The 40,523-nt window shown below is 45.2% G+C and carries 37 protein-coding genes and 1 pseudogene; 18 read left to right on the top strand and 20 right to left on the bottom strand.

Annotated features, from left to right (window positions below; all coding sequences use genetic code 11):
- Window positions 1-273 precede the first annotated feature (273 nt).
- Together AAC854_RS09070 and AAC854_RS09065 are read left to right on the top strand one after the other, a co-directional pair.
- The gene (locus AAC854_RS09070) at window positions 274-489 is read left to right on the top strand and encodes a hypothetical protein (protein WP_340616806.1); all 216 of its coding nucleotides are present in this window, start codon (window positions 274-276) and stop codon (window positions 487-489) included.
- 216 nt (window positions 490-705) lie between these two features.
- Complete coding sequence (locus tag AAC854_RS09065; protein ID WP_340616805.1) at window positions 706-1,512, top strand: inositol monophosphatase family protein; 807 nt, start codon at window positions 706-708, stop codon at window positions 1,510-1,512.
- Between the two features lie 157 nt (window positions 1,513-1,669).
- Here the strand turns inward: AAC854_RS09065 and AAC854_RS09060 are convergent, their stop codons facing one another.
- Window positions 1,670-2,407, bottom strand: coding sequence for a class I SAM-dependent DNA methyltransferase (locus AAC854_RS09060; RefSeq protein ID WP_340616804.1), 738 nt, complete (start codon window positions 2,405-2,407; stop codon window positions 1,670-1,672).
- 258 nt (window positions 2,408-2,665) lie between these two features.
- Complete coding sequence (gene ybfF, locus AAC854_RS09055; RefSeq protein ID WP_340616803.1) at window positions 2,666-3,445, bottom strand: esterase; 780 nt, start codon at window positions 3,443-3,445, stop codon at window positions 2,666-2,668.
- Window positions 3,446-3,704: 259 nt separating this feature from the next.
- Here ybfF and seqA point away from each other — a divergent pair, with 259 nt between their 5' ends.
- Window positions 3,705-4,238 carry a replication initiation negative regulator SeqA gene (seqA, locus tag AAC854_RS09050; RefSeq protein WP_340616802.1) on the top strand — a complete coding sequence of 178 codons (534 nt, stop codon included), beginning with the start codon at window positions 3,705-3,707 and terminating at the stop codon, window positions 4,236-4,238.
- Window positions 4,239-4,337: 99 nt separating this feature from the next.
- Window positions 4,338-5,978 (top strand): phosphoglucomutase (alpha-D-glucose-1,6-bisphosphate-dependent), encoded by a 1,641-nt coding sequence (pgm, locus tag AAC854_RS09045; RefSeq protein WP_340616801.1) that lies wholly within the window; start codon window positions 4,338-4,340, stop codon window positions 5,976-5,978.
- 93 nt (window positions 5,979-6,071) lie between these two features.
- Here the strand turns inward: pgm and AAC854_RS09040 are convergent, their stop codons facing one another.
- On the bottom strand, window positions 6,072-6,500 hold the full coding sequence (locus AAC854_RS09040) for an EamA family transporter (RefSeq protein WP_340616800.1): 429 nt from the start codon (window positions 6,498-6,500) through the stop codon (window positions 6,072-6,074).
- A gap of 293 nt (window positions 6,501-6,793) precedes the next feature.
- On the opposite strand from AAC854_RS09040, the gene pulA reads away from it, so the two are divergent.
- Genes pulA through AAC854_RS09025 form a run of 3 tightly spaced genes read left to right on the top strand, consistent with a single transcriptional unit; the run spans window position 6,794 to window position 10,645 of the window.
- Window positions 6,794-9,616, top strand: a complete 2,823-nt coding sequence (pulA, locus tag AAC854_RS09035; RefSeq protein WP_422824069.1) for a pullulanase-type alpha-1,6-glucosidase — start codon at window positions 6,794-6,796, stop codon at window positions 9,614-9,616.
- Window positions 9,617-9,639: 23 nt separating this feature from the next.
- Window positions 9,640-10,029 (top strand): methionine adenosyltransferase, encoded by a 390-nt coding sequence (locus AAC854_RS09030; RefSeq protein ID WP_340616799.1) that lies wholly within the window; start codon window positions 9,640-9,642, stop codon window positions 10,027-10,029.
- Window positions 10,030-10,036: 7 nt separating this feature from the next.
- Window positions 10,037-10,645 carry a histidine phosphatase family protein gene (locus AAC854_RS09025; protein ID WP_340616798.1) on the top strand — a complete coding sequence of 203 codons (609 nt, stop codon included), beginning with the start codon at window positions 10,037-10,039 and terminating at the stop codon, window positions 10,643-10,645.
- A gap of 162 nt (window positions 10,646-10,807) precedes the next feature.
- Here AAC854_RS09025 and AAC854_RS09020 read toward each other — a convergent pair.
- The 9 genes and pseudogenes from AAC854_RS09020 to kdpF form a co-directional block, all read right to left on the bottom strand.
- Window positions 10,808-10,960 (bottom strand): annotated as a pseudogene (locus AAC854_RS09020) (transposase domain-containing protein); the annotation flags it as partial.
- Window positions 10,942-11,094 carry an IS66 family insertion sequence element accessory protein TnpB gene (tnpB, locus tag AAC854_RS09015; RefSeq protein WP_340616797.1) on the bottom strand — a complete coding sequence of 51 codons (153 nt, stop codon included), beginning with the start codon at window positions 11,092-11,094 and terminating at the stop codon, window positions 10,942-10,944. The gene tnpB and the pseudogene AAC854_RS09020, both read right to left, overlap by 19 nt.
- The gene (gene tnpA / locus AAC854_RS09010; protein ID WP_340616796.1) at window positions 11,070-11,441 is read right to left on the bottom strand and encodes an IS66 family insertion sequence element accessory protein TnpA; all 372 of its coding nucleotides are present in this window, start codon (window positions 11,439-11,441) and stop codon (window positions 11,070-11,072) included. The genes tnpB and tnpA overlap by 25 nt, the downstream gene beginning before the upstream one ends.
- 257 nt (window positions 11,442-11,698) lie before the next feature.
- A complete protein-coding gene (kdpE, locus tag AAC854_RS09005; RefSeq protein ID WP_340616809.1) occupies window positions 11,699-12,382 on the bottom strand; it encodes a two-component system response regulator KdpE in 684 nt (227 codons plus the stop codon).
- Between the two features lie 50 nt (window positions 12,383-12,432).
- The gene (gene kdpD / locus AAC854_RS09000) at window positions 12,433-15,162 is read right to left on the bottom strand and encodes a two-component system sensor histidine kinase KdpD (protein ID WP_340616795.1); all 2,730 of its coding nucleotides are present in this window, start codon (window positions 15,160-15,162) and stop codon (window positions 12,433-12,435) included.
- 3 nt (window positions 15,163-15,165) lie between these two features.
- Window positions 15,166-15,777, bottom strand: coding sequence for a potassium-transporting ATPase subunit KdpC (gene kdpC, locus AAC854_RS08995; RefSeq protein ID WP_340616794.1), 612 nt, complete (start codon window positions 15,775-15,777; stop codon window positions 15,166-15,168).
- 10 nt (window positions 15,778-15,787) lie between these two features.
- Window positions 15,788-17,890 carry a potassium-transporting ATPase subunit KdpB gene (gene kdpB, locus AAC854_RS08990; protein WP_340616793.1) on the bottom strand — a complete coding sequence of 701 codons (2,103 nt, stop codon included), beginning with the start codon at window positions 17,888-17,890 and terminating at the stop codon, window positions 15,788-15,790.
- A gap of 15 nt (window positions 17,891-17,905) precedes the next feature.
- Window positions 17,906-19,603 (bottom strand): potassium-transporting ATPase subunit KdpA, encoded by a 1,698-nt coding sequence (gene kdpA, locus AAC854_RS08985; protein ID WP_340616792.1) that lies wholly within the window; start codon window positions 19,601-19,603, stop codon window positions 17,906-17,908.
- Window positions 19,604-19,693 carry a K(+)-transporting ATPase subunit F gene (gene kdpF, locus AAC854_RS24250; protein ID WP_422824068.1) on the bottom strand — a complete coding sequence of 30 codons (90 nt, stop codon included), beginning with the start codon at window positions 19,691-19,693 and terminating at the stop codon, window positions 19,604-19,606.
- A gap of 352 nt (window positions 19,694-20,045) precedes the next feature.
- On the opposite strand from kdpF, the gene AAC854_RS08980 reads away from it, so the two are divergent.
- Together AAC854_RS08980 and AAC854_RS08975 are read left to right on the top strand one after the other, a co-directional pair.
- Window positions 20,046-20,273 (top strand): YbfA family protein, encoded by a 228-nt coding sequence (locus AAC854_RS08980; protein WP_187652998.1) that lies wholly within the window; start codon window positions 20,046-20,048, stop codon window positions 20,271-20,273.
- Between the two features lie 280 nt (window positions 20,274-20,553).
- Window positions 20,554-21,297: a type 2 GTP cyclohydrolase I gene (locus AAC854_RS08975; protein WP_340616791.1), complete on the top strand. Its 744-nt coding sequence runs from the start codon at window positions 20,554-20,556 to the stop codon at window positions 21,295-21,297.
- A 70-nt stretch (window positions 21,298-21,367) separates the two neighbouring features.
- On the opposite strand, the gene AAC854_RS08970 is transcribed toward AAC854_RS08975, so the two are convergent.
- Entirely contained in the window at window positions 21,368-22,489 is a 1,122-nt protein-coding gene (locus tag AAC854_RS08970; RefSeq protein WP_340616790.1) for an MFS transporter, read from the bottom strand.
- Window positions 22,490-22,609: 120 nt separating this feature from the next.
- Between AAC854_RS08970 and AAC854_RS08965 the strand changes: the two genes are divergently transcribed.
- A complete protein-coding gene (locus tag AAC854_RS08965; protein WP_340616789.1) occupies window positions 22,610-23,392 on the top strand; it encodes an AraC family transcriptional regulator in 783 nt (260 codons plus the stop codon).
- Between the two features lie 168 nt (window positions 23,393-23,560).
- On the opposite strand, the gene AAC854_RS08960 is transcribed toward AAC854_RS08965, so the two are convergent.
- From AAC854_RS08960 to AAC854_RS08930, 7 genes are all read right to left on the bottom strand, one after another.
- Window positions 23,561-24,706, bottom strand: a complete 1,146-nt coding sequence (locus tag AAC854_RS08960; protein ID WP_422824067.1) for an acyl-CoA dehydrogenase family protein — start codon at window positions 24,704-24,706, stop codon at window positions 23,561-23,563.
- Window positions 24,690-26,291, bottom strand: coding sequence for an amino acid adenylation domain-containing protein (locus AAC854_RS08955; RefSeq protein WP_340616788.1), 1,602 nt, complete (start codon window positions 26,289-26,291; stop codon window positions 24,690-24,692). Before AAC854_RS08955 ends, AAC854_RS08960 begins: the two co-directional genes overlap by 17 nt.
- Window positions 26,288-26,536 (bottom strand): acyl carrier protein, encoded by a 249-nt coding sequence (locus AAC854_RS08950; RefSeq protein WP_340616787.1) that lies wholly within the window; start codon window positions 26,534-26,536, stop codon window positions 26,288-26,290. The genes AAC854_RS08955 and AAC854_RS08950 overlap by 4 nt, the downstream gene beginning before the upstream one ends.
- Before the next feature lie 34 nt (window positions 26,537-26,570).
- On the bottom strand, window positions 26,571-27,695 hold the full coding sequence (locus AAC854_RS08945) for a 3-oxoacyl-ACP synthase III family protein (RefSeq protein ID WP_340616786.1): 1,125 nt from the start codon (window positions 27,693-27,695) through the stop codon (window positions 26,571-26,573).
- Window positions 27,696-27,909: 214 nt separating this feature from the next.
- Window positions 27,910-28,041 carry an LD-carboxypeptidase gene (locus AAC854_RS08940; RefSeq protein ID WP_340616785.1) on the bottom strand — a complete coding sequence of 44 codons (132 nt, stop codon included), beginning with the start codon at window positions 28,039-28,041 and terminating at the stop codon, window positions 27,910-27,912.
- Window positions 28,016-28,228 (bottom strand): LD-carboxypeptidase, encoded by a 213-nt coding sequence (locus AAC854_RS24245; protein ID WP_422824066.1) that lies wholly within the window; start codon window positions 28,226-28,228, stop codon window positions 28,016-28,018. The genes AAC854_RS08940 and AAC854_RS24245 overlap by 26 nt, the downstream gene beginning before the upstream one ends.
- A 262-nt stretch (window positions 28,229-28,490) precedes the next feature.
- Window positions 28,491-29,774 (bottom strand): citrate synthase, encoded by a 1,284-nt coding sequence (locus AAC854_RS08930; RefSeq protein WP_340616784.1) that lies wholly within the window; start codon window positions 29,772-29,774, stop codon window positions 28,491-28,493.
- A 624-nt stretch (window positions 29,775-30,398) separates the two neighbouring features.
- On the opposite strand from AAC854_RS08930, the gene sdhC reads away from it, so the two are divergent.
- The 8 genes from sdhC (at window position 30,399) to sucD (ending at window position 40,356) form a co-directional block, all read left to right on the top strand.
- Window positions 30,399-30,788, top strand: coding sequence for a succinate dehydrogenase cytochrome b556 subunit (gene sdhC / locus AAC854_RS08925; RefSeq protein WP_047963206.1), 390 nt, complete (start codon window positions 30,399-30,401; stop codon window positions 30,786-30,788).
- The gene (gene sdhD, locus AAC854_RS08920) at window positions 30,782-31,129 is read left to right on the top strand and encodes a succinate dehydrogenase membrane anchor subunit (protein WP_340616783.1); all 348 of its coding nucleotides are present in this window, start codon (window positions 30,782-30,784) and stop codon (window positions 31,127-31,129) included. Before sdhC ends, sdhD begins: the two co-directional genes overlap by 7 nt.
- Complete coding sequence (gene sdhA, locus AAC854_RS08915) at window positions 31,130-32,896, top strand: succinate dehydrogenase flavoprotein subunit (RefSeq protein ID WP_340616782.1); 1,767 nt, start codon at window positions 31,130-31,132, stop codon at window positions 32,894-32,896.
- Window positions 32,897-32,934: 38 nt separating this feature from the next.
- The gene (locus AAC854_RS08910; protein ID WP_340616781.1) at window positions 32,935-33,651 is read left to right on the top strand and encodes a succinate dehydrogenase iron-sulfur subunit; all 717 of its coding nucleotides are present in this window, start codon (window positions 32,935-32,937) and stop codon (window positions 33,649-33,651) included.
- A 331-nt stretch (window positions 33,652-33,982) separates the two neighbouring features.
- Complete coding sequence (gene sucA / locus AAC854_RS08905; RefSeq protein WP_340616780.1) at window positions 33,983-36,790, top strand: 2-oxoglutarate dehydrogenase E1 component; 2,808 nt, start codon at window positions 33,983-33,985, stop codon at window positions 36,788-36,790.
- Between the two features lie 13 nt (window positions 36,791-36,803).
- On the top strand, window positions 36,804-38,021 hold the full coding sequence (odhB, locus tag AAC854_RS08900) for a 2-oxoglutarate dehydrogenase complex dihydrolipoyllysine-residue succinyltransferase (protein WP_340616779.1): 1,218 nt from the start codon (window positions 36,804-36,806) through the stop codon (window positions 38,019-38,021).
- Window positions 38,022-38,320: 299 nt separating this feature from the next.
- Window positions 38,321-39,487 carry an ADP-forming succinate--CoA ligase subunit beta gene (gene sucC, locus AAC854_RS08895; RefSeq protein ID WP_047963200.1) on the top strand — a complete coding sequence of 389 codons (1,167 nt, stop codon included), beginning with the start codon at window positions 38,321-38,323 and terminating at the stop codon, window positions 39,485-39,487.
- A complete protein-coding gene (sucD, locus tag AAC854_RS08890) occupies window positions 39,487-40,356 on the top strand; it encodes a succinate--CoA ligase subunit alpha (protein WP_099114578.1) in 870 nt (289 codons plus the stop codon). Before sucC ends, sucD begins: the two co-directional genes overlap by 1 nt.
- Window positions 40,357-40,523 lie beyond the last annotated feature (167 nt).

Here is a 40,523-nt window from a genome sequence, read left to right as displayed (position 1 = left end):
ATTGCGGTGCACCCAGCCAAAGAAATAAGCTTAAAAAAGCGAGTTGGTGTGATGATTATCGGGCAAGAGTTTTCTTTGGGTGAAAATTAATCAGAGTATGCTCGCGCCCTGGGTTTTCCTCAACCTGGAGGTTCTGGAAACTTTAAAGCGCATAAGGATAACGTTATAGAGGGAGCAATTGCAGATGGATTAATTAAAATAAAAGACTATAACAGAGAATATATAGAAAAATCCCCAAGTTGCGTTGTTGCTCTTTATACGACTGATGATGATGTGAGTTATTTTGATTATCATTGGTATAAATTTGTCCAAGCAGGTAGAGAAGATAAACCTTGGGACCGAATTTGGGCACATAAACCCGGTAATTCTAAGGTAAGAGAAACAGACAATAAAGGAAAAATTATATATGATCCTTGTTATTCTGACCGTGGAGTGTATAAGAATTTTTGCGGTTATTTTTTAGTTAACCGGGATGTGGTAATAAAATAATAATGTTGAATAAGTTTAATATATTAAATCGAATGCAATATTTATAATTAAGGAAGCTCTGGGTAAGCGGCAGTAATGATGACAGCTTTCTCAGTAAAAATACATTATTAACCACTCTGGAATATTATTCTGGAGTGGTTATCTATTTTATATTTTTTTATCATTTTTCCATGTTAGAGTATAACCATTGAAAATGATACAAGGAGTTATAAACAGATGTTGAAGATAGCCCTTGAAGCAGTAGCCGCAATAAGAAAAAAAACGCAGGATGCTTTTGACGGAGCAGGGAAATTTGATTATAAACCTGATCGTTCTGTTATTACCCAGACTGATTTGATGTTAGAAACAGAGCTTCGTGACATATTCACCAGACGCAGTCCGGGCGTACCTATTTTGGGAGAAGAGTTTGGTCTGGAAGGTGCAGAAAAATTTGAATCAGGTTGGGTAATTGATCCTATTGATGGTACAAGAGCGTTTTTATATGGTATTCCATTATTCAGTACATTGATTGCTTTTGTTGAACAAGGTGAGCCTGTAGTTGGTGTGATGAGCTTCCCGGCAATTTCAACAGTAGTTTATGCTGCAAAAGGTGAAGGTTGTTGGATGAGCGTTGAAGGCAAGCCACTGCGTCAACTCAAAATTGCAGAGAACTCACCGGAAAGGGTGGAACAGGCGGTAATGTCTGCCTCAGGAATACACAGCACAAGCTATAATCTTGCCGATGGCACAATCGCTTATAATTTGGATTCATTGGTAAAAGCAGCGCGTGATTTTACTTTTGTCAATGATTGTTACCAACATGCAATGGTCGCCGCCGGGCGTCTGCATTGTGCCATTGATACTTTGATGAAACCGTGGGATAGCGCTGCTATCTTACCTTGTATTAAAGAGGCAGGCGGGGATTTTTGTTCGCTGGACGGCCGTCGGGAAAAAGTAATGTTTGGTGGTAGTTTGGTGTCGGCATGTACACCAAAATTGCTTGATAGCGTAGTAGAGAGAATGAATTCTTTTATTATGGATTAAATGTTTTAATAGCCTATTCTATTAGGCTATTTTATTTCATTCTCTAATATAAATAACCGGCGGATTTGACTAATAAGTGAAATGAACATGTATGATTTTATTTTACATCCGAAAATGGATATAAAGATAATCCCCCGAAATCCGGGGGATTATCTTATTAAAACTGACAAACAAGTGCAGTATCAAGGCAGTTCTGTTGAAAATTATCCCAAAAACCCGGAGGGTAATTATCAATATCGCTTTGCAACAGCATGGGTTTGTGCCATTCAAAGTGTTTGAGGCCTGCTTTCTTAATCGCTTCTTGGTATTGTTCACGGCTCCATCGATGCATTGTAAAAGGAGTGGGAGGTGTAGTCAGAAATTCAGCTTTTACGAGGGTTGTGTCTTTCACTGGTTCTTCACTAAGCACTTTTATACAGTAATTTTCATAATTCCCTTTCTCTAACCGATAATCAGGTTCAAATGTATAAGCAACTAATTTACCGGAAGGATTAAGTTGGTCGGCAATGACACGAAACATGGATTCAAGGGCTTCGAGGGATTCTGCATGGCAGAATAACCAGGCAGCATTGATGATGTCAAATTTGCCAAATGATTCCATTTTGCTGACATCTCTTAAATGAAATTCGATATCGTCACCGTATTGTTGCGATTTACTTTTTGCAATTCCTATCATGGTTTTTGATATATCAATGCCAATAACTTTTGAAGCGCCTCGTTTTTTGTATTCCCGGCTAAATAGACCATAGCCACATGCTAAATCTAATACTGATTTTCCTTTTATATCTCCGGCCAGATTAAAGATGGTTCGGATTTCCACCTCTATATGGGGAGCTGCATCCGAAAAACTTTCGTAAAGATGTGCGATAGGGTCATATAAGGCGTTATCTTTCATATTGTTTACCCTTAATTAAAGTTAAGGTGTTTTACTTATCTATGGGTTATATTATTTAGTATTGATGTAATAAATACTGAATGGTTTTTCTTATTATATATTAGAGGCTCGGTGATGAGTTAGATATAATTATTTTTATATTGCTTCTTTCTTTTGGATAGGTGTGATAAATAAAGATGGACTTATTTTTAAAAGGAATTCATATGTTATATATGTTTTGTTTTTTATCAACTCACTGAATGTGAGTTGATAATACCATTATTTTGTTCCCAGAAAACGATGAATCGCTCTGAGCACTGCTTCAGGTTTTTCTGCATGCACCCAATGTCCACAACCTGCAACAACCCATGCTGTCGCTTGTGGATATTGGCTAATAATATCTTCCCGGTATTCTTCGGTAATGTAATCAGAATTTCCTCCACGAATAAATAATGCTGGCTGTGACCACACAGGAATACGTTCCCAACCGATAATTTTTTCGTACTCCTGTTGCAGGATAGGCAGGTTGAATTTCCATTCCCCTTGACGGAACGATTTCAGCAGAAACTGAATAACACCATCTTCCCGGATATCCTGACGCATAATGTCTGTCGCTGTTTGCCGGGTTTGTGCACCTGCAGCCGTGACTTTGTTCAGTGCCGCGAAAATACTGTCGTGGCGGCGGACGGGGTAAGCAACGGGAGCGATATCGATCACTACAATTTTCTCAATACGTTCTGGTGCAACTGCTGTCATGGTCATGGCGATTTTTCCACCCATGGAATGCCCGATAATCGTGGCCTTTGGCACATTCAGTTCATCAAGGAGTGCCAGAACATCTTGTGCCATATTGCGGTAATCCATGTTTTCCATTCGTGGTGAAATACCGTGATTACGCACATCAATTTGAATCACCGGATAATGTTGCTGTAAATCACGCCCCAATACGCCAAGGTTGCTTAAATCACCAAAAAGTCCATGAATCAAGACAATGGGTGTGGATGATTGCGGATTTTCCGGTGTGTGAAAATGATAATTTAATTGACTATTTGACTTCATGATTTGCCTGAATTTAATGTCATTTATACAATGTTTAATATTGAGATGTTTAATATCATGACACGCAAGCCGTGACAAACTCAATGGGGTGAAAGAGTTGTAACTGATTGATTTATTTTAAAGGAGAGTCGCTTTCTTAAAGATTAGTAATTTTAAAAAGAATCACTTTAAGTTATTGAAAGTTTAATTGTTTTGTTTTGAGGCATTATATCTTATAATCTCAGGATAATTTTTTCATTAAGAACAGTACTGGATAGAAATGAAAACGATAGAAGTTGATGAAGACCTTTACCGCTTTATTGCAAGCCAAACTCTGCATATCGGTGAAAGTGCATCTGATATTTTACGGCGCATATTGAAATTGGACGCCGGGCAGCCAGTACAAATTACACCGCCTGCCAACGATCCTATCTCTGTTGATAAAACTCCTGTTGCCCGTTCTCGTGATGCTGTTCGCGTTATTCGCGAATTACTGCTTTCCGATGAGTACGCTGAAAAGAAAAAATCCGTTGAGCGCTTTATGTTGATCCTGTCCACGCTGTATAGCTTGAACAGTGAAAGTTTTTCTAAAACAACGGAAGCAATGCACGGCCGTACCCGCACCTATTTTGCGGGTGATGAGCACACACTTTTGGCCAGCGGCAAGCAGACTAAGCCACGTCATATCCCCGGTACCCCTTTCTGGGTGATCACAAATACTAACACTGACCGTAAACGTAGCATGATCGAACATGTCATGCAGGATATGAAGTTTCCGGCAAATTTGATTGAAAAAGTGTGTGGCACTATTTAGTTTAGCCCTTTAGTTCAGCCCTGTTAGCTGCACTAAAGCACTTAACTTATTTATACTGCACTGGAAGGTAAGCCAGTGCAGCCTCCCAGGAGAAAGAACGTGGCAATTCACCCAAGAGCGGGACAACCCGCCCAGCAACATGATTTAATTAATGTTGCCCAGCTCACATCACAGTATTACACCTTACAACCCCATCCCGAAAATCCAGCACATAAAGTCAAGTTTGGTACTTCCGGTCATCGCGGCAGTTCTGGACGCAACAGTTTTAATGAAGCTCATATTCTGGCTATTTCTCAGGCGATTGCAGAAGTTCGTTCGCAGCAGGGAATTACAGGGCCATGCTATGTGGGTAAAGATACTCATGCGCTTTCAGAAGCGGCGTTTATTTCCGTATTGGAAGTGTTAACGGCAAATGGCGTGGATGTGATTGTGCAGGAGAATAACGGTTTTACCCCGACGCCTGCGATTTCCCATGCCATTTTATGTTACAACCGTCAGGGAAAAAATCTGGCTGACGGCATTGTGATCACGCCATCTCATAATCCGCCGGAAGACGGTGGGATTAAATATAATCCCACCAATGGTGGGCCAGCCGATAGCGATTTGACTGCCATCATTGAACGGCGAGCCAACGAATTACTGGCGAATGATCTTAACGGGATAAAACGGTTGCCTTATGAACAGGCATTGAAGAGTGAGTATCTTCATCCACAGGATTTGGTTGACCCTTATGTTATAGCGCTGGGTGAAGTTGTGGATATGGCCGCAATTCAGAAAGCCGGCCTGAAAATCGGTATTGATCCATTAGGCGGCTCTGGCATTGCTTACTGGCAGCGCATTGGAGAATACTACAATCTCGATCTGACGTTGGTTAATGACAAGATCGATCAGACATTCCGCTTTATGACACTGGATCATGACGGAGTGGTCCGCATGGATTGCTCATCTCGCTGGGCAATGGCAGGGTTGTTGGAGCTGCGTGGTAAGTTTGATCTGGCTTTTGCCAATGATCCTGATTATGACCGTCACGGGATCATCACACCGGCTGGTTTGATGAATCCTAACCATTATCTGGCGACGGCAGTAGATTATTTATTCCGCCATCGTCCACAATGGCCTGAAAATGTCGCCGTGGGTAAGACACTGGTTTCCAGCGCCATGATTGATCGTGTTGTCGCTGATTTGGGGCGTGAATTAGTCGAAGTTCCTGTCGGCTTTAAATGGTTTGTCGATGGCTTGCATAAAGGTGAACTGGGCTTTGGCGGAGAAGAAAGTGCGGGGGCTTCTTTCCTGCGTTTTGATGGTACACCGTGGTCAACGGATAAAGACGGCATCATTCTGTGTCTGCTGGCTGCTGAAATGACCGCAGTGACCGGAGAAAATCCACAGCAGCGTTATGACAAACTGGCGGCTCAATTCGGTACACCAAGCTATAGCCGTATTCAGGCCGCTGCTACCCATCAGCAAAAAGCGTTGTTATCCAAATTATCGCCGGAAATGGTTAAAGCCGATATGCTGGCTGGCGATCCGATCACTGCCCGCCTGACGACGGCATCGGGTAATGGTGCTTCCATTGGGGGGCTGAAAGTAATGAGCGATAACGGTTGGTTTGCTGCCCGTCCTTCTGGCACGGAAGAAGCCTACAAAATCTATTGTGAAAGTTTCCTTGGTGCGGAACATCGCGAAAGAATTGAGCAAGAAGCGCTGGAAATCGTCAATCAAGTATTTGCTGCGGGTTAAGCGATCTCTTTTTTTGACTCGAATAATGAAAGCCGTGGCGTTTGCTGCGGCTTTTTCATTTTTATGGGTGTTATTGATGGCGGCTATGGCGCTTTATCCCAAAGCAACCATCAAAGCACCTAGGGTAATCAAGGCAACGCCTGCGGCAGCAACCAGAGAAACCTTTTCACCGAATAGGATCACCGCCAAAATTACGGCAAATACCACACTTAGCTTATCGATCGGCGTCACTTGGGAAACGTTGCCATGTTTGATAGCCAGAAAATAGAATAACCACGAGAGAGCACCGGCAACTCCACTTAATAGAATGAACAGCAGCGCCTTACGATTGGTCAGAATTTCACTGATAAGATTTAACTTTCCTTGTACTACGACAACACCAACGAGAAACAATGCCATGATAACGGCGCGTACGGCAGTTGCTGTGTTGGCATCCAGATTTTGCAATCCGATTTTACCGAAAATAGCCACCAGTGCTGCTGTCAGCGCTGAGAGTAAGGCATAAATCAGCCATGTACTCATATTCAATTAGTCCTGTGTGGGTAAACAACAAATAAATAGTTCATCCTTTATTCTCCTCCCATCTTTATTGATAAAAGGATGAGGCGGGAATGTCTAATACAATATTTAATCATTATTTTCGTCTTTATTAAAAATAAAATGATCGATGTTATCTTCCCATATAAAAATATTTAACTATGAAATTGAATTGTTGGAGAAAGATTTATCTTATTTTATTCAGCGGGTTATTTATTTTATTGCTCGCAAATTGCACTCAATATAAAAATTATTTATTCAAAGTTCAGGAGGAGCCAGTGACACATAGTTTGAATCAGATATCAAGTGAACAAATCTACCTGCGTCGTGCAGGAGCCTCTGGTTCTGAATCCAAAATTTCTCAGGCTTCTGCACATTGGGTTGATAGGCAGACGCTATTATGGTCAGGTGGTGACGGCGGAGCCATTTTTCGTCTGTATTACAATAAAAACAAAAAAATAGAGGCCAATAAACAAGGTACTTTGACCGATCATTATTTAACTCTGAAACCGACAATCCTGAGTCAGGAGACAAAGAAAAAGTTCCCTCATTTGGCGAAGTGGGCGGCATTCCGTTTACCTGAGCATACAGATATTGATCAACTACTGGCTGGAGATTTGTTGGCCGTGGCGGCCAATGAGCAAGGTTTGCTGATATCGGCAACTCAAGTGCAAACTGCTGGTGTGCTGGATGACCGTTTTGCCGATGTTGCTGATAAACTGGAATATGGTGCGAAGATAAACGATGAAGGCGTGATTTTCAGGTTGTGGGCACCGACCGCACAAGAAGTTGGGTTGGTTATCTATGATAAAAATAAACACGTTATCGCTAAACATGCCATGCGGCGTGACGCAGAGAGTGGTTCTTGGTCATGGCAGGGAAATAAGTGTTTAATCGGGGCTTATTACCGCTATGCTTTGAAGGTATTTCATCCCTATTCTCGCAATATTGAACGTTATGAAGTGACCGATCCCTATTCTCACAGTCTATCCACCAATTCGGAATATAGTCAGGTTGTCAATCTGAGTGACGAATCTTTAAAACCTCAAAATTGGGATAACCTGTTAGCCCCGCATCCGCAAAATACCCCAACGGATATTGCGCGCATGGCTATCTATGAAGCCCATATCCGCGATCTTTCTGTTTCAGATAGGACAATACCAGAAGGTTGGCGTGGTAAGTATTTGGCACTGACTGACAATAACAGTGATATGTTCAAACACCTTAAGGCCCTAAGTCGGGCAGGAATGACGCATATAGAGCTGTTGCCTGTGTTTGATATCTCTTCTGTGAATGAATTTAGCCATCAGGTCGCCGATCTTGATCAGCCTTTTAGTCACCTGTGCCAAATCAACTCAGAGGTGAAAAATAGCCGTTTTGCTGCTTATTGCCATGATTCACTGACCAGCTCATTGACTGTGCGGGAGGTTTTGCAGCAATTGCAACGTAACGACAGTATTAATAATCCGCAAGTGCAGGAATTAAATACTCTGGTGGCAAAAACGGATTCTTATAACTGGGGTTATGATCCGTTTCATTACACAGTACCTGAAGGCTCTTATGCGACTAACCCTGAAGGTTCAGATCGTATAAAAGAATTCCGTACTATGGTACAGGCCATTAAACAGCAATTGGGCATGAATGTAATCATGGATGTTGTTTACAACCATACCGATGGCGCTGGCCCGACAGCCAGAACGTCGGTATTGGATAAGATTGTGCCCTGGTATTACCACCGGTTGGATGAAATAACCGGCCACATTGAAAATAATACGTGTTGTTACGATACGGCACCGGAACGTCGTATGTTTGCCAAGCTTATTGAAGATTCTCTAGTGACTTGGGTTAAAGAATATAAGATAGATGCGTTTCGATTCGATTTAATGGGTTATCACCCCAAAGCACAAATTTTATCGGCCTTGGCAAAAGTCCGCGCTATTAATCCGTCGATCTACTTTTTCGGTGAGGGATGGAATTCCGGACAGGACGATCGGTTTGAAACCGCTTCACAGATGAATCTGAAGGGGACTGGCATTGGTACGTTCTCTGACAGGCTAAGGGATGCTGTGCGTGGCGGCGGACCGTTTGATTTTGCCGACAGTATCCGCATTAATCAGGGAGTGGGTAATGGCGTCGGAACATTACCCAATGAAATTGCGCGATTAGACGCAAATGAAATTCGCCATTTGTGGGATTTGGTGCGTATTGGTATGGCTGGCAATTTGGCTGACTTTGTCATGATTGATAAAGAGGGTGCAGTGAAAGCCGGTCGGGAAATTGATTATAAAGGTGTCGCTGCGGGTTATGCCTCAGATCCTGTTGAAGTGCTGAATTATGTCTCTAAGCACGATAATCAAACGTTGTGGGATATCATTAGTTATAAAGCTGCACCGCAGGCGGATCTTATGACAAGGGTTCGTATGCAGGCAGTTTCTCTTGCCACAATATTTCTTGGGCAAGGGTTGGCTTTTGATCAGCAAGGATCGGAGTTATTACGCTCAAAATCGTTTACCCGTGATTCTTATAATGCAGGTGATTGGTTTAATCGTGTGAGCTATGACTACAAGGATAATAATTATGATGTGGGAATGCCGGAACGTAGCAATGATGGTAACAATTACCCACTGATTAATCGCGTTAAAAATCGGGCAAAAAAACCAAGCCAACGTGAATTATTACAGATGAACGCTTTTTATCAGGAGTTATTGCGGTTACGTCAATTTTCACCTTTGATGACGCTGGGTGATGGTGCTGCCGTTAAGCAACGAGTCGATTTTGTAAATGTTGGCCCACGTCAGCAAATAGGATTATTGGTAATGACCATTGATGATGGCAATACGACATCTCATGATTGTGATTGGCGATTTGATGGTTTAGTGGTGGTGATTAATGCTGCTCCGTGGTCTATCACGGTTAAGGATCTGAACGTTGGCGGGTTGAGATTAAATGATATTCAACGTGAATTGGGCAAGGATTCTCTGGCTGCGGGGATACAAATAACGGAAAAGGGTGAAGTTACCATGCCGGCCTGGTCAGCAGCAGTCCTGGTTTTACCTCAGGAAGGAATGCGTGGTACAGGGCTGCCTGTCCGCCGAAAGTAGTAAACACACGGTGAACTCACCTTGTGTTTACGTTACAATTAGGCTCTGCTGCAGATACAGGTGATGTAGGAGTTGTCGGGCGCGGGAATCGCCTAAATGGCCTGATAACACCGATGCGCCCGATGAGCATTGAAGCACCTTGTGGGAAAAATCCGATAGACCACACTGGGAAGATTTATGGCTACTTCTGTCATAAGTTGGCGAACCAGATCTATCAAGAGTTTGGCTCACCTTGTCAAGTTCATATCCAAACCTATAAAGGTAGTCCACTAAAGAAGCCAGATGATGTTCTTGTAATTATGGATTCTATTCCTGTTGACAACAATGCTGTCAAGAAATTGATCGAGACTGAGCTTTCTAACATTAGCAACTACATTAATGATTTTGTGACCACGAATGTAACTATGTGTTGAGGTGAACATGAAGAAAATATACTTAATTACGCACGGTGAAGCTACCCATGGTGTGAATAAACGTGTTGGAGGCTGGTTTGACTCTAGCCTCACTGAAAAAGGGCTTGAACAGGCACGACTGGTAAAGAAAAAACTGGTGGATTCAGGTGCTATCGATGATGTCACAAAAGTCTATTCTTCGGACTTAAAACGTTGCCAGCAGACATCAAATGAGATTTTTTCAGGAACACAGCTACCTATAGTGTTTGATTCGCGATTGCGTGAAATGTCATTTGGGAAACATGAAGGAATGGATCAGGATGAACACAATAAACTCATTGTTCCAGCATCTCCGACAGGAGACCGAGAAAACCATAGGATATGTGAAGGGGCTGAGTCAAGGGGCGAGCTTTTTACCCGTGTAGAAAGCTTTATCCAAGATGTTTACGAAAAAAGCGATTCGTCGATTGCTGTAGTAACTCATGGCTTCTCTGCTTCCTTTGTTATTGCCGCATTCCAGAAACTCAAGCTTGACAGTAGTGGGTATGTTTCATACCGATTTGAGCAAGGAAAATACACAGTTCTCGTTGAGGATTATTTATTTAAGAATAGAACGTTGGCTTATCTCAATGTGTAACGAAACAATTAAAACATACCTTGTAGTTGGTGCAAACGAAGGGATTGGTCGGGCTGTTGCTGATTTAATAGTCAGTAAGTGTAACGGCTCGCGTTTATAAGTAAACACACGGTGAACTCACCTTGAAAAACACGGCAAGTTTTTGTTGGGGGTTTGAGGATGTTATTGGAAGGTATTACCCCTGTACGGCAACAGCTCTTGCAGTCGGTTGTTCGGCCACGACGGTAATCGCGTCAACACATCGCGTAACCACACGAACGGATCGAGCTGATTGGCTTTTGCCGTCTCCAGCAGGCTCAGGATATCCGCCAGACGCCGTGCCGATCCCACTGTAGCACCTTAATGCGTGAACGGGCCTTGTTGCAGAAGACTACGGCGGTATCGGCCTCCGGGGTCAGGGTCAAATGCCCGGCAACGAGATGGGTCAGGGTATCGATGCCCTGTCGCATATCCACCGGATCACGAGCCAGCCAAATCGTTTTGGGCATGAACATAAGTTGAGCTCCGCCATGATGGCGGCCAGTTGATCGGGCTGGCAGGTAATGGAGCAGCGTGCCAGATTCAGCGTCACGGCAGCCGTTGTGGGGGAAGATGCAGGCGTGACAATGGCCGGAATAAACGGAGCGGTTTCCGGTTTATCCGTGAGGGGACGTGCTACGTTGATAATCCAACGAGCGAGTGTTTTAGGGCTGAGCTGATGCTGATGGGCGTACTGTTTACGGGTCAGCCCGCTGGCCTGCCAGTTGGAGACATGTTGCAGCTGCTGTTCGCGTGAAGTGTAACGTAATGTTGGCATAGGAAACCTCGTTTCGAATAGAACCGGGTTCCAATCCTGACGAAACGGAAAGTCTTCAACAAGGTGAGTTCACCGTGTGTTTACCGAAAGTAGTGTGCCGCTATTTTGTTCTTATGGACTTATGAATCTCATGCCCTTGGATTTTATCTTGGGGCATGATTTTTACGGTATGCGGCTTTATATGAATAGCCGAAACCGGGCAGTTAAAGGTAGATTGTTTAAATAGATTGTTTGGGTAGGTTATTGAAACAGATTGTTTAAGGCATAAACCGATAACCTATCCCTGTTTCTGTCAGTAAGTGCTTGGGGCGGGCGGGATCTGCTTCTAATTTTTGTCGCAGGTGTCCCATGTAAATTCTCAGATAATGGTTGTGTTCGACGAAATTTGGCCCCCAAACATGATTAAGTAAATGGCGTTGAGTCAGCACCTTGCCACTGTTAGTGAGCAGTTCGGTCAGTAAGCGGTACTCAATGGGGGTCAGGTGTAGCTCATCCTGCCCTTTTAACACCCGACGATTTACCAGATCCACTTGGATATCTGAAAAATGAATCACAGGGTCGAGTTGGTTGGCTTTAGATGAGCGGCGCAGGGCAACGCGAACTCTGGCGATCAATTCATTGATGCCAAAAGGTTTACTTAGGTAATCGTCCGCACCACAATCCAGAGCCATGACTTTATCTTGTTCACTGTCACGGGCAGAAAGCACAATAATTGGGATATCGCTCCATTGGCGTATATCTTCGATCAAGTCAATGCCATTGCCGTCAGGCAATCCCAAATCAAGGATCAATAAGTCGGGTTTGCGGGTGGCGGTTTCAATTAAACCTCGTTTCAATGTATCGCATTCAAAAACCTGCCAGTTCTCTCCTTCCAATGCTAATCGGACAAAACGCCGGATCTCTTTTTCATCTTCGACGATTAGGATAGTACTGTTTTTAATAGTACGAACATGCGTTGTACTGACAGTAGCTGTATTCAGATTAGTTGTACTCACATTTCCTCAAGGGCGTCTTCAATTTCAGGTGGATCTTCTAACGGTAGAATAAAGTGAAAACTGGCTCCACCTTTTTTATTGTTATTTGCCCATATCTTTCCTCCGTGAATATCAATAATAGACTGGCAGATGGCTAAACCCAATCCGACACCCGGTATGGCAGATTCTTTGCTGGCGCGTGAGAATTTATCAAAAATAAGTTGTTCCTGTTCGGGGGGAATTCCTGTCCCTGCATCCCAGACTTCGAGATGTACCTGTCTTTGGTCTATTTTTTGTTCAATGGTGGCCTTTATACCAAGAGGGGTATGTTCATCGGTATATTTTATGGCATTTTCCAGCAGGTTGATAAAAACGCGTTCCAACAAAGCGGCATCACAATGCAGAAGTAAATTGGCAGGCAGAGAAAGTTCTACGGTATAACGATTAAGGGTATATTCCAGTGAACGCAAAGCGCTGCCGACAATTTCTTCCAGCGAATACCATTCGAGATTGAGCTGAATTCCGCCTGATTGGATGCGCGCCATATCCAGCAGATTATTAACCAATCGTGAGGTGCTGAGAATTTGCTGGCGGATTTGGTTAACTTGTTGGGTGTGCACTGAATTTTCAGCGGATAAATCCAGCATGAGGATTTCTGTTTGCCCAAATAACACAGTTAACGGAGTACGTAAATCGTGAGACAAGGCGGCTAACAATGAGTTGCGGAGTTGTTCCCGCTCGGTTTCCAATTTGGCAGATTCAGCGCTGCGGGTAAGGTGTAAGCGCTCCAGTGCATTGGCGATAATTCCCGTGAAGGTTTGTAATAACCGTTGTTGTTCCGGGACGAGCAGTTGACGCAGGTTAGAGGATTCAATGGCAAGAATGGCAAATACCTGTGAAGGTGTGGCAATAGGCAATAATTGGTAAGGTACTCCCGGTAATGTATCAGTACCCGCACCGGCAGGTTGTTTTTTATTGAAGCACCATTTGGCAACCGCTTCGTCAATTTGCATCTGACCACCGTCATTGGATTTTACCTGATATAAATTATGGTTGCTGTCTGGCAGTAACAGCCCTGTTTTTGCCTGAAAACTATTGGATAAAAAGTGATAGCTGATACGGGCAATATCTTCTTCATTCATAGCCTTGCTCAGTTCACGGGTAATCTCGTATAGATGCCGTGTGCGCTGCTCACGATAACGGGCAACTCTGGCCTGATAGCGTATACCCGCAGTCAGGTTTCCCACGACAGCCCCGACAATCAGCATTACAGTAAATGTAAGCAGGTATTGCATGTCCGTAACCGCCAGTGACCAGTGCGGTTGGACAAAAAAAATGTCGAAACTAATGACGTTGACAAAAGCAGCAAAAACTGACGGCCAACGACCATAAAAAAGGGCGATGATGACAACACCGAGCAGGTAGAGTGTCACCAGATTGGCTTTATCAAGGGTAAATAAGAAAGTGCGGGAAAATAGAGTAATGAGGGCGCAGAGCACGATAGCCATCATGAAGCCCTGAATCGGGACCCGCCATTTTTCATTGAATGATCGGTTATCTTTTTGTTCTTTATCCCAGCGTTTTTTGTCTTCCAAAGCAACGATAATCAAATCAAGGTCAGGGCCTAGTTTTCCCAGTCTTTCCGAAAAATCGGGACGCCATTTATAGCCAAAGAGTGTAGGGTCAAAGAGTGTCGGGTGCGAGTCGTAATAGCGGCCAATAAGGATTTTGCCCAGATTATGCTCTCTTGCGTAGCGCAGGATCGCTTTTTCTTCGTGAGAATCGGAAAGGGTTGCGGTTTCAGCGCCCAGATCTTGGGCGAGTTTCAGGGCCTTCAAAATGGTACGCCGTTTGCTTTCTGGCAGCCGGTGTAATCTGGGGGTTTCAACGTAAACGGCATGCCAGACACAATCTAGCTTTGCTGCTAAACGAGCCGCTTTCCGAACTAATTTTTCATTGCCGTCGTTGTAGCCAATGCACAACAACAAATTATCCCGTGTATGCCATACAGGAGCTTTTCCCCGGGTATCCCGAATAGCACGCATTTGATCATCAACGCGATCTGCTGTACGACGTAGCGCCAGTTCACGCAGAGCAATCAGGTTCTCTTTACGAAAGAAATGTTCAATGGCCCGTTCGGCCTGATCTGAAAGATAAACTTTGCCGTCTTTGAGGCGTTGGCGCAGATCATCAGGGGGAAGATCAACCAGAACAACATCATCGGCCTGATCAAAGATATGATCGGGTATGGTTTCCCGAACACGAATACCCGTAATACCACCGACAATATCGTTCAGGCTTTCCAAATGTTGCACGTTGATGGTGGTCAGAACATCAATGCCAGCTTCCAGTAATTCTTCAACATCCTGCCAGCGCTTGGGATGCCGGCAACCCTGAGGATTACTGAATGCCAATTCATCCATCAGAATAATGGCAGGATGGCGGGCGAGCGCGGCATCAATATCAAATGCGGCAACCCTTCGCTTGTGGTGGTGGAAGTATTTTGATGATAATCGGGGTAATCCTTTCAGCAGGGCGGCGGTTTCTTGCCGCTCATGGGTTTCAACAACGCCGATAATAACATCCAGACCTTGAGCCAGCAGGCGTTGGGCTTCTTGTAGCATGGCATAGGTTTTGCCGACACCGGCACAAGCCCCGAAAAATATTTTGAGTTTGCCGCGAGATTTTTCATTTGCCAATGCCAGTAAATCATCTGGATCAGGACGTTGAGGTTCATTTTGAGCCATCGCTTATTTACCTCTTGTATTCAGGTCGCCTGTTTTCAGGTTGCTTGTATTCAGGTTATCCAGTGCCAGATTCAGTTCCAGTACATTGACTACGGGTTCACCCATATATCCCAGTAGGGGGTGTTTAATATTTTTCTGAATTAATTCATCAATCACCTGTAGCGGTAAATGGCGGGCTGTCGCCACGCGTTTTGCCTGAAAATCGGCTGCCGCAGGAGAGATATGGGGATCAAGCCCACTGCCGGAAGCTGTCACTAAATCGACAGGAATCGAAAGGTTTTCGGGGTAATTAAATAGGCGTGCTTTAATGGTGTTTTCGTGAATTTTACTGATCAACACCGGATTAGTCACAGAGAGGTTGCTGCCTCCGGATGAGAGTGTGTTATACGGTTTTTCTGCCGTCATGGAAGGACGTCCATGAAAATAGACGGGTTTCGTAAAGTTCTGGCCGATTAATTCAGAACCAACCAATATGCCATTTTGCTTGATCAACGAACCTTGAGCCTGATGGGGAAATAGGACATCTGATATCCCTGTCACCAGAAGTGGGTAGGCAATTCCGGTAATTAGGGTAAGAAATGTCAGCAAAACAATTGAAGAGCGTAACCAAATCATTTTCATCACCTTATTTAAAAACTAATGCAGTGAGTAACATGTCAATGATCTTGATGCCGGCAAAGGGGACAAGCAAACCGCCAAGGCCATAAATCCATAGATTTCGGCGTAAGAGTGACAGTGCGTTCATTGGCCGGTAATTGACGCCTTTTAAGGCTAATGGAAGCAAAAATATAATGATTATCGCATTGAAAATGACAGCAGACAGCACCGCAGATTCTGGCGAGTGAAGGTGCATGATGTTCAGGGCATTAAGCTGTGGATAGGTGACGGCAAAAGCAGCAGGAATGATAGCGAAATATTTGGCGATATCATTGGCAATGCTGAACGTTGTCAGGGAGCCGCGAGTCATCAGCATCTGTTTGCCGATATGCACAACTTCAATCAGCTTGGTGGGATTGGAATCCAGATCCACCATATTGCCTGCCTCTTTTGCCGCCTGTGTTCCCGAATTCATCGCAACCGCAACATCCGCTTGTGCCAGTGCCGGTGCATCATTTGTACCATCACCTGTCATGGCGACCAGACGTCCTTCAGACTGATATTGGCGAATCAAGGCCAATTTTGCTTCGGGAGTGGCCTCTGCCAGAAAATCATCAACGCCTGCTTCCGCTGCAATGGCTGCGGCAGTCAGATGGTTATCCCCCGTAATCATTACGGTCTTGATCCCCATTTTGCGCATTTCACTGAAACGCTCTTTGATCCCGCCTTTAACAATATCTTTTAAGGCAACGATGCCCAAGACTTGTTGATTCTCAGCAACAACGAGAGGTGTTTCTCCTTTGTGGGCAACTTGCTGTACCAATTGATCAATCGCATGAGGAAAATGGCTGTGGTTGGCTTCAATGTAGCGACGGATAGCATCGACTGCACCTTTGCGTATCATGCGATCTCCAATGTTGACGCCGCTCATACGTGTCATGGCAGAGAAAGGAACAAATGTGGCATTTAACGTCCGAAGATCGCGTTCACGCATATTGAAACGTTGCTTTGCCAGAATCACGATGCTACGTCCTTCCGGTGTCTCATCCGCAAGGGAAGAAAGTTGGGCGGCATCGGCCAATTGCTGTTCCGTTACGCCGGGTGCAGGTAAAAATTGAGATGCCTGACGATTACCTAATGTAATCGTGCCTGTTTTATCCAATAGCAGAACATCTACATCACCTGCCGCTTCAATGGCCCGCCCACTTGTGGCAATGACATTGGCTTCTAACATACGGCTCATTCCGGCAACACCAATGGCTGAAAGTAATCCGCCAATGGTGGTGGGGATCAGACAAACCAGTAGTGCCACTAATACGGTAAGGGAGATAGGAGTACCCGATTGATTAACATGCACACTGAACAAAGAAAAAGGCAGAAGACTAATACAAACCAGCAGGAAAATAATGGTTAATGCAGTGAGTAAAATAGTAAGGGCAATTTCATTGGGTGTTTTGCGTCGTTTGGCCCCTTCAACCATTGAGATCATTCTGTCCAGAAAAGTCTCCCCCGGGTTGACGGTACATTCAATGATTAACCAATCTGATAAAACCCGCGTGCCACCAGTAACAGAAGAGAAATCTCCTCCTGATTCGCGAATGACCGGAGCTGATTCTCCTGTAATGGCACTTTCATCAACAGAAGCACCTCCTTCAAGGACTTCGCCATCACAGGGAATAATTTCCCCCGCCTCTACCAGCACTATGTCTCCTTTGCGCAACGTGTCAGAAATGACTTTTTCCTTTGTGGCTTCACGGCTGGGTGATGCCAGTTTTGTTGCCCAACTGGTTCTTTTTACACCTTTTAAGCTGGATGCCTGAGCTTTGCTACGCCCTTCAGCCAGTGCCTCCGCAAAGTTGGCAAATAGCACGGTAAACCATAACCAGAGTGCAATCGCACCAGTAAACAGTAAGTCATTGTTGAATAGCAAGTGACTGGTAAATATCGCGTTCCCGGCCAATTTCCCTACTAATAGGCTGAACCATAAGGCAGTGGTCAGGCAACTTCCCAGATAAACAACGAACATGACGGGATTATGCCATTGATGGGCTGGATGGCATTTTTTGAACGAATCAATGAAGGCATGGCGAATTAAAGTGGGTTCAAATAAGACTTGTTGTTTGTTTTTCATGAGTTACCTCACACTTTACTGCCAAAGTTGTAAATGTTCTGCGACAGGGCCAAGAGCCAGAGCAGGAATAAACGTGAGCGCGCCGAACAGCAGAATAACCAGAATTAATAACCCGATGAAGAGAGAACCGTGGGTTGGTAGGGTCCCGCTGCTGATAGGTTGGCGTTTTTTGCGGATCATGGAACCCGCGATAGCCAGAACAGGCAGAATGACACCAAAGCGCCCCAGAAACATGACTGTTCCCAACAGCAGGTTATAAAAGATGTTGTTAGCATGCAGGCCGGCGAAGGCACTGCCATTGTTATTGGCTGCGGATGAGAGCGCATAAAGTATTTCAGTAAAGCCGTGAGCGCCGGGGTTTGCAATCCCGCTGCGTCCAGCGTCGGTTGAAATTGCCAGAGTCGTTCCCAACAAAACAAGGGAAGGGGTGACTAAAATCGCTAATGCGACCATTTTCATATCGTAAACATCGATTTTTTTACCTAAGTATTCTGGTGCGCGGCCAATCATCAAGCCTGCGATAAATACCGCGAGCAGAACAAACAGTAGCATGCCATAAAGGCCGGAACCTACGCCGCCGAATATCACTTCGCCGATTTGCATCAACCAAAGTGGAACCATTCCGCCCAGCGCGGTGAAGGAATCATGCATTGAATTGATGGCACCACAGGAAGCCGCTGTGGTAACAACACTATAAATAGCAGAAGCCAGAATACCAAAACGGGTTTCTTTTCCTTCCATATTAAAATGGTTACTGATGTTGGGCTGTATAAGGTGGGGATTACCTGCAACTTCGGCATACATTACAACGCTCACGGCAACAATAAATACAATGCTCATTGCCCAGAGTAAGGCGTATCCTTGACGGTTATCTCCGACGACCAGACCAAATGTGAAACACAGGGCACAGGGGATCAAAAAAATAGCCAGAATTTGTACAAAATTACTCAGCGCGGTTGGGTTTTCAAATGGATGGGCTGAGTTTGCGCCAAAAAAACCGCCGCCATTCGTTCCCAAAAGTTTTATCGCTTCCTGAGATGCAACAGGTCCCATAGGGAGTAACTGTTGCTGGCCTTCAAGGGGATGGATGAGCACATAGGAGGAAAAGTTTTGAATAACCCCCTGACTGACAAAGAATAAGGCAATGATAATAGCGAGTGGAAGCAAGAGGTATAAAGTGATACGCGTTATATCGATCCATGCATTTCCCAATGTGTGAATACCTTGGCGGGAAAATGCCCGTATTAAGGTGAAAGCTATGGAAATCCCTGTCGCTGCCGAGAGGAAGTTTTGCACAGTTAAGCCAGCCATTTGGCTCAGATAGCTGAGAGTATTTTCTCCACTATAAGCCTGCCAATTGGTATTGGTGATAAAACTGATCGCTGTATTAAGTGCCAAATCCCATTTCAGGCCAGCGAGATGTTGTGGATTTAGTGGAAGATATTCCTGATTTATCAGTAGGATAAATAATAAAAGTAATCCGGTGATATTGAATGTGAGAATGGTGAGGGCGTATTGCCACCAGTTCATTTCTTTAATGTCGCTACCGGGCTTTTGCAGGCCACAGCAGCGCCACAGGCCCGTTTCTGTTTTCGTAAGCCAGTGGGGTAATGTTCCTTCGACTAGACTGGCAATAAGATTGCCGAGAGGTTTGCCCAATAAAAATAGAGTGAGCAAAAAACTGGCAATTAATAGAAAAGCGGATGCTGCCATTTAGAAATCCTCCGCATTTAACAACGCATAAATCAGGTAGCCCAATAATAGAATTACCAGAAAAATTCCAATAATGAGGAATATATCCATGGTATATCTCCTTATCTATTTCTTTAATAATTAGCCAGTTACAGCATATAAATGACTACATAAAGAAGTTGTTAAAAGAGATCCTGAAAGTATAAAAAAAGTATAAATGACAAATGGAATAAGTTGATAAGACGTTATTAAAGCAAGTGTAGCAAACTCTGATTGGTTAATTTTTTGTTTTCAATTTGTTGGTTTTATTTCTGTTTAGGTATAAATTTTGTAATTAAATTACGCCATCAGAGAAAAAAAGTGATTTATAGCACTAAAAAAGTGGTCGGATGAGTGGTAAATTTTCATTTCATCAGGTAAGATTTTATACATCTTACAGATTCAGCCCATGAGGAAGGTTCCAATGTCTATTTATCGTGAATACTCTTGTTATCGTGAATATTCTTGGCATCAGGTTCTCTTGCGGCGTATTGGCGCTGTATCATTGGGCGTCATTGCGCTTCCTGTCATGCTGTTTCGCCGTGATCGTGCCCGTTTTTATAGCTATTTGCATAAAGTATGGATAAAAACCAGCGATAAGCCAGTATGGTTGGAATGTTCAGAAATGGCCGCAGGTAACCGAAATCGCTAAGATGGCATTATGACGGAGCTTAAGCACATTTTTCCGTCTCTCATATTTCCATTCTTGGTGTTTTTGCCTTTGAATATAATATCTTAAATATGTATTTTGACACCTTGCCAGTTTATTCTGGTGAGGTGTTTTGTTTTAATACGCTATTAAGACGAGCATCAATATATACCGAATTGCCGTTTGAAAGGTAAAAGTGGCAGGTAATTTGGCGAGTGAATTGACTTAATTCATGGCAGGTATGTATTTTATGGTGAAAAGACTGAATAAAAGGGGGAATGTGATGAACAATGTTGAATTGGAATATGTGCTCAATACGGAATTAAACATCCGTGAATTTCAAGACTATGCCCCCAATGGATTACAGGTGGAAGGACGCCCTCATGTTCGGCGGGTAGTTACAGGCGTGACAGCCTGTCAGGCATTGTTGGACGAAGCTGTTCGTTTGGAAGCAGATGCTGTTATCGTTCATCATGGATATTTTTGGAAGAATGAGTCTCCCGTTATCCGTGGCATGAAACGTCGTCGTTTGCAAACGTTGCTCTGCAATGACATCAACCTGTATGGCTATCATCTCCCGCTTGATGCTCACCCTGCGTTGGGTAATAACGTGCAGTTGGCACGTAAGATGGGAGTGAAAATCATCGGCAATATCGATTCCTTACTTCCTCATGGCGCTTTTGATCAACCCATTACACCCGCAGAATTGACTGAACGTCTCGAAAAAGGGCTGGAGCGCGAGGTATTGCATTGTGGAGATAATGCGCAAGCAGAAATCCGCACATTGGCATGGTGCACTGGCGGCGGTCAGGGCTTTATTGAACAGGCAGCCGAGTTTGGTGTTGATGCTTTTGTAACAGGTGAAGTATCAGAAAAAACAATCCATGTTGCCCGTGAGATGGGGCTGCATTTCTTTGCTGCCGGACATCATGCAACAGAGCGGTATGGTATCAAAGCACTCGGTGAGTGGCTGGCAAACCATCATGGACTGGATGTGACTTTTATTGATATTCCAAATCCAGCATGATGCCTTGCGCTACATTAACATGGCCTCCAATTCCCTGAATGAGGATTGGAGGCATTTTTAAATTAATGCGTTATCGGGAAGGACACGCTAAAAGAATTGTCACTATCCCACAACAAATCAGTGTACTCCCCAATGCTTGGCTCCAGCCTGCTACGGCTAAACCAAGGCCGAGCAGAAAATAATAAAACAGCCCCAGTAAAGCACCCGCCGTACCCAACCGATCTGTGTAGTTGTTTAATGCAGAAGCCAGAATATTCGGGATGGCAAGCCCATAAGCGATAACTATTCCCAACATAGGCAAAATAAATAACCAGCTATTTTCGAGCAGATATACGCTAATTCCACTTAATAAAGTAATCCATGAGGCAAGGGTAATTAATTTGGCTGATCTCCACAGCTTTTTTAAGAGAAATTTATTTAATAGCGAACCGAACCCGACACCGAAAGCCAGCAACAGACCGGTGTAACCAAATATTTCTTGTGATAATCCAAATTGTTCGAAGCGGAATGGCGCTAATTGGTAATAGCTGAACAGGCAAATATTGAAAAATGCGATCAGAAACGCATTTCTCCAAATCGCAATATCTTTGAGCATCATGATTGCAGTGCCGGATAAAGCGACTTTTGTCACTTTGGCGGGAAGCGTTTCTGGCAATTGAAGAAATGCCCAACAGGTTAAAATAGTGGCCAGAATAGCAAGTCCGGCAAATACCGCTTTATAACCAGCAAGATAGTTCAATGTTGAACCGCTAATCATGCCAATAGCGGGGCTGGCTGCCAAGGCAATTCCCATGATGGAAAAAACACGGGCCAGTTCTTCGCCACGGTAAGTATCCCGCATGATGGTTTGTGTACCGACAGAACCAACCGCTGCGCCGAAAGCGGATAACATTCTGGCAACGAGTAATAGCCAGAATTGTTGAGTCAGCAATGCTAACAGGGACGCGAAACCATAAAGTAATAAGCCAGCAATAATAATCGGGCGCCTGCCAATCACATCACACATACGTCCCCATACCACGACGCCGAGCGCAAAAGCAAAAAAGTAGAGTGATAGAGTCTGGGCCGCCTGTTCTGAACTGACAGAAAATCCATTGGCAATATTGGTTAATGCAGGGCTATAGATAGTTTCTATGATCTGCGGAAACATCATCAATGCGATGGCGAGCCAAAGTGATGGTTTGGTTTGCATGATTGTTTCTTCTAATTAAGTGAGTAATAGCCTGAAAGGTTATCATTCCGGTAAATGTCTATTTATGATAATAAAGACAGTTTGTTTATATAATCGGACTTTGGATCTGTAGGAGTTAGCATGGCGTGGCTGCGACAAAGTGATTATTTTGATCCGGATGGTTTAAATGAAAATTTGAATGTGCCTGTGATAGGGATTGCGGCAGAGATGGGACAACACGATTCTGGCTTTCACCAGCATGATATGGGGCAGTTGTTGTTTACCCGACAAGGTTGTATCAAGATCACACTGGCACATCAGATCTCTATTTTACCGCCAACCAGGGTGGCCTGGATCCCGCCTAAGACACAGCATCGGGCAGAAATGCGGGGTTCGGTAGGGTATCGTTCTATTTATCTCAGGACTTCTGAAACAGAATTAATTTCAACACACAGTGAAGTATTGGAAGCTACACCGTTATTACAGGCGATTTTGGAACGGATCGCGATATCTTCTTTTGATTCAGTCTGGCATCAGGGTAAGGGGGCAAATTTGTTGGCGGTATTTTTTGATGAAATTCGTGAAGCCCGCAGGGAACCCACTTTGTTACCTTTACCTTTTGATCGGCGTTTAGCGCGTTTATCACTTGAACAATTGCCACCTCCATTACACATTCTTACGGCTTATATTGGTGCCAGTGAGAAAACGATTACTCGGATTTTTTATCGTGAAACAGGAATGAATTACCAACAATGGCGGCAACAATGGCGGTTGGTAAAGGCAATAGAGTTACTGGCGCAGGACAAAACTTTGTCCTATGTTGCACAGGAACTCGGTTTTGCCAATGATAGTGCGTTTGTGACGTTTTTCCGCAAAACGATGGGAAAACCGCCAAGAGAGTATATGGCGGGTTCAGGGAGATGAACAACTTTCGCTGTGTGCTCGGCTTTTTGCGGGAAGTGATATATGGATTAATTGCCCATATGTTCCAACTGAAAAAGCCGAGCTGAATTTATGTGATTCTGGTTTTGCTATTTTCAAACAAAAAAACTGAACTTATTTACTTACTATATTATCTTGTGCTGTACCAATTCATAATCCGAGCTCACCGGCAATGATATTACGTTGAATATCGGATGTACCCGAATAAATGACTGATGCGATGGAATTGCGTAGTTCTCTCTCCGTAGGACTCTCGGCTAGATAGCCTTGTGCTCCGTAGATCCGCAGTGCATCCAGCGAAAATTTCGTGTATGTCTCAGAAACGAACAGTTTCGCACAGGCAGCTTCCATCATGGCGTCTTTGCCTGCATCCTTAAGTCTCCCTACTCGATAGACGAGTTCACGGGCGGCATCCAGATTGACTTTCATATCAGCGATACGATGAGATATAGCCTGATTCTTCCCAATAGGTTGACCGAACTGGCGGCGTTTACGTGCGTGAGTGATACATGCTTCAAGGCTGCGGCTCATCGCCCCTAAAGTGGTGGCAAGAATGCAGCCACGTTCGTGTTCCATGGCGCTTTCGAAAACTTTAACGCCTCGTCCTTCTCTGCCCAGTATCGCATCGGCCGGGACACGGCAGTCTTTGAGCGTTATCCGTCCCATCTGTGCTGTGCGCATTCCCATCTTTTCCAGAGGTGAACTTAACTCTATACCCGGGTTCGTTGTTTCAACAAGGAAAGCCGTTATACCAAGTGGGCCAAGAGAGGGATCGACTGTGGCGTAAATAACACAAAGATCAGCAATTGGGGCGTTCGTGATATAAGTCTTCGAGCCATTAAGAATATAGCTGTCGCCGTCTCGCACAGCGTGGGTACGCATAGAGAACACGTCCGATCCTGCTTCTTCTTCTGTCGAGCCATTAGCACCGATCAACGAGCCGTCCATCAGGCCGGGTAGGAAACGTAAACGTTGTTCTGGTGTGCCGTGAATAGCCAGCGGCATGGCAACGGTCCACAGATGGGCGTTAAGTGAAAACAGCAGTCCCAGATCTTCGCAACCATACCCCAGCCCTTCCATGACAGAGAGGAGGTCGGACAATGGTGCTCCACCTCCACCCCGATCTTTGGGTATGGCCATGCTGATCAGTCCGAGTTCTGCACATTTTTGCCAGCCGTCCCGATGGAAAAGACCGGCCCGGTCGGAAGCGACTATATCCGTGCTTAGCTGATCGCGGGCAAAACGCGCGGCATTATCACGCAATGATATCCGTTGTTCATCAATTCGGTTTGACATCGGAAAGGTGCTCCAGAAGTTGATAATTGATCTTGCCTGTTGAAGTACGGGGAAGATTAGGCAGGTATCTGAAATGGTCAGGCACCATGTACTGTGCAAGTCGTTCGTAACAGAATTTACTCAGATCCATTGAAGGGATCAGTGAATCGTGTTGTACGAGAAATGCTGTGATGGTGGTATTTTCGTCTACCTGAGAGCTGACTACCGCACAGCCGGTAAGTTCAGGATGAGTCATCAGGCATGATTCGATCTCGTCCAGCTCTATCCGGTATCCATGACGTTTGATCATTCGATCAAGCCGCCCCATAAAAATGTAGCCTTCAGGCGAAGTGCGAACCATATCTCCGGTGTTGTACCAGCGTTTGTTGTTGAGGTAGAAGACCTTCTGGGCTGTTTTTTCGGGATCATTCCAATAATTGGAAATGACAGAAGGTCCTGAGACACACAACAGCCCGGGTTCGCCCTCTGGTACTGGTTGTAGATGCTCATTGACAACGATTGTCTCGCAGTGATCACAGGGATGACCTATCGACAATGCTTCGGTGCGCTCTTCCGGTATGGATGCAGGCACTTGATAGACAGTGCACACGTTGGTTTCTGTGGGGCCATACAGGTTGTAGTAAGCCGGTTCAGGCCACAATTGCAACAACTTGCGCAATTTCGTGATAGGGAAAACTTCTCCAGCGAATAGCACGAGACGTAGTCGGTTATGAGCAGAATTACCTTTCTTGTGTTGCTCAGCCATCATGCCTAAGATTGCAGGGGCTGAATACCAGATGGTAATCTCTCGTTTAGATATGAATGTGGCAAGATGTCGCGGGCTCGCAGCAAGATCGGTGTCAATTAGGTGAACACATGCGCCGTTCTTCACAGAAACATAGATATCAAAGATCGACAAGTCGAAGTGAAATGGCGCGTGGCTGGAGACTTGATCTTCTGCCGTCACATTAAAGAAGGCTGAGGCCCATTCGACGAAGCTAACTGCGTTGCGGTGGCTTATCGCAACTCCTTTCGGGGTTCCGGAAGAACCGGAAGTGTACAGGATATATGCGAGCCTATCCGCATCCGGCAAGCTGCGCGGGTAATCGTGTTTCTCACCATGCAGTATATCCAGCGTTTGCCACTCATTACGCGTGTCACTCATTTTCTCATTACGTGGCTGTATCACAACCACGCGAGATTCAAGCTGGGGTGCGGCCTGTATCAGAGATGATGCTGATTCGGGATCGGTAAAGATGACCCGAACATCGCAATCGCCGAATATGGTCGAGGCACGCGAACCTGAGCTGCCCACGTCAGCGGGCACATATGCTGCGCCCAGACGAAGCACGCCAAAAATGGCCGCTAGAGTCAGGGCGCTCTTGTGCATGAAAAGTCCTACACGATCACCTATGACAACTCCCTTCTGATGAAGAAAAGCTGCAATTCTATCCGCTGCGGCCGAAAGCTCTTCATAACTCATTGCCGAATCGTCAGAGTCAACGACTGCATGAGCATCAGGATATCGTGCAGTGGTATCGTCTAAATATTTCGCTAAGTCTGCCGAAGGTTCGATCTGTTCTGGCAATACGATTTCGGTCGTCATTCTTTACCCTCTGACAACTTCTCATCCACATAACGCGCGATTTCGCGAATAGTAGTGAAGCGTGTTCTCGGATCACTGACACCGACAATGATGTCAAATTCATCTTCCACAAACGAGACTAGACGCATAGTCGCTAAGGACGAAAGAGCTCCTGACTCTCCCAGATTTAGGTCGTCAGAAATTTCTGAGTCATTGCCTTTCAAAATTTCGTTGATAACAAAGGCACGGATTTTCATCAAAGACATAGGTTTTCCTCTAATGGTAATGGGTTATTAATGTTCACTGTGGAGTTGCTGGATTGACAACTGAAGCTTCTTTTGGGGGGAGAGCCAAAACGACGTGTGGCCAGCGGAATACGGCTGCGGAGGCCTCAGCCTGACCACCGAATCCGTACAGCAACACTATATCTCCTGGTTTAATGCGACCATCGGCTGCCGCAGTATAGGCATTGAACGGCATTAATACTGGCCCAATATTGGCGACCTGCGGGAAAGTATTCACGACCCGGTCAGGTTCGATGCCTAACGCATTAGCGGAGAATTCAGCATGCCAAGCCGTCGGCGTGTTTACTACGACAAAATCAATATCCTTCAATTCAAGCCCGGCTTTCTTCAGAGCGCCTTTAGCGGTATTTAGGAGATATGGCTGAGCTGTAGCACGTAGCACGTGGGAGATGGAAGGATCTACGCGTAAACGGATCTTCTGCCCAGCGGGTGTCGTTCCTGAAGTATCCTCGACCGCGTCCAGCAGCCAAGTCCCGCAGGTTTCGCCAGTGTGTAAAGACTCAGCACCCAATAAACCAAACCCGTTTTCAACTGGGCCAACTAAGAACGCCGCGGAAGCATCCCCGCACAGACGCAGAGTGACATCGTCGGCTTCGATCGCACGTGATAATCTGGATGTTGTGACAACCAGAACTCGTTCTTTCAGACCTGCCTGTACCAAAGCGCACGCTGTCAGCAATCCTGACATAGATCCGCCACAGGTTGCTTCTACGTTGAATGCGCCACCACCCGTTCCCAGTGCCTGTGCGAGATATCCTGCGTCACCGGATCCGATGCGATCAGGGAACATTGACACCGCAATTAGGCAATCTACTTCAGTTGGTGCGATACCTGCTGCATCCAATACACGGCGTCCCGCTTCAACCCCGAGTTCTACACTTCCCTCACCATTAGACACGACCCGTCGCTCGATGCTACCAAAAAAGGGATCGTCCAAATAACGATCCATAGCTGCATCATAGTGATTAACTTTCCGGGGCTTGTGCGAACTTGTTGACGTCGGTGCCATTTCTGATGGCTGGCTCTTCTGTGGTGACGGAGTTTCTTCACCCCACCAATTGTTTGTGCGTACTCCATCAGGTAAATACACAGCTATCGCTTGAATTCCTGCTGATCGCATATAGTTTCCTCAAAGAATTAAAAATAAAGTTAATTAGGAGTCTGGTTAAGTTAAAATGGAGACTTCCCTATTATTTGGGACTTCTTTAAGAATATTCAGGGAATTTCTATCTGTTCCCCGAACATTAAATTGTCCGTGTTTTCCAGGAGTAATTGCTGAAATTTCATTAAAGGTCACACATAACAGAAGGTGGGCAAAAACGCGTTCAACTTGCTCATCCCAACGTTGGACCATAAAAATTGATAACATCTGTTTTACTATATATTCCAAGAAATAAAGCGGTAATATCAGAATAACCAATAATGATTTCTGGGTCTTTTTTAATTTTTAATAACGTTATAATCAATATAAGGCAACATTGAATTGGAATTATAGTTACCTATTGTTGGCATGATATACCTGACTGCTTTGGCTAAAATTAAAGAGTTAAATCCTGTCACTATTCGCAAAATGCTCTTTTGTCGATAGAAAACACTTTTTCCTGTCAGTATTTCTGTTTTTGGTTTAAAATTTATTTTATAGGTATTTAACACTTTTTTAGATACTTAATACTTTTTGTAAAACGAGTGGGAATAAAATCTGTGGTGGGAGTTAAAGAAGAAAAAATCTAATATTTTCACCGATGGATCGCTAGAAAGTTATAGGAAAAGAAAGTCATAGAAAATTTTTGTGGATGAATCATAGTGGCTTTATATCTTAATTATAAAAATCTACACCCCTAATATCAAAAAACTGACATGAGAGGTGCAGAAATACACTATTCAGAATTTGAATAATGCTATTGGATTGGCTGAATCATTTTTTCAACTGGCTCTTGAAATCACGTTTATCATGACCAGTGTAAAGCTGACGTGGGCGAGCAATCCTCAGACCTTCATCGTGCATTTCGTTCCAGTGTGCAATCCAGCCGATAGTACGGGCGATGGCGAAAATCACAGTGAACATGGTTGATGGAATACCCATGGCTTTCAGAATGATGCCAGAGTAAAAATCAACGTTCGGATACAGTTTTTTCTCAATGAAGTATGGGTCGTTCAGGGCAATGCGTTCCAGCTCCATCGCGACTTCCAGCAAACTATCATTAAGGCCCAGTTCATTCAATACTTCATGGCAAGTTTCACGCATGACTGTCGCGCGGGGATCGTAGTTTTTGTAAACACGGTGTCCAAAGCCCATCAGGCGGAAAGAGTCATTCTTGTCTTTGGCGCGAGCAATAAATTCAGGAATGTGCTCGACTGTTTGGATCTCTTCCAGCATACGTAAGCAGGCTTCGTTTGCGCCGCCATGTGCCGGTCCCCACAAAGATGCAATACCAGCGGCAATACAAGCAAATGGGTTGGCACCAGAAGAACCTGCGGTGCGTACTGTTGAAGTCGACGCATTTTGTTCATGATCTGCATGCAGAATGAAAATGCGATCCATTGCGCGTTCCAGTACTGGGTTAACCTTATATTCTTCACAAGGTGTTGAGAACATCATGTACAGGAAGTTGGCCGCATAAGAAAGATCGTTACGTGGGTAAACGAAAGGCTGCCCAAGGGAATATTTGTAACACATCGCCGCAACAGTTGGCATCTTGGACAACAGGCGGTAAGCGGTAATTTCGCGGTGGCGAGGGTTATGGACATCCAAGGCATCATGATAGAAGGCGGCCAATGCGCCAGTCACACCACAAAGTACAGCCATTGGGTGGGAATCACGACGGAAACCATGGAACAGGCGGGTAATCTGTTCGTGGATCATTGTATGGCGAGTCACCGTAGTTTTGAATTTTTCGTATTCTTCGGATGTTGGCGGTTCGCCGTACAGCAGAATATAACAGACTTCCAGATAGGTTGATTCCGTTGCGAGCTGATCGATAGGAAAACCACGGTGCAGCAAAATGCCTTCATTGCCATCAATATAGGTGATTTTCGACTCACAGGAGGCAGTGGAAGTAAAGCCAGGATCGTAGGTATAGAAGCCCTTTGAGCCGAGGGTACGAACGTCAATCACTTCAGAACCTAGGGTCGGCGTTAGTACGTCTAGTTCGATAGCAGCTGAACCATTTATGTTCAACGTAGCCTTTTTATCAGCCATTTACATCTCCTTAGCGCTTATTTTTGTAACCCCTAACAACCATATAGGCGCAATTTATACTGTGCCGAAGGCATTGTGCTACCGGAGAGAATTTAAAATCAGGCTGGTATCACATTTATAACGCTGAAATCTCATTACGGATGACAATGGTTTTCAGGTTGTTAAAAAGTTTCCGGGAATTATGTTTAAAGCATTATTAACATCAAATGTTATCATTTTGTGCTTATGCAATGCTTTTACATAACCTCTGTTTTTCGATGAGTATGTTTTTTCATCAGAAAACGACGATAAATAATATATAACGACAGAGATGTAAGGTAAATGTTTAATCTTTGTCAAGCAAGATAATGGCTTTTATGATAAATGTTTGAAGCGTGATCTTTCTCACTGTTCACGCTAAATGTTAACAATCATATTGTGTGGGAATTGTAATAACAATGTGAAGTACTTATACTTCTCCGAGGTCTCCGGATTACCCTGATGTAGGAGCACCCAGCGTAACCAAATCACAACTTTTGATGAACATGTAAGGATTGTTAATTTAATTATGTTGTGTCTTTGTATCCCCTTAGCGCTGTCTGATTCCCGCCCAGGACCGGAGGATGGAAAATAAAAAAAAGCTTTGTGGGCAAAATTGTGAAAAAACAAAGACCTGTCAACCTTGATCTGCGGACGATTAACCAACCCGTCTCCGCGATAGCATCGATCTTGCACCGTATCTCAGGCGTCATCACCTTTATCGCAGTTGGTATTTTGCTGTGGTTGTTGGGTATGTCACTGTCTTCGCAGGAGGGCTTCCTACAAGCATCTGAAATCATGACTGGCTTCTTCGCTAAATTTATCCTGTGGGGGATATTGACAGCGTTGGCTTACCACATTTGTGGGGGCATTCGCCATGTATTGATGGATTTTGGTTTCCTGGAAGAAAACCTCGCTATCGGTAGTGCGTCTGCCAAAGTGTCAATAGCGATCGCGGTTATTCTGTCTATTCTGGCTGGGGTATTATTATGGTAAGCAACGCATCCGCATTGGGTCGTACGGGTATTCAGGATTGGCTGCTGCTACGTGCATCTGCAATTATTATTGTTTTATACGTTCTCTATCTTGTTGGTTTCGTTGCAACAACGTCAGATATTACTTATGAAATCTGGCGTGGTTTCTTTTCTTCATCTCTCACTAAAGTGTTCACCGTGTTGACACTGCTTTCCATTCTGGTTCATGCATGGATTGGCATGTGGCAGGTGCTGACAGATTATGTCAAGCCACTTGCACTGCGTCTGGTGCTGCAACTGGTGATTATTGTGGCGCTGTTGTCTTATTTGATTTACGGAACAATTGTTGTGTGGGGTGCATAAATGAAACTGCCAGTAAGAGAGTTTGACGCTGTTGTTATTGGTGCTGGTGGCGCAGGTATGCGTGCTGCACTGCAAATTTCACAAATGGGTTTATCCTGCGCCTTGATTTCCAAGGTGTTTCCAACCCGTTCCCATACTGTTTCAGCACAGGGCGGAATTACCGTCGCTCTGGGTAATACCCATGATGATAACTGGGAATGGCACATGTATGACACGGTAAAAGGTTCCGATTATATCGGTGACCAGGATGCCATCGAATATATGTGTAAGACCGGCCCGGAAGCAATTCTGGAACTGGAACATATGGGCTTACCATTCTCCCGTCTGGATGATGGCAGTATTTATCAGCGTCCATTTGGCGGACAATCCAGAAATTTTGGTGGCGAACAGGCTGCCCGCACTGCTGCTGCCGCTGACCGTACTGGTCATGCTCTATTGCATACTCTGTATCAACAGAATCTGAAGAATCACACAACTATTTTCTCTGAGTGGTATTCACTGGATTTGGTTAAAAATCAGGATGGCGCAATTGTTGGTTGTACTGCTATCTGTATTGAAACTGGTGAAGTAGTTTATTTCAAAGCTAAGGCAACCATTCTGGCAACCGGTGGTGCTGGCCGTATCTTCCAATCCACAACGAATGCGCACATCAATACAGGTGATGGTGTTGGTATGGCACTGCGTGCTGGCGTTCCTGTGCAAGATATGGAAATGTGGCAATTCCACCCAACAGGCATTGCCGGCGCAGGTGTTTTGGTTACTGAAGGCTGCCGTGGTGAAGGCGGTTATCTGCTGAATAAAGATGGTGAACGCTTCATGGAGCGTTATGCACCAAACGCCAAAGACCTTGCTGGCCGTGATGTGGTTGCACGTTCCATGATGATCGAAATCCGTGAAGGCCGTGGCTGTGAAGGCCCATGGGGTCCTCATGTGAAATTGAAATTGGATCATCTGGGCAAGGACGTTCTGGAGTCTCGTTTGCCGGGCATCCTTGAATTATCCCGTACTTTTGCCCACGTAGATCCGGTTAAAGAACCTATTCCAGTTATCCCAACCTGCCACTATATGATGGGCGGTATTCCAACCAAGATTACAGGTCAGGCGCTGACAGTAAACGAAAAAGGCGAAGATGTGGTGATTCCAGGTCTGTTTGCCGTGGGTGAGATTGCTTGCGTGTCTGTTCACGGGGCTAACCGCCTTGGTGGTAACTCACTGCTTGATTTGGTTGTATTTGGTCGTTCTGCGGGTCTGCATCTGAAAGAGTGCCTGATGGAACAAGGAACCAGCCGTGATGCCGGCGAATCTGACGTTGATGCAGCATTGCAACGTCTGAATCGTTGGAACAATACCCGTTCCGGTGAAGATCCGGTAGATATCCGCAAAGCGCTGCAAGCGTGCATGCAACACAATTTCTCGGTATTCCGTGAAGGCGATGCAATGGCGAGAGGCCTGGATGAGCTGAAAGTTATTCGTGAACGTTTGAAAAATGCCCGTCTGGATGATACTTCATCAGAATTCAATACGCAGCGTATCGAATGTCTGGAATTGGATAACCTGATGGAAACTGCTTATTCAACAGCAGTTGCTGCGAATTTCCGTACAGAAAGCCGCGGCGCCCACAGCCGTTTTGACTACCCAGAACGTGACGACGCTAACTGGCTGTGTCATAGCCTGTATTTACCGCAAACTGAGAGCATGACTCGTCGTGAAGTGAATATGCAGCCGACGCTGCGTGAAGCTTTCCCGCCGAAAGTGCGTTCTTACTAATTTGCGTTGCTGATGTTCCGGTTGCGGAGAAATAGATTATGAAACTTGAATTCTCGATTTATCGTTACAATCCAGATGTAGACGATGCACCTCATATGCAGGACTACACGCTGGAAGCACAGGAAGGGCGTGACATGATGTTGCTGGATGCACTTATCCAGCTAAAAGAACAAGACCCAACCTTATCATTTCGCCGTTCTTGCCGTGAGGGGGTTTGTGGCTCTGACGGCGTGAATATGAACGGCAAAAACGGTTTGGCTTGTGTTACGCCAGTTTCAGCACTGCGTCGTGGCAATAAGAAAATTGTGATTCGTCCATTGCCAGGTTTGCCAGTAGTTCGCGATCTGGTCGTTGATATGGGGCAATTCTACGCGCAATATGAAAAAATCCGTCCTTATTTGATTAATGACGGCAAAAATCCGCCTGCACGTGAGCATCTGCAATCACCAGAACAACGTGAAAAACTGGATGGCCTGTATGAATGTATCCTGTGTGCCTGCTGTTCGACGTCTTGTCCGTCGTTCTGGTGGAATCCGGATAAGTTCATTGGTCCAGCAGGTCTTTTGGCTGCGTACCGTTTCCTGATTGATAGCCGTGATACTGAAACGACTTCACGATTGGACAATCTGAATGACGCCTTTAGTGTTTTCCGCTGTCACGGGATCATGAACTGTGTCAGTGTATGCCCTAAAGGGCTTAATCCGACAAAAGCGATTGGCCATATTAAATCTATGCTGCTGAAACACAGCGCATAAATGGAATTTTGTGCATAAATAACACATAAATTGCGTGTAAATAGTGCATATAATGTTGCCCTCCACAATTTTGAAATAAATATCAAATCGGTGGGGGGCATAAAGAATGAAAAATGATAAATTGCCTGCTGCTCAAGACGTTGCATATTTCTAAATAAAGGAACCTTTAAAAACTGAATACCAGTTTTTAAAGGTTCCTTGAAGGGTGGGAAAACCCAAATAGAGAACATGCATTAAGCACGTCCAAATGAACCTTTTATCAGCACCGCTAATTAAGCGGAATTTGTTAACCACGGCGAAAACTAAAGCTTTTAAAGCTTAAGGGATCACAATGCAGAACGGCGCAATGAAGGACTGGCTGGACTCAAGCTTTCTGGCTGGTGCAAACCAGTCTTACATAGAGCAAATCTATGAAGACTATATAACCGATCCTAATTCTGTTGATGAGAGTTGGAGAGAAATCTTCCAACAATTACCGGATACAGGACTTAGCGGGGAACAACTTCACTCACAGACACGTGACTACTTCCGTCGTCTGGCAAAGGATGCCACGCGTTACCACACTTCAGTCAGCGATCCAGCAATGGATGCAAAACAAGTCAAAGTTTTGCAACTTATCAATGCATTCCGCTTCCGCGGACACCAACATGCAAACCTTGATCCATTGGGATTATGGAAACAGGAACCTGTATCTGATCTCGATCCTGCTTTCCATAATTTAACAAAAGCGGATTTTGAAGAAACGTTTAATGTGGGCTCTTTTGCCATTGGCAAAGAGACAATGAAACTGGCTGATCTGTATGATGAATTGAAGCGTATTTATTGCGGTTCAATCGGCGCAGAGTACATGCACATCACCAATACAGAAGAAAAACGTTGGATTCAGCAACGTCTGGAGTCTGTAACAGTCGGTTCACAGTTCAATGACGAAGAAAAGCATCGTTTCCTGAAAGAATTAACGTCAGCCGAAGGTCTGGAACGTTATTTAGGTGCTAAGTTCCCGGGGGCGAAACGTTTCTCCCTAGAAGGTGGTGATGCGCTTATTCCTATGTTGAAAGAGTTGATCCGCCATGCAGGTAAACAGGATACCCGTGAAGTTGTGCTGGGAATGGCTCACCGTGGCCGTCTGAACGTTCTGGTTAACCTCTTGGGTAAAAAGCCTGTTGATCTGTTTGACGAGTTTGCGGGTAAACATAAAGAACACCTTGGAACGGGTGACGTGAAATACCATCAAGGTTTCTCTTCCGATTTTGAAACTGAAGGTGGTTTAGTGCATTTGGCACTCGCTTTTAACCCATCTCACCTTGAAATTGTTAGCCCTGTTGTTATTGGTTCAGTACGTGCCCGTCGTGATCGTCTTGATGAAGGTCGTAGTAACATGGTTCTGCCTGTCACCATCCACGGTGATGCCGCAGTAATAGGGCAGGGGATTGTTCAGGAAACACTGAACATGTCTCAGGCGCGTGGTTATGAAGTCGGCGGTACTGTCCGTATCGTGGTTAACAACCAAATTGGTTTCACCACTTCTAATCCGAAAGATGCCCGTTCAACACAATACTGTACTGATATTGTGAAAATGGTTCAGGCACCAATTTTCCACGTTAACGCGGATGATCCGGAAGCCGTTGCATTCGTTACTCGTCTGGCGCTTGACTTCCGTAATACCTTTAAACATGACGTGATGATTGATCTGGTTTGCTATCGCCGTCACGGTCATAACGAAGCTGATGAGCCAAGTGCAACTCAGCCACTGATGTACCAGCAAATCAAAAAACAGCCAACTGCACGCAAAATCTATGCAGATAAGCTGATAGCAGAAGGTTTGTTGGCTGCTAATGATGTGACTGAGATGGTTAACCTGTACCGTGATGCTCTGGATCATGGTGAATGTGTTGTTGATGAGTGGCGTCCAATGGGACTGCATTCATTCACGTGGGAACCTTACCTGAATCACGAATGGGATGAAGAATATCCGCATAAAGTAGATATGAAACGTTTGCAGGATCTCGGTAAGCGCATCAGCACGATCCCTACTGAAGTGGAAATGCACTCACGTGTCTCAAAAATTTATAACGACCGTGCAGAAATGGCTAACGGCAATAAATTGTTTGACTGGGGTGGTGCGGAAACACTGGCATATGCAACTCTGGTTGATGAAGGCGTTCCAGTGCGTCTCTCTGGTGAAGATGCCGGTCGTGGTACATTCTTCCACCGTCATGCTGTTATTCATAATCAGACCAATGCTTCTGTGTATGTGCCTTTGGCAAATGTTCACAATGGTCAGGGGGTATTCAGAGTATGGGACTCTGTACTTTCAGAAGAAGCGGTATTGGCATTTGAATACGGTTATGCAACCACAGAACCTCGTGCCCTGACGATTTGGGAAGCGCAGTTTGGTGACTTTGCCAACGTTGCTCAGGTTGTGATTGACCAGTTCATCAGCTCCGGCGAACAGAAATGGGGCCGTATGTGTGGTCTGGTTATGCTGTTGCCACATGGTTATGAAGGGCAGGGACCAGAGCACTCATCGGCACGTCTTGAGCGTTACCTGCAACTGTGTGCAGAACAAAACATGCAGGTTTGCGTACCATCAACTCCAGCTCAGGTTTATCACATGCTGCGCCGTCAGGCTCTGCGTGGTATGCGCCGTCCGCTCATCGTTATGTCGCCTAAATCGCTGTTGCGTCATCCATTGGCTGTATCTAGCCTGGATGAACTGGCTAACGGTAAATTTGAGCCAGTAATTGGTGAAATTGATGCCTTAGATCCAAAAGGTGTTAAACGCGTTGTACTTTGTTCCGGTAAAGTTTATTACGATCTGTTGGAACAGCGTCGTAAGAATGAACAGACCAATGTCGCTATCGTGCGTATCGAACAGCTGTATCCATTCCCTCGTCAGCACTTGCAGGCTCAGCTTGAGCAGTACGCTCATGTTCATGACTTCGTCTGGTGTCAGGAAGAGCCACTGAACCAAGGGGCTTGGTATTGCAGTCAACATAACTTCCGTGAAGCTATCCCATTTGGGGCATCTTTACGTTATGCAGGTCGTCCAGCATCTGCTTCCCCGGCTGTGGGATATACGTCTGTTCACCAGAAGCAACAGCAAGCACTGGTTGATGACGCACTGAACGTTGAATAAATAAGGATAGAAAATGAGTAGCGTAGAAATTCTGGTTCCAGACCTTCCTGAATCTGTTGCAGATGCCACTGTTGCGACATGGCATAAAAAACCAGGTGACACCATTGAGCGTGATGAAGTGCTGGTTGAAATTGAAACTGACAAAGTTGTTTTGGAAGTACCAGCAAGTGAAGCCGGTGTTCTGGAAGCAATTTTGGAAGAAGAGGGAGCCACTGTACTGTCCAGACAACTGCTCGGTCGCATCCGTTTGGGTGACAGCACTGGCATGCCTGCTGAAATAAAAGGAAAAACAGAAGCAACTCCAGCGCAGCGCCAGACTGCTTCTTTGGAAGAAGAAAGCAATGATGCACTGAGTCCGGCTGTTCGCCGTCTGATTGCAGAACACGATTTAGATCCTGCTGCAATTAAAGGCAGTGGTGTTGGTGGACGCATTGTCCGTGAAGACGTAGAAAAATATATTGCTGCGAATAAAAAAGAGAGTGATAAGCCTGCTGCGTCTGCACCTGCCGCACAGCAATCCTCACTGCCACATCGCAGTGAAAAACGCGTACCAATGACTCGCCTGCGCAAACGTGTCGCAGAACGTCTATTGGAAGCGAAAAACAATACAGCGATGTTGACGACTTTCAATGAAGTTAACATGAAACCAATTCAGGAGCTGCGTAAGCAGTATGGCGATGCGTTTGAAAAACGTCATGGCATGCGTTTGGGCTTCATGTCTTTCTATGTGAAAGCGGTGGTTGAAGCGCTGAAACGCTATCCGGAAGTTAACGCTTCCATTGATGGCACTGACGTGGTTTACCACAACTATTTTGATATCAGCATTGCAGTATCTACGCCACGTGGTCTGGTTACACCAGTATTGCGTGATGCAGATGCACTGAGCATGGCTGAAATTGAGAAAAGCATCAAAGAGCTGGCGATTAAAGGCCGCGACGGTAAGCTGACCGTTGAAGAACTCACTGGCGGTAATTTTACCATTACTAATGGCGGTGTTTTCGGCTCCCTGATGTCCACCCCGATCATAAACCCACCACAAAGTGCGATTCTTGGCATGCATGCCATCAAAGATCGCCCAATGGCAGTAAATGGTCAGGTTGAGATCCTCCCAATGATGTATCTGGCGCTGTCCTATGACCACCGTCTGATTGACGGCCGTGAGTCAGTGGGCTTCCTGGTGACCATCAAAGAAATGCTGGAAGATCCAACACGTTTGTTGCTGGATGTATAGCATCACTATCGGCGGAATCACTGTCGGTCGAGAGTGCTGAACTCCGCCAAGTCTGAAGTAGTACGATGTTGATGTAAAAATGTATATGCAGGCCAGCCTTCGGGCTGGTCATATCCAGAGCAACGAATATATGCCCAATAGATTTCGAATTGCATCGCGGCGGCAAGTGAATGAATCCCAGGAGCATAGCTTACTATGTGACTGGGATGAGTGGACGCAGCCAACAAAGAGGCAGTTTGAAAGATGAAGGGCATAGAAGGTAAGTTACCTTTCTTAGATCAAATTATGGATAGAACATCATGAATTTACACGAGTATCAGGCAAAACAACTTTTTGCACGGTATGGTCTACCAGCACCTGCTGGTTATGCTTGTACCACTCCGCGCGAAGCAGAAGAAGCAGCATCCAAGATTGGTTCAGGCCCTTGGGTCGTTAAATGTCAGGTTCATGCAGGTGGCCGCGGTAAGGCTGGTGGCGTGAAAGTCGTCAACAGTAAGGAAGATATCCGCGCTTTTGCTGAACATTGGCTGGGTAAACGACTGGTTACTTACCAGACAGATGCACAGGGACAGCCTGTTCATCAGATTCTGGTAGAAGGAGCAACCGATATTGCCAAGGAGCTGTATCTTGGAGCTGTTGTTGACCGTGGTACGCGTCGTGTAGTGTTCATGGCCTCTACTGAAGGTGGCGTCGAAATAGAAAAAGTGGCGGAAGAAACGCCCGAGCTGATTCATAAAGCAATTATCGACCCACTGGCTGGCCCTATGCCGTATCAAGGCCGTGAATTGGCGTTCAAACTCGGTTTAACGGGTAAACAAGTTGGTCAATTTACCAAGATTTTCTTGGGATTGGCAAACCTGTTTCTGGAGCGTGATCTGGCGATGGTTGAAATCAACCCGCTGGTTATCACAACTCAGGGTGATCTTGTCTGTCTGGATGGAAAACTGGGTGCAGATGGTAACGCCATGTTCCGTCAGGCTGAATTGCGTGAAATGCACGATCCTTCACAGGAAGATCCGCGTGAAGCTCAGGCTGCTCAATGGGAGCTGAACTATGTTGCGCTGGATGGCAACATTGGTTGTATGGTGAATGGCGCGGGTCTGGCAATGGGAACGATGGACATTGTCAAACTGCACGGCGGTGCACCGGCAAACTTCCTTGATGTGGGTGGTGGCGCGACAAAAGAGCGTGTTACCGAAGCATTTAAAATCATCTTGTCAGATGAAAATGTTAAAGCTGTTTTGGTCAATATCTTTGGTGGTATTGTCCGCTGTGACTTGATTGCTGACGGCATTATTGGTGCGGTGGAAGAAGTCGGAGTTCATGTACCGGTCGTCGTTCGTCTGGAAGGAAACAATGCTGAACTGGGCGCTAAAAAACTGGCAGACAGTGGTTTGAACATCATTGCAGCTACCAGTTTGACAGACGCAGCTAAACAGGCAGTAGCAGCAGCGGGGAATAAATAATGTCTATTTTAATCGATAAAAACACCAAAGTGATTTGTCAGGGTTTCACTGGCAGTCAGGGTACATTCCACTCCGAACAGGCGATTGCTTACGGTACTCAAATGGTTGGCGGTGTAACACCGGGTAAAGGTGGTACTGAGCATTTGGGATTGCCAGTGTTCAATACCGTGCGTGAAGCAGTTGAAGCGACTGGTGCAACAGCTTCCGTTATCTATGTTCCGGCTCCTTTCTGTAAAGATTCCATTCTGGAAGCGATTGATGCAGGTATTAAACTGATCATCACGATTACAGAAGGTATTCCAACACTCGATATGTTGACAGTGAAGGTAAAACTGGATCAAGCCGGTGTTCGCATGATTGGGCCTAACTGCCCGGGAGTCATTACACCTGACGAATGTAAGATCGGTATCATGCCCGGTCATATTCACAAAGCGGGTAAAGTGGGTATTGTATCCCGTTCTGGTACGTTGACTTATGAAGCTGTTAAGCAGACTACTGACGCTGGGTTAGGGCAATCTACCTGTGTTGGTATCGGCGGTGATCCAATCCCCGGCTCAAACTTTATCGATATTCTGAAACTGTTCCAAGAAGACCCACAGACAGAAGCCATTGTTATGATTGGTGAAATCGGTGGTACAGCAGAAGAAGAAGCGGCTGCTTATATCAAAGAGCATGTGACCAAACCTGTTGTAGCTTATATCGCTGGTGTCACTGCGCCTAAAGGTAAGCGTATGGGTCATGCGGGCGCGATTATCGCAGGTGGTAAGGGTACAGCAGATGAGAAATTTGCTGCACTGGAAGCTGCGGGCGTTAAAACGGTACGTAGCCTTGCTGACATTGGTGAAGCAGTAAAAGCATTACTGGCATAATTAGTTTCAAAATAAGCCATTTTTATAGAAAAAGGCCACCCTTGGGTGGCCTTTTATTGTATATAGAAAACCCCCAGCTTGGCTGGGGGTTCCGTAGAGCTTACAGCTATAAGTCTGCTATAAAAACCCCTTTTGATTTGTTAAAACACCTTGCGGTCTGGCAACTG

The organism is Xenorhabdus entomophaga (assembly GCF_037996725.1).
GTDB lineage: Bacteria > Pseudomonadota > Gammaproteobacteria > Enterobacterales > Enterobacteriaceae > Xenorhabdus > Xenorhabdus khoisanae.
This window is presented reverse-complemented; position numbering and strand designations above follow the sequence as displayed.

What these genes read in the sequence shown, in the direction of transcription:
- sucA (WP_340616780.1), top strand. Translation starts at nt 33,983, where the DNA reads ATGCAGAACGGCGCAATGAAGGACTGGCTGGACTCAAGCTTTCTGGCT.
- tnpA (WP_340616796.1), bottom strand. Translation starts at nt 11,441, where the DNA reads ATGCCAACATTACGTTACACTTCACGCGAACAGCAGCTGCAACATGTC.
- AAC854_RS08930 (WP_340616784.1), bottom strand. Translation starts at nt 29,774, where the DNA reads ATGGCTGATAAAAAGGCTACGTTGAACATAAATGGTTCAGCTGCTATC.
- AAC854_RS08980 (WP_187652998.1), top strand. Translation starts at nt 20,046, where the DNA reads ATGTCTATTTATCGTGAATACTCTTGTTATCGTGAATATTCTTGGCAT.
- sdhA (WP_340616782.1), top strand. Translation starts at nt 31,130, where the DNA reads ATGAAACTGCCAGTAAGAGAGTTTGACGCTGTTGTTATTGGTGCTGGT.
- kdpB (WP_340616793.1), bottom strand. Translation starts at nt 17,890, where the DNA reads ATGAAAAACAAACAACAAGTCTTATTTGAACCCACTTTAATTCGCCAT.
- sdhD (WP_340616783.1), top strand. Translation starts at nt 30,782, where the DNA reads ATGGTAAGCAACGCATCCGCATTGGGTCGTACGGGTATTCAGGATTGG.
- AAC854_RS09025 (WP_340616798.1), top strand. Translation starts at nt 10,037, where the DNA reads ATGAAGAAAATATACTTAATTACGCACGGTGAAGCTACCCATGGTGTG.
- odhB (WP_340616779.1), top strand. Translation starts at nt 36,804, where the DNA reads ATGAGTAGCGTAGAAATTCTGGTTCCAGACCTTCCTGAATCTGTTGCA.
- AAC854_RS09040 (WP_340616800.1), bottom strand. Translation starts at nt 6,500, where the DNA reads ATGAGTACATGGCTGATTTATGCCTTACTCTCAGCGCTGACAGCAGCA.
- sucC (WP_047963200.1), top strand. Translation starts at nt 38,321, where the DNA reads ATGAATTTACACGAGTATCAGGCAAAACAACTTTTTGCACGGTATGGT.
- kdpD (WP_340616795.1), bottom strand. Translation starts at nt 15,162, where the DNA reads ATGGCTCAAAATGAACCTCAACGTCCTGATCCAGATGATTTACTGGCA.
- AAC854_RS08945 (WP_340616786.1), bottom strand. Translation starts at nt 27,695, where the DNA reads ATGCGATCAGCAGGAATTCAAGCGATAGCTGTGTATTTACCTGATGGA.
- seqA (WP_340616802.1), top strand. Translation starts at nt 3,705, where the DNA reads ATGAAAACGATAGAAGTTGATGAAGACCTTTACCGCTTTATTGCAAGC.
- AAC854_RS08955 (WP_340616788.1), bottom strand. Translation starts at nt 26,291, where the DNA reads ATGACGACCGAAATCGTATTGCCAGAACAGATCGAACCTTCGGCAGAC.
- kdpA (WP_340616792.1), bottom strand. Translation starts at nt 19,603, where the DNA reads ATGGCAGCATCCGCTTTTCTATTAATTGCCAGTTTTTTGCTCACTCTA.
- AAC854_RS08910 (WP_340616781.1), top strand. Translation starts at nt 32,935, where the DNA reads ATGAAACTTGAATTCTCGATTTATCGTTACAATCCAGATGTAGACGAT.
- AAC854_RS08950 (WP_340616787.1), bottom strand. Translation starts at nt 26,536, where the DNA reads ATGTCTTTGATGAAAATCCGTGCCTTTGTTATCAACGAAATTTTGAAA.
- sucD (WP_099114578.1), top strand. Translation starts at nt 39,487, where the DNA reads ATGTCTATTTTAATCGATAAAAACACCAAAGTGATTTGTCAGGGTTTC.
- tnpB (WP_340616797.1), bottom strand. Translation starts at nt 11,094, where the DNA reads ATGCGACAGGGCATCGATACCCTGACCCATCTCGTTGCCGGGCATTTG.
- AAC854_RS08975 (WP_340616791.1), top strand. Translation starts at nt 20,554, where the DNA reads ATGAACAATGTTGAATTGGAATATGTGCTCAATACGGAATTAAACATC.
- kdpC (WP_340616794.1), bottom strand. Translation starts at nt 15,777, where the DNA reads ATGATTTGGTTACGCTCTTCAATTGTTTTGCTGACATTTCTTACCCTA.
- ybfF (WP_340616803.1), bottom strand. Translation starts at nt 3,445, where the DNA reads ATGAAGTCAAATAGTCAATTAAATTATCATTTTCACACACCGGAAAAT.
- AAC854_RS08970 (WP_340616790.1), bottom strand. Translation starts at nt 22,489, where the DNA reads ATGCAAACCAAACCATCACTTTGGCTCGCCATCGCATTGATGATGTTT.
- AAC854_RS09060 (WP_340616804.1), bottom strand. Translation starts at nt 2,407, where the DNA reads ATGAAAGATAACGCCTTATATGACCCTATCGCACATCTTTACGAAAGT.
- AAC854_RS08960 (WP_422824067.1), bottom strand. Translation starts at nt 24,706, where the DNA reads ATGTCAAACCGAATTGATGAACAACGGATATCATTGCGTGATAATGCC.
- AAC854_RS09065 (WP_340616805.1), top strand. Translation starts at nt 706, where the DNA reads ATGTTGAAGATAGCCCTTGAAGCAGTAGCCGCAATAAGAAAAAAAACG.
- AAC854_RS08965 (WP_340616789.1), top strand. Translation starts at nt 22,610, where the DNA reads ATGGCGTGGCTGCGACAAAGTGATTATTTTGATCCGGATGGTTTAAAT.
- kdpF (WP_422824068.1), bottom strand. Translation starts at nt 19,693, where the DNA reads ATGGATATATTCCTCATTATTGGAATTTTTCTGGTAATTCTATTATTG.